Genomic DNA, 56,722 nt, shown 5'->3' on the forward strand with positions numbered 1-56,722 from the left:
TGCACGCTCTGGACCACCTTGGGCACGAAGCTCTCCGTGCGGTTCAGGTCGTCGAAGCTCGGCTTGGAGCGGTCGAGGAAATAGAAGGCTTCCGGCTTCTGGATGCGCCCCTCGACCTTGATGGCCTCCAGGCGGATGGCCTTGGCTGGCTTCTTCGTCGCCGGAGCCTGGGGCGCTGGCGTCGCGCCGTCCGCCGCCTTCTTCGTGGACGCGGGGTCCTCCGCCCAGGACGGGCGGGCGATGGCGACGAGCAGCAGGAGGAGGGCGGGGCGCATGGCTTCAGGTCGTGGCTACCGGACGTCTTGGGACACCTTACCCGAGGCGCCCGGCCGCGTGGCAGGGGGCCCGGGGGGCGAAGCAGGGGTCGGGTTTGCCTCGGGAGTCTTCGCGGGGGCGGCGGCTCCGGCGGCCTTCTTCAGGCCCTCCTTGCGCTCGCGCTCGCGGCGGCGGGTCTCCCGGTCGATGCCCTTCTGCGCGTCCTTGAGGTACTGCGCGGTGCGCTCGTCGGTGCCGCCCCTGGACTTGTACTGCTCCAGGAAGGCCGCGGCCTTCTGGAGGCGCTCCAGGGCGTCCATGCCGGCGGGCTCCAGGTCCAGGTGGAGCAGGCCCAGGTTGAAGTACACGTCCTTCGCGTCGGGCTGGAGCTGGAGCACGCGCTCGTACTCGGCCAGGGCGCGGGGGAAGTCGCCTTCGCCGCGGTACGCGTTGCCCAGGTTGAGGTGGGCGGCGGCGAAGTCCGGCGCGGCCTTCACGGCGGCCTCCAGCTCCCCGCGGGCGCCGGCGTAGTCCTCGCCCTCGTTGAGCAGGGTGCCCAGGTTGTTGCGCGCCTCGGCGAAGTCCGGCCGCAGCGCGATGGCCTGGCGGAAGCGCTCCAGCGCCAGGGGCCGCTCCTTGAGGCCCAGGTGCACCAGGCCCAGGGCGTTGAGGGTGGCCGCGTCCTGCGCGTCGATGGCGAGCGCGTTGCCCAGCACCATGGCGGCCAGCTCGTACTTGCCCTCGCGCGCGTACACCTGTGCGAGCACCTGCATGGCGGGCACGTGCTGCTCGCTGACCTGGAGCGCGCGGCGGGCCTCCGAGACGGCGGCGGGGTGCTTCTTCTGGAGCAGCAGGTTCAACGCCAGCGCCGTGCGGCGGGCCACCGAGTCCTGCTTCGTCAGCGCCTCGCGCAGCTCCGCCTCCAGCGACGCCGCGCGGCCGGTGCGCGCCGCCAGCCGCACCAGGCAGTCCCACGCGGCCTCCTGGTCCGGGTCCAGCGCCAGCGCCTGGCGGTAGGAGCGCTCCGCGTCCGGGAAGCGGCCCTGGCGCTCCTGCACGATGCCCAGGTTCGTCCACGCGGGGCCCAGCTTCGGGGACTTCTCCAGCAGGGCCTTGAGCGCGGTCTCCGCGATGGTCAGCTCGCCGCGCCGGGCGACCTCCACCGCGCGGGTGAAGTCCCGCTCCGGTCCCGCGAGCGACTTCGCCGCCGGCGCCAGCTCCTTCGCCTGGGGACCCGTGTCGCCAGCCTTCGCGTCGCCAGATTTCGCTGCGCCAGCCTTCGCTTCGCCAGCCTTCGGAGACGTGCTGACGGCGGTGGCGGGCCCGGCTTCCGGCCCGGTGAGCTTCGAGTCCTTGCGCGTCTGCGGACCGGAGGCGCAGGCGGACAGCCAGAGCATCAGCCCGGTGAGCGCGAACTTGCGGCCCGCGTTCATGGCGTGCCCCCTTCCGTGAGCCGGGGCGCCTTGTCCGGATCGACGCGCGCGGGCGCGGCGGGCGCGGCGAGGCTGCCCAGCAGGCCGTCCGGATACACGGCCTCCAGCGCGAGCGCGCCCCGGGCCTCCTTGAGGACCGGGTACTCCTTGGGGCGGAAGCGGTTGAGCGCCTCCAGCGTGCGGCGCGTCCACTCGTTGGAGACGCGGTTGTTGCGCGCCTCCTTGAGCGTGGCGGCGTAGCTCTCCACCGCGCGGTCCTCCAGGGCCACGGTGCGCTGCGTGAGCATGTCCTGGTACGTCAGCACCGCGTCGTCCCCCAGGCGCTTCACCTCCGGAGGCACCGGCGCGTCCAGCAGCGTGGCCGCGAAGCGCTCCAGGGCGTAGCCGCGCCGGTAGAACGACGCCAGCGACCACTCCAGTTGCTTGTACGGCAGGACCTTCGCGTACGCGGCATCCACCGCCTTCACGGCCTCGGTCTTCTTGTTGAAGCTCTTCTCCAGCGCCTTGCCGGCGCCGCTGAGCTTCAGCGCGTCGAAGCGCTGGAACTCCAGCTCGGCCAACTGGAAGCGGCTGTAGGCGGCGGCCTCCGCGGCGCGCGGCTGCGTGTCCGGCTTCAGCTTGCGGCGGTCGAAGTCATCCGCCGCGGCGGAGTACGCGCGCTGGGCCTCCTTCGCGTTGCCGCGCTTCTTCCACGCGTCGCCCAGGCGGCGCTTCGCGTCCACCACCAGCTCCACCTGGTCCGCCTTGCTGGCGAACTTGCGGACGAAGGCCTCCAGCGCCTGGATTTCGCCCCGGGTGTCGCCCTGCTTCTCCAGGATGCGGGCCGCGCGGTACTGGTTCTCCGGCGCGTTCTTCCCGTGGGGATACAGCTCCACGCAGCGCTGGAAGGCGGCGGCGGCCTCCGCGTAGCGCTGCTGTCCTTCGAGCAGCGACGCCGCGTTGTAGAGGGCGGCCTCGCGCTCCTCGGCCTTCGGGTAGTCCTTCACCAGCTTCTGGTAGCTGGTGACGGCCTTGTCGAAGTCGTAGGACTTCTGCGCGTTCAGGGCCACGCGGAACAGCGCGGTGTGCGCCCACGGCGACTTCGGATAGTCGCGGTAGATGCGCTCGTAGAGCTTCATCGCGGAGTCGAAGCGGCGCAGCTCCTCGTACGCCACCGCCGCGTTGTTGAGCGCCTTGTCCGCGAACTCGTGGCGGGGGGCCTCCTCCACCAACTGGAGGTACTTCCTGGCCGCCTCGTCGTAGCGCTTCTGCGTGGCGAGCTGGTCCGCCAGGTTGAAACGGCCGGCGAGCTTGAACTTCATCAGCTCGCGGTACTGCTCGCTGGACGGGTCCACCACCTGCGCGTTGCTGGCGAGCCGCGCGCTGACCTCCTCCACGCTCTTCCAGTCCTGGTCGATGAGGAAGGACTCGATGATGAGGTTGGTGGCGTAGCCGGCCACGGGATTGCGCGGGTACGCCTGCACCACGCGCTCGAAGCGGGGGCGGGCCTGGGCGAAGTCGTCGTGGGTGTAGAACAGCTCCGCGGCCTGGTACGCGATGCCCGGCGCGGCCTCTTCCTTCGGCAGCAGCGCCACGTACGCGTCGGACGCCTTCACGAGCGCGGCCTCCGTGGGGGCCAGGGCCACGGGCGCGTGCGCGCTGTCCTGGGGGCGCTCGCTGGCGCGCAGCGGCTTGCGCTCCGGCAGCCGGCCCGCCCTCACGTCGTCGTCCAGTTGCGCCTTCCAGGCGAGCACCGCGTTGTGCGCGGACACGTCGCGGTAGGTGTTGTCCTGGTTGGAGTCGCGCACGGCCTCGTACTCCTTCGCCGCCGCGCCGTACGCGTCCGAGTTGAAGAGGGACTCGGCGTGGAAGAAGCGCATCGCGTATGCGGTCTTGCTGCGCGGGAAGCGCTCCAGGTACGTGCCGTACGCGCGGGCCGCGGCGGCGTAGGTGGCCTTCGCCTCCGCGGCCCTGCCCTCCTTCTGGAAGGTCTGCGCCTGCTGGTGCTGGTACGCGGCGGCGGAGTAGAGGCTCTGCTCGGCGAGCGTCTGCGCGTGCGACAGCGCGTTCGGGTCGTCCTTGTTCTTCTCGTACCAGGCGCCGCCGGGCAGGTAGCTGTTGGCCAGCTTCTCCGACTCCAGCGCGTACAGGTCCATGCGCCGCTCGCGCTCGTAGGCCTGGACGATGCGCTGCTGCAGGCGGGGCGCGTCCGCGGTGAGCGGGGCGGTGGCCAGCACCTGCTGGTACGCGGCGATGGCGTCCTCGTTGCGGAGCTGGTCGAAGTAGACGTTGCCCAGCCGGCGGTACACCTCCGCCTCGTAGGGCCGGCCGCCGCGCTTCGCGAAGAGCTCACGGGCCTTCGCGATGCCGCCCCAGCTCTCGTCCGCGAGCGACAGCGCGATGTACTGGAGCGCCTCCGAGCGCAGGTCGCCTTCGTCCGCCTTGCTGCCGGACTGCTGGTGGGACTGGTAGTGGTCCAGCAGCAGCAGGAAGCTGTCCACGGACTCCTCGAACCAGTCCATCCGGTAGTACGTCCAGGCCAGCTTGTAGCGGGCCTTGTCGTAGAACCGGTGCTCCGTGTCGCGCGTGGCGGCGGTGTACGCGTCCGCGGCCTTGCGCAGCGCCTCCGGGTCGGACTCGTCCTCGAACCAGTACTCGCCGATGCGCGTCCACGCGTCGGTGGCGAAGCGGCTCTTCGGGTAGCGCGTGGTGAGCTGCTGGTAGGTGGCGAGGCTCTCCTCGTCCTTGTGCTGCTCGTTGAGGCAGTACGCCAGCAGGTACAGCGAGCCGTCGTTGAGCCGGTAGTCCGGGAAGCGCGAGAGGAGCGTGCGGTACACGCCGATGGACGGCGTGAAGTCCACCTCCGGCTCCGGAGGCAGGTCCGCGATGGCCTCGTCGGACATCGTGCGCACGCGCTCCGCGTAGTCCTTGCGCGCCAGTTGGTGCTCGTCCGCGGAGCGCTCGTAGTACAGCTCCGCCAGCCGGAACATCACGTCCGGCGTGGCGCGAGGCTCGGCCGGGTAGCGGCGCAGGAAGTCCTCCGCCCGGGCGATGGCGTCCAGCCGCTGCGTGCGCTCCTGCGACTCCAGCGCGGTGAGCGTCTTCTCGTAGGCGTTGTCGAGCGCCGAGCGCTTCTGCTGGTAGCGCCGCTCGATGAGCTGCTTCACCTCGCGGTGGAAGTCGCGCGACTCCGCCTCGTACGCCTCCAGCGCGCGGCTCACGTCGCGCAGCAGCTTCTCCTGTTCGGGCGTGTGGCCCAGGCCGTCCAGGTAGCGCGAGGCGTTGGGCGCGGGCGGTGCCGGGGTCGCGGGCAGGGCCTTCGCGGGGGGCGCGGGCGCGGAAGGGGTGGAGGACTTCTTCGCGGCCTGACTGGAGGCCTTCGGCTTCGCGGCGTGAGCGGCCAGCGGCGCCAGGGCGAGGAGGAGGGCGAGGGCAGGGCGGCGCATGGCGTCTCAGTCCCCCCCTTCCGACGTCAGGACGTCCTTGAACTCCAGCTCGAGCGCGCGCAGCGCGTCCGCCTTCTCCTTGGCGACCTTCTGGATGTTCGCGGCGTTGTCCTGCGTGCGGCTGAAGGCCACGTCCACCGTGCCGGTGTCGGCCTTGAGCACCAGGTCGTAGAACTGCTGCCGCACGCGGCGGAAGCTGTCGTAGGCGATGCGGCCCACCAGGTTGCGCGCGTCACCGGACGCGGCGGCCACCTCCTGCTCGTAGCCCTGGAGCAGCGCCTGCTCCACGCGCACCTTGTCCCGGATGGACTTCACGCGGTGCTCCAGCCGCGAGCGCAGCGCCACCCGGGCCACCGCCACCCGTCCGCGCAGCGAGTCGATGCGCGAGCGCACCGCGTGCATGCGCAACAGCACGCGGGTGTCCTCGCCGGACAGCCGGCCTTCACCGGCGCGCAGGACGCCGTGCTCCTGCTGGAGCGCGGCGGAGTAGCGGGCGCGGATGGCGGCCTCGCCCTCCAGCGACGTGTCCGTGGACTGGCGCTCGCTGGCGAGCCGGGCGCGGGTGCGGTCCAGCTCCGCCTGCAGGTCGCGCAGCGTGGCGATCTCCGCCTGGAGCTGCACCAGGAACTCGCGCTCCTCGGCGGGGTCCGCCTGCCGCTCGTCGCGCGTGTCCTCCACCCACTTGCGGATGGCGGCGGCGTTGGCGTGCAGGCTCTGCAGCTCGTAGCCCACGCGGAAGGCCTCGCGGTCCACCGCGTCCACCTTCGCCTGCATGCGGTGCCGGCGCTCCTCCAGCTCCTTGTTGGTGGTGGGCAGCGCCGCGAAGCGCAGCCGCTGGGCCTCGCGCGCGCCCTGGGCGACGAGCAGCTTCTCGCGCTCGGCGGGCGTCAGCTTCTCCTCCACCAGCGCGGCCTCCGCCTGCACCAGGGACTGCTCCACGGCGGTGAGCGCGGTGTCCACGGCCTCCGTGCGGACGTAGCCCTCCTGCAGCTCCGGGAAGGCCTCCAGCCCGCGCGCGTCCAGCGCCTCCAGGATGCGCTCCGCGATGGCCTTCGCCTCGCCCGCGCCCTGACGGCCGCTGTCCAGGTCGCCCACCATCCGCACCGCGTCCGCGACCTCCTTCTGCGTGGACGCGTACTTCAGCGCCAGCGGGGGCAGCAGCGTGCTCACGTCCAGCGAGCGCTCGTTGCGCGCGAGCAGGTTGTCGAAGTACGCGACCGGGTCCTGGTTCACGCGCAGGAGCGCGTCCACCTTGTCGCGCGCGGGCGTGAACATGCGCGCCACGCCGTCATACGTCTCCAGCGCCTCGTCGTACTGGCGCAGCTTCTGGAGCAGGTGCCCCTGGAGGATGCGCGCCTCGGGGGCGAGCTGCGAGTCCGGCGCGACGAGCAGCAGGATGTCCGTGGCGTTCTTCGCCTGCGTGAAGTCCTGCTTGCGCACGTACGTCCACGCGACCTCCAGCAGCGACTCCGGGAAGCGCTCGCTCTCGCGGGGAATCTGGCCGTAGTGGTCCAGCGCCTCGTCGTAGCGGCCCGTCTCGTACATCAGCCGGCCCAGGGACAGGAACGCGAGCTCGCGGAAGCGCTGGGCCTCCGCGTCGTCCAGGCCCGTGGACACCACGGCCTCCGGCCCGGTGCCCACGATGCGCTGGAACTCGGCGATGGCGGCCGGGTAGTCCCCGCTCTGCACGCTCAGCACGCCCAGGTGGTAGACGGCCTGCACGCGGAAGGCGCCGGGCGCCTGCGCCAGCGGGGCGAACAGCGCGCGCGAGCGCTGCTGGTGCTCCTCCGGCGTCAAGTCCTGGCGCTTGAAGGTGCCGCGCGCGTGCACGTAGGCGATGTCCGGCGACAGCACGCCGCCCGACAACTGCCGCGCCTTCTCCACGTACGCGTCGATGCCGTCGAACTGCTGGAGCCTGCCCGCCACCGCGAGGTAGCGGCTCACGGCCTCCTTGTAGCGCTGGGGCGTCAGGGGCAGGGCCAGCACGTCGCGCAGGTACACCCTCGCGCCAATGTCGTTCTTCTGCTGGTAGAGCGCGTCCGCCAGGTAGAAGACCGCCTCCGGGTAGCGCGGGTTCGCCTTGAACTCCGGGTCGCTCACCAGGTCGTAGAAGAGGACGGACGCGGCGGCCCAGTCCCCCAGCAGCGAGTACACCTCGCCCTCGGAGAAGCGCTTGAGCTGCGAGTCGGTGCTGCTGGGCTCGGGGCGCTCCGTGAACTGCGTCTCCACGAAGCGCAGCGACTGCTCCGCGGTGCGAAGCTGCGCCTCCACCGCCTCCACCGAGGCCGCGCGCGTGCTCAACGAAGCGGGCATGGGCGGCAGCGCGGCCCCCGGCTTGGAGGCCTGGGGCGCCGGAGCGGGCGCGGCCCCGAGGGACAGCGCGAGGGCCAGGGCGTGCAGCGTCGCGGTCACGGCCGTCCGCTCCTACTTCGGCTCGCTGGAGGTGGTGGCCGGCGCGGGCGTCCCCGGAGCGCCTCCCGGCTCCGAGCCAGGACCGGCGGGCCGGTTCGCGCGCGTGTCCTTGGCCACTTCAATGTCGTAGCGCACCGCGGGCCGGTCCTTCAGGTCCGTGGTGAGGCCGCCCTTCTCCACGCCCACCACGTTCACCGTGGTGACCTTTCCGGACTCCGCGTTGAAGGTGTAACTGGATTGCACCTTGAACTTGTAGCCTTCCAGGTAGCTGAACACGCCGTAGCCGCTGCCCCGGTACACCAGACGCACCGCGAGCTGGTGCTGGCCCGGCACGATGCGGCCGTTGAAGACCTCCAGCGCCTGGTGCCGGTTCAGGTCTCCCTGCGTGTCCACCTGGGTGAAGATGGGCGCGCCGTCCAGCGCGTACACCACCGACTCCAACTGGAACGCGTTGCCCATCTCGTTCTTGTGCACCAGCACCGCGCGGGCGCCGGTGGACAGCTCGCCGCCCATCACCGACTCCTGGAGCAGCAGCAGGCGCGCCTTGGAGCGGTAGATCTTCTCCTTCAGGTCGACGACCTGCTCCTCCAGCGTCTTCACGCGCGTCGTGAAGGCCTCGTCCGCCGTCTGGTCGCCCGCGGGGGCCTGCGCGGCGGGGGCCTGCGGCGTGCCCGCGGCGGCGGGGGGAGGCGGGGAAGCAGGGGAGGGGGACGCACCTTGCGCGAGCACCGGCCCGGACAGGCCAGCGCTCAGGAGCGCGAGGAGACGGAGGGTGGCGGATGCGACGCGCACGGTACGACCTCGGAAGGCGGCTCTGCCCGACGGCACGAGGTCATACCATCCTTTGCCGGGGGCTGCCCGGTGGGGGCCAGCCCGCCGGGCAGGGAAGCAGGCGGAGTGTCAACCGCCCTTGCGCAGCTCGGTGAGGACCAGCTTGGCCACGGCCTTGAGCGTGTCGAACACGCCCACGCCCGTGGGCGCCACGGCCTGGTACTCCGGGATGTTCCGCGGGTTGAGCGCCTTGCGCATCTCCTCCACGGTCACCGCGTTGGGCAGGTCGCGCTTGTTGTACTGCACGACGTACGGAATCTTGTTCAGGTCGTAGCCCTGCTCCGCCAGGTTGATGCGCAGGTTCTCCAACGACTCCATGTTGGCTTCCATGCGCTCGATCTGGCTGTCGGCGACGAACACCACGCCGTCCACGCCCTTCAAGATGAGCTTGCGGCTGGCGTCGTAGAACACCTGGCCGGGCACCGTGTAGAGGTGGAAGCGCGTCTTGAAGCCGCGGATCTCACCGAGCGACAGCGGCAGGAAGTCGAAGAAGAGCGTGCGGTCCGTCTCCGTGGAGAGCGAGATCAGCTTGCCCTTCGTGTCCGCCGCGGTCTTGTTGTAGATGTACTGAAGGTTGGTCGTCTTCCCGCAGAGTCCCGGCCCGTAATAGACAATCTTGCAGTTGATTTCGCGGGATGAGTAATTGATGAAGGACATGGCTTCCCGGGTTACTCGCTGAAGAGGTTGTCGATATCGTCGTCGGAGATCTCGGCGAACGGCGAACCGGCTCCGGGGCTGTCGGTCTTCTTCACGAGGCTTTCGAAGATCTTCGTCAGCTCGTCGCTGGCCTTCTTGATGCGCAGGCGCACCAGACCCAGGCTCGTGCGGTTGTCGAAGATGACGACCAGCACCACCCGGCTGCCGACGATGGTCATGTAGAGGCTGTCCTTCGCCCCTTCATGGAACTGGTTGGGGAACTCGTTCTCCCCGATGAGCTTCGCGAGTCCGCCCATGGCGGCCACGTTGCCGGCCGTCAGCGACGCGAGCGACGTGGTGTCGATGTTCTGCGTCTGGCCGGCCGAGGAGATGAGCTGGCCGTTCTTGTCGACGAGGAAGACCACCTTCGCGTTCGCGTCCTTGGTGAGCCGGTCGCAAACGGCGTTGATCTTGGTGAACTCCTCTTCGTACATCACCAGTTGCGTGCCCATGGGCGTATGCGCTCCTCAGCGTTCGCTCGCCCCGCGCACGGCGGCGCTCCGATGTTTCTGGAGTGAATCCCGGAGGTTAGACGAGGCGCTACCGACCGCCGTCATGCTTAGCAAAGCAGTTCCACTCCAGCAAGAAGCCAGCCGTGATCCGCGCCGCTTCTTGAAGGAATGACGGCTTCGCGGGTTGGGACACCTGCCCACCTTCTCTATACTCTCCCGGGCCTTGCGTCGCCCGAGCCCCCTCACCGACATCCTCCCGCGCCTCGTCGTCCTCGTCCTGGCGCTCGCCTGTACCGGGGCCGCCCGTGCGCAGGCCCCCGAGTCCGAGCGCGCCTCGCTGCGCCTTCGTTACGGGCTGTCCTCCCGGCAGGGTGAGCAGGTGGATGTAGGGCCGGGGCTCACCTACTCGGGGCTGACGCCGAACGACGTGGCGCTGACGTTGATGGGCTGGGCGGGCGAGCACCTGGGCGGCCAGGTGGAGCTCCAGCGCGAGGCGTTCGAGCTGCGGGATGCCTCTTCGCGCGTGACGGGTGGAAGCCTGGTGCGCGGCTCGGTGGGGCCGCGCGGGCGCCTGTCGCTGGGGCCGGTGCGGCTGGAGCTGGGGGCGGGCTACGGCTTCGCGCAGTTGCCGCTGTTCGGCGGGTTCACGTACGCGCCGGTGCTGCAGCGGGGCGTGCGGCACGCGGCGCTGTTCGCCGGGAGGGTGCTGGTGGCGCTGCCGGCGCGGCTTCAACTGGAGGCGCGGGGCGAGGTGCCGCTGACGCTCTCCGCGCACGCGGCGGACGGGCTGAAGGCGTCGTCGTCCGGCTACGTGGTGGGCGCGGCGCTCTCGTACCCGGTGATGCGCCGGGACGGCTGGACGGGGCGGCTGCTGCTGGACGTGCAGCAGGCGCACGACACGATGGAGCTGGAGGACAGCGGCCTGCGCTCCGAGCAGCGCATGCGCCGCGTCGGCCTGGGCTTCGAGGTGGCGTTGGGACCGGCGCCGAGAATCATCGAGTGCCCGGTGCATGGATATGTCCCCATCCAGGTGGTGGACGCGGACACGGGGGCACCCCTGGTGGGTGCGCGGGTGCGCGTGCCCTCGTTGCTGCAACCGGGGATGACCGAGGAGAAGGTGACGGACGCGCAGGGGCGGGTGACGGTGAATCTCCCCACCGGGGAGCAATCCGCGCAGGTGAGCCTGGAGGGCTATGACTCCACGACGGAACGCACCACCGTCGCGTTCATCGAGAACCCAGGTCTGGCGATCCGGCTCCATAAGAACGCGCCGAAGACGGGCTCGCTCAAGGTGAAGGTGGTGCAGGGCAAGAACAGCGCGCCGGTTCCGGACGTGCAGGTCGTCTCCGGCGCCGCGCGGCTGCGCACGGACACGGCTGGCGAGCTGCTGCTCGAAGGGCTGGAGCCGGGGCCCGTGGTGGTGGCGATGTCCGCGCCGGGCTTCCGCTCCACGGAAGAAGCCGCGGTGGTGGTTGCGGGGCAGACGTCGGAGCTGGTGGTGGTGCTGTCGCAGGACCGCAAGGGCGAGCTGGCCACCCTGGTGGGCCAGGTGCGCAGCGCGCGCAGCGGCAAGCCGCTGGTGGCGACGGTGACGATTCCCCAGGCGAAGGTGCGCACGCGCACGGACAAGAGCGGCGCCTTCACCGCGCGCGTCCGCGGCGGCACGTACCGCATCACCCTGTCCGCGGCCGGGCACCGGACCCAGACGAAGACGGTCACCGTGCGCGAAGGCGAGCAGGCGATTCTCAACGTGGATCTGTTCCCGAGGGGCCGGTGAGTCGCGCGGCGGTGCCGCGACGCGCCCGTCCGTCGTCGTCGAGGTATCAGTGAGTCCTGTCCGCATCCTGGCGCTGTCGCTGCTCGTCCTCCTCTCCGGCTGCTCGGGGTGTGAACGCGAGGAGGCGCCGAAACCCCCGCCGGTGGTGGAGGTGGACGCGGGGGCCGTCGTCCCCATTGGACGCCTGGAGGGGCTCTCCGGTGACGTGCGCCTGGAGCGCGGCGGCAAGGTGGGCCCGGCGGTGGAGGGGCCGCTGCTCGCGGGCGACGCGGTGGAGACGGGTGAGAGCGGCTCCGCGACGGTGCGCTTCCCGGGCGACCGGACGGTGGAGGTGGGCAGCGAGGGCCGGTTCGCGGTGGGCTCGGACGCGACGGGCATCGTGATGAAGGTGGAGCGCGGCATCGTGCTGTCGCGCGTGCCCGCGGGCGGGAAGCCGGACAGCGCGGGCTCCAAGGTGACGTTGAACATCCTCACCCCCTTCGGCCTCACGCGCGTGGGGCAAGAGCCCTCGGAGGTGAAGGTCGCGGTGGCGGAGGACTCGGCGCGGGTGGAGGTGAAGCTGGGTGCCATCGAGCTGGTCTCCAAGGACGGCAAGACGCTGCGCGCGGCCCAGGGCGACGCGGTGGACCTGACCCGCGAGCGCGCGCAGGTGACGCCCTCGGCCCCGCGCGTCGTGGAGCTGGCGCCCATCCCGGTGACGGTGCGCGCGACCTCCGGTGTCACGGAGGTGAAGGCGAAGGACACGGGCCGCTGGCGCAAGGTGCGCCGCGAGGGCGAGGTGCTGGCCTTCGGCGACGGCGTGCGGACGAAGGGCGGCGAGGCGGTGCTGTCCCTCAAGGACAGCGGCACGGTGCTGACGCTCGCTCCGGGCGCGGAGGCGGTGCTGGAGAGCGCGGGACAGCAGGGCACCATCGACGAGGCGCGCGTCAACCTGCTCCAGGGCCTGTTGGCCGTGCAGCTCGCCATGGGGCGTGAGAGCCGCGTGGTGCTGCCGGAGATGACGGTGGAGTCGGGGAGCGGCGCGCGGCTGGAGATCCGCCGCACGAACGCGGGCATGCAGGTGGCGGCGCACACCGGCGACGTGACGCTGCGGCGGGGCGAGGCGCGGCAGGAGCTGCGCGCGGGCGAGCGCGCCACCGTGGGCACGGACGGCAACGCGAAGGTGGAGCCGCTGGAGGAGGCGGCGGTCGCGGTGGGCCCGGGCGAGGGCACGGAGGTCTTCCACCGGGGCCTCGCGGAGGTGGCGCTCACCTGGGAGGGCCAGGGCGACGCGGTGGTGGAGGCGGCGCAGGACGCGGCCTTCAAGCGCCCGGTGCTCTGGGGCCGCGTGCACCGCGCCTCCGTCAACGTGTCCGCGCTGGCCCGGGGCACGTTGTACTGGCGGGCGCGCAAGGAGGACGGCACGCAGGTGGCCGCGGGCAGCATCCACTTCGCGCCGGAGTCCCCCACCAGCTCGCTGGCGCGCGTGCGCAACGTGGTGCCCGAGGGGCCGGAGAAGACGACCATCTTCTACCAGGACAAACCCCCGGCGGTGACGTTCACCTACGGCGAGGAACCGCAGGCCCGTAGCTATCGCGTGGCGGTGTACAAGGCGGGCTCGTTGGCGACGCCCGTGGTGCAGCGCACGGTGTCGGAGACGCGCGCGGCGCTGGAGGCGGGACAGTTGGGGGAGGGCAGCTACCTGTGGTCCGTCACGCCGCTGTCGCAGGCGGGCGCGGCCCTCAAGGGCGGGCGGATGAACAAGCTGGAGCTCGTCTATGACAACTCGGTGGTGGGGCTGGTGGTGGACAGCCCGCGCCAGGGTGGGCCGGCGGCGGAGAAGGTGCGGGCCTCCGGTGTCGCGCCCGTGAATGCCCGCCTGTCCATCAACGGACGGGCCGTGCCCCTGGACGCCAAGCACCGCTTCGATACATGGGTGGCCCCCATGGGAATGCCCCCCCTGCTGGTGTTTAAGATGACGCGCCCCGGTGCCCCAGACGTACTCACGGTGCGCACCCTGAAACCGCGAGGACCTTGAGGGATGGCACAGCCCAACGTTCCCATTCCGGATCCCGCCGGCGCGTCCACCGCCACGCTCCTCCAGCCCTACGGGCAGTACGTCCTCGTGCGCAAGCTGGCCGAGGGCGGCATGGCGGAGATCTTCCTCGCCAAGCTGCTGGGCGCGGACGGCTTCGAGCGCAACGTGGTGCTCAAGCGGATGCTGCCGACGCTGTCGGCCATCCCGGACTTCGTGGAGATGTTCCGCGACGAGGCGCGGCTGGCGGCGAAGCTGTCACATCCGCACATCGTGCAGATCCACGAGCTGGGCTTCACGGAGGGCTGCTACTACATCTGCATGGAGTACCTCGCGGGCGAGGACTTCTCCACGACGCTGCGGCTCGCGGGCCGGCGCCGGCAGTACGTGCCGCTGCCGATGGTGCTGCGGGTGCTCATCGACGCGGCGCGGGGCCTACACTTCGCGCACGCCTTCACGAACGAGCAGGGCCAGCCGCTGAACGTGGTGCACCGGGACGTGTCGCCGTCCAACCTGTACGTGACGTACCAGGGCCAGGTGAAGGTGCTGGACTTCGGCATCGCCAAGGCCGAGTCGCGGCTGGTGCAGACGCGCACGGGCGTGGTGAAGGGCAAGTACATCTACATGGCGCCGGAGCAGGCGCAGGGGAAGGAGGTCGACCCGCGCGCGGACGTCTTCTCCCTGGGCGTCAGCCTCTACGAGGCCGTCACGCACGTGCGGCCCTTCTCCCGCGAGAACGACCTGGCGGTGCTCAACGCGCTGCTCCAGGGCGAGTTCGAGAAGCCGCGCGCGCTGAGGGCGGACCTGCCGCAGGGCCTGGAGGACATCATCCTCAAGGCCATGGCCTTCAAGCCGGAGGACCGGTACGCGACGGCGGAGGACTTCGCGGTCGCGCTGGAGGCCTTCGCCTCGGACCTCCAGGGCGGGGCCGCGAGCGCCCCGGCGCTGGGCACGTTCCTGCGCAACCACTTTGGCGAGGAGCGCGTCGCGGAGAAGACGCGCATCCCCACGATGGCCACGCTCACCGCGGCGCGTCCGGCGGACCCCGAGTTCGCGGCGATTGCCTCCGCTGTCTCCGGCGCTGGGACGAACACGTACGGGCAGCAGGTGTCCCGTCCGAGCGGCACGGGCGTGCGGGCGCTGACCGCGCAGAACCGGGCGGCCCCCGCGCAGGCGCAGGCTCCCGAGCCGGAGGTCCTGCCGAGCGCGCCCGTGGCGAAGCCCGCGTCCCGGCGCTGGCTCCTGGGCGTGGTGGGCGGCCTGGGGCTGGTGGCCGCGGGCGTGGCGTTCGTCGTCGCGCGGCCCGGTGGCACCGCGGCGAACGTGACGCCTCCGCCTGCGGTGCAGCAGGCCGTCGCGCCCGTGGCCCACAGCGGGACTCCGGCGGGCACGCAGACTCCCCCGGTCGCGGCGCAGGGGGCTCCGGCCCCGGGGCCTGAAGGGACCCCGCCTGGCGACGTTCAGGGCACCGTGCGGGACGACCCGCCGGGCGGCGACGCGGTGGCGGCGTCCGTGACGGATTCGCCCCCCGTGGACGACGGGGCGGAGGACACGTCCCCCCGCAGGGTGACGAAGCGGCCGGCGGCGAAGGAGCCGGTGTCGCTGGGCATCGACGACATCCAGCGCGTGGTGTCCGGCGGCCGCTCGAAGATCACCGGCTGCTTCGAGCGCTACAAGTCCGACCTGCCGGCGGCCTCGGGCGAGGTGCAGGTGGAGCTCACCATCGTGTCATCCGGCAAGGTGCGCGCGGGCACGCGCGGGCCGCTGGCGTCCACGGCGGTGGGCCGCTGCCTGGAGACGCAGGCCCAGAGCCTGCGCTTCCCGGTGCACCGCGACCAGGAGGTCACGGTGTTGATGCCGTTCTCGTGGAAGGTGACGCAGTAGCCCGCGCCGTCACAGGTCGCGGCGGGCGGACAGCGCCTTGGCGAGCGTGGCCTGGTCCGCGAACTCCAGGTCGCCGCCCATGGGCAGGCCCTGCGCGATGCGCGTCACCCGCAGGCCCATCGGCTTGAGCAGGCGCGTGAGGTAGAGCGCGGTGGCCTCGCCCTCGATGTCCGGGTTGGTGGCGAGGATGATCTCCTCCACCCGGCTGTCGTTGAGGCGGTGCAGCAGTTCCTTGATGCGCAACTGCTCCGGGCCCACGCCTTCCAGCGGGGACAGCACGCCGTGCAGCACGTGGTAGCGGCCCTTGAACTCGCGGGTGCGCTCCAGCGCCATCAGGTCGGAGTAGGTCTCCACGACGCACAGGGCGCGCTCGTCGCGGCGGTTGTCGCGACAGAAGCCGCACAGCTCCGAGTCGGTGAGGGAGAAACAGCGCACGCACAGGTGCACCTTCTCCTTCACCTCGCGGATGGCCTGCGAGAGGTCGACGGCGAACTCGCCCGGCGCCCGCAGGATGTGGAACGCGAGGCGCTGGGCGGTCTTCTCACCAATGCCCGGCAGCTTCGCGAGCTGGGCGACCAGGCGATTCAGCGGATCGGGGGTCATCCGTCTTTAATTAATGCCGGGGATCTTCACGCCGCCGGAGATCTTCGCCAGCTCCGCGTTCATGTGCTGACGGCTGCTCGCCAGGGCAGTGTTCACGGCGGCGGTGATGAGGTCCTCGAGCATCCCCGGGTCGTTGGGGTCGATGGCGCTCTTGTCGATCTTGATGCTGCGGATCTCCTGCACGCAGTTGGCGACGACCGTCACGCGGCCCTCGCCGGACGTCGCCTCGACGGTCTCTTCCGCCAACTGCTTCTTCCGCTCCTCGATCTTCTCGGTGAGCTTGTTCGCCTGCCGGATGAAGTAGTTCAGGTCGATGCCGGGCATGTGCTTCCTCGGTCCCCGGTCGTGGGAGCGCGGGGCCGCCATGGCGCCGCTCGGGGCAGGGACGTTGGCGCGCACCCTAGCGGGGCCGGGAGGCGTTGTCAGTCGTCAGGAGCGGCGGGGATGTCCGGGAGGTTGGCCGGTGGCCGCTCGGGCTCGTAGACCTGGATGTGTTCGATTTCGCCGCCCAGCATCTTGAGGATGGCCCGCACGGACGCGTGGGAGCGCACCTTGCCCTCGGTGGTCTTCTCGTGGGTGTTTCGGGTCTGGGTGTCCACCTCGGAGAGGCTCAAGCCCATGCCGCCCGGGAGGACGTCCTGGATCTGAGGCACGTCCGTGATGGTGAGCTTCACGGCGCGGCCGAAGTGCGACGCGAGCGCCGCGTCCACGGTGGCCTTGCCCCCGGGCGACACCACGGCGGCCTTGTGGAAGGCGGCGGAGGGCGGGAAGCCCAGGATGATTTCGCCCGCCTTCATGGACTGGAGGCGGCCATTGGCGAGCGCCGTGCCGTGGCGCACGGACGTGGACTTCACGGTCTCCACGGCGGCGCGCCAGCGCTCGGGCAGGGAGCGGTTGGGGTTGTCGCGGCTGGTGGCGACGGGCGCCATCGCGGGCGGCGGCTCGGGCTCTGGCGGCTCCGGTTCGGGGGCGGCGGGCTCCGCGACGGGGATGCACTCGCCGGAGGCACAGCCTTCGGCGGAGCCCTCTTCCGGGAACATGCGCTCGTCCGCGTCCTCGTCGCCGTGGGGCGGAGGCTCGGGCGGGGCCACGGGCTCCGGCTTGCGCATGTTGGTGATGCGCACGGTGGGCGTGGCGGGTTCGGGCGCGCGCGCCGCGGGCGTGGGAACGGGAGCAGGGGGCTGGGCGCCGCCGTTGCGGAGGAAGGAGAGGGGACGGGCCGCGGACGGAGGCAGGTCGTCCATGACGACGCCCGGGGCCGCAGGGGCCTCCATCGCGGGGGCCGCGCCGCCGCCGTTGCGCAGGAAGGACAGCGGGCGCGAGGCGGACGGAGACAGGTCGTCCATCACCACCGGCGCGGGAGGCGCGGCGGCGGGGGTGGGAACGGGGCCGCTGGCGCCGCCCCCATTGCGAAGGAAGGAGAGGGGACGGGCCGCCGAGGGGGACAGGCCCTCCATCAGCGCGGCCGGAGGCGTCCGGGTGGCCACGGCGGACGCACCGGCCGGCTCACCGCGAGAGGGAAGCGCAGGCGCTTCGCCCGGAGCTCCGTGTGAGGCGGTGGCCCCCGCGTGCGGGGATGCGCCGCGAGCCTCGAAGGGCTGCGGCATTGGCCCCGTGGACGCGTCCTGCGCCCCGAAGGGACGGGGGCTCGCACCCGCATGGGCCGAGGGGCCCGGTGCCTCGCGGGAGTGCCCGTTGGACGCCGGGGGCATCGGAGCACGCGCGTCGTCGAAGGGCCTGACGGTGGCCCCCGCGTGCGCGGACGGGCCTTGCGCTTCGAATGGACGCGACGAGACCTCCCCCTGCGCGTCGAACGGACGCGGCAGGGCGCCCGTCTGCGCGGGAGGACCTTCGACGGGACGCGCTGCTACGGGCGCGGGCGCGCGGACTTCGGCCTGGACGTCAGACGCGAAAGTTCGCGGGACCGGAGCGACCTCCTGGCGCTCCGGTCGTGTTCTTCGCGCCTTCCGCGCCAAGGCCCGCCGACAGCCGCTCCACGCGGGCCAGCAGGTCGGGAATCGAACCGGCCGGGGACAACTGGATGGCCTTGAGCAGCGCCATCTCCAGCGCCAGCCGGGGCTGCGCCGCTCGCGACACGTCCCAGATGCAGCCGTGCACGATGTCGAACAGCCGCGACAACTGCGCCGTGTCCGCTTCCTTCGCCAGCGCCAGGAGCGCCTTCTGCTCGGACTCCGCCAGCTCCGCGGGCGCCTCCCCCAGCGACTTCGTCACGAAGAGGTGCCGCAACTGCAGCGCCAGCTCCTCCGCCAGCCGCTTCAGGTCCAGGCCCCGGTTGAACACCTCGTCCACCCGGCCCAGCACGCGCTTCGCGTCCTTGCGGACCAGCGCCTCCGCGAAGTCCTGCACCACCGTGCGGTCGATGGCGCCCATCGCCTCCGCGACGGCCTCGTCCGTGGGGTTGGGGCCGCACGACGCCAGGATCTGATCCAACAGGCTCAGCGCGTCGCGCATGCCGCCTTCGGACTGGCGCACCACCAGCGACAGCGACTGCTCGGAGATGCCCGCGCCCTCCGCCTGGCAGATCTCCTTCAACCGCTGGAGCATCCGCGCCGCGGAGATGCGCCGGAAGTTGTGGCGCTGGCAGCGCGACAGGATGGTGTCCGGCAGCTTGTGCGCCTCCGTCGTCGCGAAGATGAACTTCACGTGACCGGGCGGCTCCTCCAGCGTCTTCAGCAGCGCGTTGAACGCCGCGCCAGAGAGCATGTGGACTTCGTCGATGATGTAGATCTTGTGGCGGTCGCGCTGCGGCAGGTACTTCGCGTTCTCGCGAATCTCGCGCACGTTCTCGACGCCGTTGTTGGACGCACCGTCGATCTCCGCCACGTCCACGCTGGTGCCGGCGGTGATTTCGGTGCACGCCCGGCAGGTGCCGCACGGGGTCGCCGTGGGGCCCTGCTCGCAGTTGAGCGCCTTGGCGAGCAGGCGGGCGGCCGTCGTCTTGCCCACCCCTCGAGGACCGCAGAACAGGTACGCGTGCGCGACCCGGTCCATCTTGATGGCGTTCCCGATGGTCCGGACCACGTGCTCCTGGCCGGTCATGTCATCGAACTTCTGCGGGCGCCATTTGCGGGCGAGGACGAGGTAGCTCATGGGGACAACCATCTAAACACGGCGGGCAAAAGGATCCATGGAACGTCCATTCCGCCCGCCGTGAGACGCACTCCGTCTCAGCGTCCGAGCGCCTGTAGCACCACGTTGGCCGCGTTGTGCCCGGCCGCGCCGATGACGCTTCCGGCGGGGTGGCAGCCCGCGCTGCAGAAGTAGAGCCCCTGCACCGGCGTCTCATAGGGCAGCCGGTCGGTGAACCCGCGCTTGTTGTCCACATGATGGATGTGGCCGCGGGTGATGCCGAAGTGGGACTCAATCTTCGGCGGCGTGAGCGCGAAGTACTCCTGCACCAGGTCGCTGGTGCCGGGCGCGAAGCGGTCGCAGATGGACAACAGATGCTTCACGTAGCGCGCCTCCTCCTTCTCCCAGGTGGTGCCCTCCAGCTTCTCCGGCACCCACTCCACGAAGAGGGCGGAGTTGTGGTGGCCCTCCGCATCCTTCAGCGACGGGTCCACCGTGGTGTGCACGTACCACTCGATGGAGGGGAACTCCGCCAGCCGGCCCGCCTTCGCCTCCTTGTAGCCGTGCGCCAGCGCCCCCAGCACGTCGTCCCCCTGGGGCAGCAGGTGGATGGTGGGCCCGAACTGGCCCCGGTCCTCCGGCAGGCAGGTGAAGGTGGGCAGCGATTTGAGGCACAGGTTCACCTTCAGCGTGGTGCCCGGCGCGGACAGCCCGTCCACCATGCTCCGGTAGTCCGGGTTCAGCGCCTTCGAGTCCACCAGCTTCAGCGTGCGGAACGGGTCCGCGTTGGAGACCACGACCTTCGCGGACAGCTCCTCGCCGTTCTCCAGCACCACGCCCTTCACCACGCCGCCGTCCACGCGCACCGACGCCACCTTCGCGTTCGTGCGCAACTGGGCGCCGTGCTTGCGCGCGAGCTGCGCGATGCGCTGGGTGACGGTGCCCATGCCGCCTTCGACGATCATCCACGTGCCGCCGCTGCCCGGCAGCCGGCAGAGGTTGTGCACCAGCAGGTTCATGCCCGTGCCCGGCGTGTCATAGCCGCCGTCCAGGCCGGAGAACGCATCGGTGACGGCGTACATCGCCTTCACGAAGTCGGACTTGTAGCCGAAGCGCTCCAGGTACTCGCGCGCCGTGCCGCGACACAGCCGGATGAAGTGCTGGCGCAGGGCAGGGCGCACGTACCGCTCCGCCGTCTCCTCCAGCGACAGGGGCGGCAAAAGCCACGCGGGCGCCAGGTCCTCGCGCAGCGCCGCCAGCTCCGTGTTCATGGCGACGTGGGCGTTCCAGTCCGCCTCGGAGAAGAACTCGCGGAACTGCCGCTCCAGCTCCCGCTCATCCGAGCCGAAGAGCAGGTAGCGCTTGTCCATCGTGGGCAGGAAGTAGTGCGGGTCGCGGCGCTTGAGGGGCAGCTCCAACTGGAGCTCCTGGAGCAGCTCCGGCGGCATCAGCCCCAGGAGGTACGCGCCCGTGGAGACGCCCAGCTTCGGGGCCGTGCGGAACGGGTACTCCGTCTTGCACGCGCCGCCCACCTGGTCCTTCTCCTCCAGCACGGTGACCGACAGGCCCCGGCGCGCGAGCATCGCCGCCGCGACAAGTCCGTTGTGGCCCGCGCCCACCACGATGACGTCTGGCATGGTCTTCCTCCTTGGGGAAAAGGCCGTTCCTAGCCGAGCCCTGGCCTCCCCGACAAACACCGTGCGTCTTGCGCCGGACGTCAGGGCCGGAAAGAGTCGCGCCCGCCCCGTGAACGCCCCTCCCTCCGACGCGCCCCCGGCCCCCGTCCCTCCCCAGGCCCCATTGGAGGTCCCGGTCCCCGTAAGGACGGGCCCGCCCGGTGCCTTGCGTGCGCTGGGGCTCCTCGCGGTGGCGCTGGTGCCGTACGTCCTCGCGGTGAGCGAGCTGGGGCGCATCCACCCGGACGAGGTGTTCCAGGCGCTGGAGCCCGCGTACTGGCGCGTGCACGGCTACGGCGTGCTGGCCTGGGAGTGGCGCGAGGGCCTGCGCAACTGGGCCGTCCCCGGCGTGCTGGCCGCCTTCCTCAAGGTGGCGCACGGGCTCGGCGTCACCGACCCGCGCGTCTACCGGGGCGTGGTGGCGCTGCCCCAGTTCGCCCTGCACGCCTGGAGCCTGTGGGCCGTGTACCGCTTCGCGGAGCGCCGGGCGGGCCCGTGGGGTGGGGCGCTCGCGGTGCTGCTCGTGGGGCTGAGCGCACCGGTGCTCCTCTTCGCCGGACGCACCCTGTCGGAGTCCTTCTCCGCGTCCTTCCTCCTGGTGGCCATGGAGGCCCTGGACCGGCCGGACACCGGCGCGGACGCGCGCGTGCGCCGGGCCGGGCTCCTGGGGGGCATGGCCCTGGGGCTCGCCGTGGTGACGCGCTACCCGTCCGCCCTCTTCGTGGTGGCCGCGCTCCTGTGGCTGGCCGCCGCCCGGAGGTGGCGCCTGCTCGGCTTCACCTGCGTGGGAGGCGCGGCGGTGGCGGCGGGCCTGGGCCTGCTCGACCAGGCCACCTGGGGCGCGCCGTTCCACTCGTTCCGGGCCTACGTGGACTACAACCTGCTCTCCGGGAAGGCCGCCGCCGCGTTCGGCGCCTCACCGGCGGACTTCTACTGGGGGCCGCTGCTCCAGGCCATCCCCCTCTGGGCCTGGGCCGCCGTGCCCTTGTCGCTGGCCCCCCTGGTGCGCTTTCGCGCGCTGTCCCTGCCGCTCACCTGCGCGGCCGTCTACACCGCCGTCCTCCTGGCCACGCCGCACAAGGAGGAGCGCTTCCTCTACCCGGGGCTGGTGGTGGCGCTGCTCGCGGCGGCGTCCCAGGTGGCCGCGTCCATCACCGCGCTCTCCCGGCCGGGCCCGAGGAACGGGGCGGCGGTGCTCGCGCTGGCCCTGGGCTTCGTGCACGGCCGCGGCTTTCCCTCCAGCGACCTGCGCGCGGACCAGTTCCGCGCCATCGTCCGGGCCACGCGGGGGGACGCGACGGGGCTGCTCATCGTCAACGAGGGGCTGTGGGGCTCCGGGGGCTTCTTCTACATCGGCAAGAACATCCCCTGGCGCACCTGCGACTGGCCCCGGGACGCGGCCTTCCAGGCCTCCATCCGCGACCGCGCCTTCAACCGCGCCGTCACCTTCGAGGGCCGGGCCCTGCTGGAGCTCCAGGCGGCCGGCTTCCGCGTCGTCCGCGAGGTGGGGCGCGAAACCATCCTCGTCCGGGACTGAAACAGGGCGGCGGACGGGCAGGGGAGGGCAAGCCCGCAAAGCCGAAGCGCCGGCATCCCCGGAGGGATGTCGGCGCTTCAGGTGAGACAGAACGGCCGGGACACACGCGGAAGTACGCTACCGTTGCTTCCTTCCGGACCTGGCGGGGTTCGCGCCCCCACGTTGTCCCGACCACAAAATCCGTGCTGCTGCTTCGAAAATAACAACGGAGAGGGTGGGATTCGAACCCACGATACCCTTTCAGATATACACGCGTTCCAGGCGTGCGCCTTCAACCGCTCGGCCACCTCTCCAGAGACTTTGGAGCGGAGAGCGTAGGATTCGAACCTACGGTACCGTTGCCGGTACGCCTGATTTCGAGTCAGGTGCCTTCGACCACTCGGCCAGCTCTCCAGAATATTCAGTTTTCGCGTCGCTTCGCGCGCAAGCGCTCGAAGAACGTCTTGAGAAGCTGGCGACTCTCTTCCGCCAGGATGCCGCTTGTGACCTGAAGCCGGTGGTTGTGCCGGGGCTCTTCCACCAGGTTGTACAGCGAGCCGACCGCACCCGCTTTCGGGTCCATTGTACCAAAGACGAGTCGGGTGACACGAGACTGCACCAGCGCACCGGCGCACATGGCACACGGCTCCAGCGTCACGTAGAGGGTCACCCCGGAGAGCCGCCACGCATCGCGTGCTTTCGCGGCGGCGGCGAGGGCAATCATTTCGGCGTGGGCGAAGGGGTTCCGGTCGCATTCGCGGCGGTTGAAACCCGTGCCCACGACGTTGCCGTCGAGCACCGCCACCGCACCAACCGGTACTTCCCCGAGTGAAGCCGCTTCCCGCGCGAGCTCTAAAGCCTGCTGCATGAAAGCGATGTCGTCACTCATGAGACGTGCGCGCCAAAGAAGAAGTGCGCTCCCTGGAGGATTCGAACCTCCGGCCTTCGGATTCGTAGTCCGACGCTCTATCCAGCTGAGCTAAGGGAGCATTTCTTCCGGCTGCTGCTTTACATCAAGTGGCGGAGAGAGAGGGATTCGAACCCTCGATACCCTTTCGAGTATGCAGGTTTAGCAAACCTGTGCCTTCAGCCTCTCGGCCATCTCTCCAACTCTTCTCTGTCAAAGAACCACGAAACTCAAGCTCAAAATCGGAGGCGGTAGGATTCGAACCTACGGAAGGCTTTCACCTTCTGCGGTTTTCAAGACCGCTGCCTTCAACCGCTCGGCCACGCCTCCACAGCAGGTGCCGCTCGGTTCCCGGCGGGCCAACCGCGCCCGTGGGGCCGCCCTTCTACATCATTTCTTCCGCGTGGCAAGCGAGATGTTGGCCCCTTTTTTACGTCCGGGGCCCCATCGGCCTGACTACAGGGGGCGCAGCTCCTTCAGCCCGCCCATGTACGGCACCAACGCCTCCGGGATGGCGACGCTTCCGTCCTCCCGCTGGTAGTTCTCCAGGATGGCGATGCTCGTGCGCCCCACGGCCAGCCCGCTGCCGTTGAGGGTGTGCACCATCTGGGGCTTGTCCCCCTTCTGGGGGCGGAAGCGGATCTTCGCGCGGCGGGCCTGGAAGTCGCCGCAGTCCGAGCAGGACGAAATCTCCCGGTACGCGCCCTGGCCGGGCAGCCAGACCTCGATGTCGTAGGTCTTGCGCGCGCCGAAGCCCATGTCCCCGGTGCACAGGAGCATCACGCGGTGGTGCAGCCCCAGCCGGCGGAGGATGTCGCACGCGTCGTCCGTCATGGCCTCCAGTTCCTCCAGGCTCCTGTCCGGCTGGGAGAACTTCACGAGCTCCACCTTGTGGAACTGGTGCTGGCGGATGAGGCCGCGCGTGTCGCGCCCCGCGGCGCCGGCCTCCGCGCGGAAGCAGGGGCTGAAGGCGCAGTAGCGGATGGGGAGCTGCTCGCCCTCCAGGATTTCGTCCGCGTGGTAGTTCGTCACGGGGACTTCCGCCGTGGGGATGAGGAAGCGCTCGGGGTCGCCGGACGTCTTGAAGGCGTCGTCCTCGAACTTGGGCAACTGGCCGGTGCCCATCATCGTCTCGCGCAGCACCAGGTAGGGCGGGAGCAGCTCCGTGTAGCCCTTGGAGGTGTGCACGTCGATCATGAACGTGACGAGCGCGCGCTCCAGCCGCGCCAGGGCGCCCTTGTAGAAGGTGAAGCGGCTGCCGGACACCTTCGCGGCGCGCTCGAAGTCGAGCATGCCCAGCGACTCGCCCAGTTCGAAGTGCTGCTTGGGCGTGAAGAGGAGGTGGGGCTTCTCACCCCAGCTCTTCACCTGGACGTTCTCGTCCGCGCTGGCGCCCACCGGGACGGACTCGTGGGGCACGTTGGGGATGACCAGGAGGATGCGGTTGAGCTCCTCCTCCACTTCCTTGAGGCGGGCCTCCTTCTCCTTGATCTCCTGGGAGACGCCGCGCAGGTCGCCGCGCAGCTTCTCCATCGCGGCCGGGTCCTCCTTGGCCTTGCGCTTCATCTCCTCGTTGGCGGCGTTGCGGCGCGCGGCCAGCGCCTCCATGGAGACATAGAGGTCGCGACGCTCCGTGAAGAGCGTCTGGAAGGGGCCGAGGTCCAGGCTGCCGCCCCGAGTCTTGAGTCGGGCGACGACCGCATCGAAGTTCTGCGCAACGTTCCGGAGGTCCAGCATAGGGGCTCGCCTTGTAGTCATCCCGGGCGTGGGCCGGCAAGGCTCACCACGCGCCGGGTGCTCAGGGCCTGACGCCCGGAGGGGTGGGGCTAGTGTTCGAGGTCGTAGATTTCGTCCTCGATGTCCTTCTTGTCCGCCGCGTCCGGCTTCTTCACCAGGTACTCCTTGAAGGCCGTGATGGCGTCCTTGCGCTTGTTGCGCTCCTTGTAGGCGAAGCCCAGGTAGTAGAAGGACTGGGCGTTGTCCGGCTCGGCGGTGGTGGCCTTCTTGTACCAGTCGATGGCCTTGGCGTACTGGGCCTGCTCCGTGAAGGCGCGGGCGACCTTGTAGTAGACGTACGTGAGCTTCGGATCCGCCTTGAGCGCCGCCTGGTAGCGGCGGACGGCGTCGTCCCAGCGGGCGGCGTTGAAGAGCACGTCGCCCATGGCGCCCAGCACCCGCGTGCGCTGCGGATCCGCCTTGAGCGCGGCCTCGAAGGAGGCGATGGCCTCGTCGAACTCGCCCCGCTCCAGGTGCGCGTGGCCCAGGGCCTCGTGCGCGTCCGCGTAGTTGGGCTCCATCTCCACGGCGGCCTTCCACTGCTCGATGGCGTCCGGCAGCCGCTTCGCGTCGCGCAGGATGACGCCGTAGGCGTACTTGTAGTCCGGGCGCTTGGGCGCGCGGTCCACGGCGGTCTTCATGCTGTCGAGCGCCTGGGTGTACTCGGAGCGCTTCGCGCGCACGAGGCCCAGGTAGTAGAGCGCCTCGTGGTTGGACGGCTCGTTGCGCAGCGCGAGGCCCAGGTTGCTCTCCGCGCCGGCCAGGTCGCCCTTCTCCAGGAGCACCGCGCCCAGGGTGATGGGGGTGGTGGTGGAGCGGGGGTCCTCCGCCTTGGCCTTCTCCAGCTCCGCGGCGGCCTCGTCCAGCCGGTGCAGCCGCCAGAGGACCAGGCCGCGCTGCAGCCGGCCGTCCTTCAAGAGGTGCGGATCCAGCTCCAGGGCGCGGTTGGCCTCCGTCTCCGCGCGGGTGGCGTCGCCGTTGAGCAGGGCCACGCGCGACAGGCCCAGGTGGGCGTCCGCCAGGTTGGGGTCCAACTGCACGGCGCGGTCGAACTCCTGCTGCGCGAGCAGGCTGTTGTTCTCCGCGAGCGCCAGCTCTCCCAGGCCCGCGTGCACGCCCGCGTGCTCCGGCGCCTGCTTCGCGGCGGCCTCCAGCAGGGCGCGCGCGTCCGCGTTGCGGTGCTGCCGCAGGTACAGGCGGCCCAGGTACAGGCCCGCGTCCACCAGCTTCGCGTCCGCGGCGGTGGCGCGCTTGAAGTGGCCTTCCGCCTCCGTGGGCTTGTCGAGCGCGTCCTCGATGCGGCCGTAGAGGTACGCGATGCGCGCCTCGTTGGGGAAGCTCTTGCTGGCGGCCTCCACGGCGGTGAGCGCGTCCTGCATCTTGCCGGTCATCACCAGCGCGGTGATGTGGCCGTCCACGTACTCCAGGTTGTCGCTGTCCTCCTTCGCGAGCGAGGCGTAGAGCGGCAGCGCGCCGTCGTAGTCGCGCTGCGAGCGCAGCACCTGGGCGAGCTGGGCCTTGATGAAGTCGGAGTCCGGGTTGTCCTTGAGGGCGGCCTTCAGCTCCGTCTCCGCCTCCTTGGGCTTGAACTGCTGGTAGAGGGCCACGCCCTTGAGGCCGCGGGCGCGGGCGCGCTCGGCGGGCCCCAGCGCGTCCTGGAGCTTCAGGGCGCTGTCCACGGCCTGGGCGCCCTGCTCGATGTTCGACTTGCGCACCAGCAGCTCCACCGCGGCCAGCTCCACCGCGGAGGCGGCGTGCTGCGGATCCGCGGCGAGCGCCTCCGCGTAGGCCTTGGCGGCCTCGTCGGCCTTGCCCTGCGCCTGGTACAGGTTGCCCAGCGCGTGGTGGGCCTTGGCGGACTTCGCGTCCTTCTCCAGCACCTTGGTCAGCGTGGCGACGGCGTTGGGGATGTCCTTCTGCTGCGCGTAGGACTCCGCCAGCAGGAAGGCGAGCTCCAGGTCGCCCTGGTTGTCCTCGCGGACGGCGGCGTCCCGCAGGCGGGCCTGGGCCTCCGCGCCCTTGCGCTGGGTGAGCGCGATGCCGGCGGCGGTCTTGATGACCTCCACGTTCTTGTCACCCAGCAGCTCGATGGCCTCCATCTGCCTTTCGCACGTGGTCAGGTCGGAGCGCTCTCCGTCCGCGTAGCGGCGCTGCAGGTAGGCGACGGACTGGCACCAGAGGGCGCGGACCTCCGGGTACTCCTTCTTGGCCAGCACCTTGGCGCTCTTGGCGCGGGCCTCCTTGTAGCTGGCGTAGGTGTCCGCGAGCAGCCCCTTGCGCGCGTCCTCGACGAGCTTCGCCTCGGCGGAGCCGGAGGACACGCGGGCCGGGAAGAACTTGTTGCGGCCGAAGGCGCCGTAGCGGCTGGCCTCGAAGCTGGCGCCGGTGCCCAGCACGAGCACCGCCACGCCCGCGGCGATGAGGACGGGCAGGCGCTTCTTCCACCTGGCCTCGGAGGCGCTGCGGTCCACGACGGACACCGCGGCCATGCGGCCTTCGTAGAGCTGGCGCAGCCGATCCATGCTGGCCTGGGGGTTGGCGGGATCCGCGGCGCCCGCCGTCTCCGGGGTGGGGGCGCCCGGGGTGGGCGCGAGCGGCACGGCCTTGGCCGGACCCTCCATCAGCCGCTGGATGGCGGCGGCGAAGACGGGCACGGTGCCGATGGCGGACCACGCCTCCGAGTCCGGCGACACGTCCTCGTTGCCCAGGAGCTGGCCGTCCTCGAGCATCTTGACGATGACGCCCTCCTCGAACGGGCCGAACATCTTCCCGGAGCGGCGGCGCACGTGGAAGCGCTTCACCTGCACGCGGCCACCGGCGTCCTTGCCGGCGCTGTCGTCGATGAAGCTGAGCATCTCCAGGCCGTCCGCGGGGCCCGCGGCGGGCGGGGGCGGCAGCGGCGCGGAGAGGTCCGCTTCCAGGTCATCCATGGGCGCGGCGGTGGGGTCGAACTCCAGCGCGTCCGGCAGGCCCGTGGCCGCGGAGGACGGGACGGGGGCGGGGTCGCCGAAGTCCACGTCGCCGAAGTCCGTGGCGGGGTTGATGCGCGCGGGCGGCGGCGGCGCGGCCGGGGCGGGGTCGCCGAAGTCCAACTGGAAGTTCGGAGCGGGCGCCGCGGCCGGGGGCGACGTGAAGTCCACGGCGAACGGATCATCCGTGGGCACGGGGGACTGGCCGTACGCGGGGGGCGGCGGCTCCGCGAAGTCGAAGGACACCGGGGCGGGGGCGGCGGGCGAGGGCAGGTCCGAGAAGTCCATCGCCTGGGGGGCGGCGGGCGAGGGCAGGTCGGAGAAGTCCAGGCCGGGCGAGGGCGGCAGGGCGAAGGGGTCGTCGCTCGCGGAGGGCAGCCCGCCCAGGTCGTAGGCCGGGGCACCGGCGTCGGGCGGCGGGGGCAGGGCGAACGGGTCGGCGTCCGGGGGCGGGGCCGCGTAGTCGGAGGGCGGCGGGAGGCCGAACGGATCCGCCTCCGGTTCCGCGGGGGGCGGGGCCAGGGCGAACGGATCCGCCTGGGGCTCCGGCTCGCCGTAGCCGTAGGTCTGCGGGTGGGGACGCGACGCCGCGGCGGGGCCGTGGGCGTTGCTCGGGTCGTTGATGTCGAAGGTGAACGCGTCCTCGGGCGCCGGCTGCGCGGGGACGGGCAGGGTGCCGTCGTCCGCGAAGTCGAAGTCGGGCGTGCCGAAGTCGGCCTCGGCGGGCGGGGCGGCGGCGGCGACGGGCTCCTCGGAGAAGTCGAAGTCGCGGGCGGTGCCGGCGGGCTCGTTCGTGCCGTAGGCGGCGGGCTCGCGGAAGGCAGCGTTGGGGACGGGGATGGAGACGACGCGGGTGACGTCCTCGCGGGGCTCGGAGAAGTCGCTGGTGTCGACCGAGGAGAACTCGCCGCTGCTCACCTCCGCGAAGTCGTCCTCCGCGGGGGCCGGCGGCGCGGCGTCCATGTCGAAGTTGAACGAGTCATCCGGATGGGCGACCGGCGCGCCGGGGCCCGCGTCCAGCGAGATGGCCCGGGGCGCGGCCACGCCCGGCGAGGCGTAGGCCTCGGGCGGGACCTCGTCGTCGAAGGAGAACGGATCCTCGGGGACGGGCGGAGCGGCGTTGCCCGGCAGCGGGATGGCGGCGGCGCGCGGGGCGGCGGTGCCCGGCAGCGGGATGGCGGGGCCCGCGCCCATGGGGATGGCTGCGGACTGGGGCGCGGCGCTCCCGGGCAGCGGGATGGCGGCGGACTGCGGGGCCGCGGCGCGCGGGGCGGCGGTGCCCGGCAGCGGGATGGCGGGACCCGCGCCCATGGGGATGGCGGCGGACTGGGGCGCGGCGGTGCCCGGCAGCGGGATGGCGGCGGACTGGGGCGTGGCGCTGCCGGGGAGCGGAATCGCGGCCGACTGCGGAGCCGGAGCGGCGGCGCGCGGGGCGGCCGTACCCGGCAGCGGGATGGCGGCGGACTGGGGCGCGGCGGTGCCCGGCAGCGGAATGGCGGCCGACTGGGGGGCGGCGCTGCCCGGGAGCGGGATGGCGGCGGACTGGGGCGCCGAGGCGCGGGGCGCGGCGGCACCCGGCAGGGGAATCGCGGAGGACTGAGGCGCGGCGGTGCCCGGGAGCGGAATGGCTGCGGACTGGGGCGCGGCGCTGCCCGGCAGCGGGATGGCTGCGGACTGAGGCGCGGCCGTGCCCGGCAAGGGAATCGCGGCGGACTGTGGGGCGGCGGTGCCCGGCAGGGGGATCGCGGCCGACTGGGGCGCGGCGCTGCCCGGGAGCGGGATGGCGGCCGACTGGGGGGCGGCGGTGCCCGGCAGGGGAATCGCGGCCGACTGCGGCGCGGCGGTGCCCGGGAGCGGGATGGCGGCCGACTGGGGCGCGGCCTCGGGAGCTTCGGCGCCCGCGCTATCGGCCTTGATGGGGAACGTGGTCTGGCACCGGGCGCACTTCAGCTTCGCGCCGCCGGGCGGGATCCGCCTGTCATCGATGTTGTAATTCGTCTGGCACGACGGGCAGGAGACTTTCATTGTTTTCCTTCGACGAGACCGGCTGGCGCGCGCACGCGCAGCAATGACGGGGGCGTGCGATGGTCCGCGCGGCGCGTGCAGGCTAGCAGAGCCGTTTCAAGCCCGGAAAGAACGCGTCCCCGGCGCGTACCGTTGTCACCCGGCCGGGCAGGAGGGCGGGCGCCCGCCAACACCAAGGGTGTGCATCCCTTTTCCAGGCCCCCTCCCAGGGTGGTAGACCCGGCGGAGCATGGATCCCATCGTCATCCTCGGGGCGGGCCTGGCGGGCCTCTCCACCGCGCACTTCCTCAAGCGCCCCTGGCGCCTCATCGAGAAGTCCGACCGGGTCGGCGGCCTCATCAAGACCGAGGTCATCGACGGGTGTTACTTCGACCCCACCGGCCACTGGCTCCACCTGCGCGACCCGGAGATCCAGCAACTGGTCAATACGCTCTGGCTCCCGGACCAGTTGGTGCGCATCCAGCGCCGCGCCGCCATCTTCTCTCGGGACACCTTCACCCGCTTCCCCTACCAGGTGAATACCCACGGGCTGCCGCCGGAGGTCGTCGCGGAGAACCTGGTCGGCTACGTGGAGGCCATCTACGGGGAGAAGGGCCGCGCCCTGCGCGAGCGCGACCCCGTGAACTTCGAGGAGTTCATCCTCCGCTACATGGGTGAAGGCTTCGCGAAGAACTTCATGCTGCCCTACAACCAGAAGCTCTGGACCGTGCACCCGCGCGAGATGTCCGCCGCCTGGGTCGGCCGGTTCGTGCCGCGCCCCACCCTCAAAGAGGTCGTGGACGGGGCGCTCGGCGCGGGCAGTGATCAACTGGGCTACAACGCGTCCTTCCTCTACCCGCGCGAGGGCGGCATCGAGAGCCTGGCGCGCGCGATGAAACAGCACCTGACGGGCGGCGAGCTGAGCGTGCGCACCGAGCCCGTCTCCATCGACTGGAAGGCGAAGCAGGTGGCGCTGTCGGACGGGCGGACCCTTCCGTACTCGGGGCTGGTGTCCTCCATCGCGCTGCCGGCGCTGGTGGAGCTGCTCGGGAAGGGCGCCTCCGGCGTGCCGGACGAGGTGCGGGCCGCGGCCAAGCGCCTGCGCGCCTTCATCGTCACGTACGTGTGCGTGGGCGCCCGGGGGGCGAACCGCCAGCCGTGGCATTGGATCTACCTGCCGGAGCCGGAGTTCCACTCGTACCGCATCGGGGCGCCGTCGGCGGTGTACGCGCCCCTGGCCCCGCCGGACACGGCCAGCTTCTCCGTGGAGTTCAGCCACCACGGCGAGCTGTCCGTGGCGGACGCGGAGCGGTACGCGGTGGAGGATCTGGTGCGCTCGCGGATGATCCATTCAGCGGACGACATCCTCTTCGCCCGGGGGCGCGAGATCCCGAACGCGTACGTCCTCTACGACGACGCCTACGGCCCCGCGATGGCGGAGGTGAAGCGCTTCCTGGAGCACGCCGGCATCCTCATGGCCGGGCGCTACGGAAAGTGGGAGTACGCCTCCATGGAGGACGCCATCCTGGACGGGCGGGCTTGCGCCCGGACGCTGAACGGCTGACGCACGGAGTCGTCTCCTGTCGACGGTGGTCCGGGGGCGTGCTACGCCCCAACGCCTTCCCTTCGCATCTCCGGACCCATGGCCCTGCACCTCTCCGTCGTCATCCCCGTCTACAACGAGGAGTCCATCATCGCCCAGGCAGCCGAAGAGCTGCGCCAGGGGCTGGATGCTCGCGGGCTCGACTACGAAATCATCTTCGCGGAGAACGGCTCGCGCGACGCGACGCCCCGGCTCCTGGAGGAGCTCTGCGCGAAGAACCCGCGCCTGCGCTGGTTCCACTCGGAGACGCCCAACTACGGCGTGGCGCTCAAGGCCGGCATCCTGAAGGCGCGGGGCACCTACGTGGTCTGTGATGAAATCGACCTCTGCGACCTGACCTTCTACGACGCGGCGCTGCCCCGGCTGGAGCGCGGCGAGGCGGACATGGTCGTGGGCTCCAAGGCGGCCAAGGGCGCGAGCGACCAGCGCCCCCTCATCCGCCGCGCGGCCACGCGGGTGCACAACAAGCTCTTGCGCGTGGCGCTGGGCTTCCAGGGCACGGACACGCACGGCCTCAAGGCGTTCCGCCGCGAAGCGCTGCTGCCCGTCATCCAGAAGTGCGTGGTGGACATGGACGTGTTCGCCAGCGAGTTCGTCATCCGCGCGTGGCGCGAGGGGCTGAACGTCATGGAGATCCCCATCCAGCTCCATGAGAAGCGCCAGCCGTCCATCCACCTGTTCAAGCGCGTGCCCAACGTGCTCAAGAACGTGGGCAAGCTGTTCTACGTCATCCGCGTCCGCGGGACCTGAGCGGAAGGGGGGCCCCATGACGGCAGCGCGCCTGGCGTCCATCTCCGTCGACCTGGATTCGCTGCCGCACTACTGCCGGATCCACGGGCTGCCCGAGTCGCTGCTCGACGAGCGCGCGAGGACGCTCATCCACCGCGTGGCGGTGCCGCGCTTCCAGGAGCTGTTCGCGGCGGTGGGCGTGCCCGGGACGTTCTTCGTCATCGGCGAGGACCTGGAGGCGGACCCCGGCGCCGCGGAGGGCATGCGGCGCGCCCACGCGGCCGGCGTGGAGGTGGCGAGCCACAGCCACGCCCATGACTACGCGCTCACCCGGCGCGGGCCGGACGCCATTTCAGCGGACCTGGCGCGCGCGGACGCGGCCATCCTGAAGGCCGTGGGCGTGCGTCCTTCCGGATTCCGCGCCCCGGGCTACACGCTGAACGCGGACCTGTACGCGGCCACCGTGGCGCAGGGCTACCGGTACGGTTCGTCCGCGTTCCCGGCGGCCCCGTACTACGCGGCGAAGGCGGCGGTGATGGGGGCGCTCGCGGCGCTGGGGCGGCCGTCGCGCTCCGTGCTGGACACCCCGCGCGTGCTGCTGGCGCCGCGCGTGCCGTACCGGCCGGACCCCGCGCAGCCCTACCGTCGCGGCTCGGGGGCGGTGCTGGAATTGCCCATGACGGTGACGCCGGTGGTGCGCTTCCCGTTCATCGGCACGTTCGCCACGACGCTGCCTCGCGGCACGATGCGCGCCGCGTACCGCGCGTGCCGGGCGGATGCCTTCTTCAACTTCGAGCTCCATGGGGTCGACGTGCTGGACGCCACGGACGGCATCCCGCCGGAGCTCGTACGCCAGCAGCGCGACCTGCGCGTGAGCGCCGCGAAGAAGCTGGAGCGGCTGCGCGACATCTTCCAGTGGCTCAAGGACGACTTCGACGTCGTCACCCTGCGCGACGCCGCGGGGCGGCTCTCCGCGACGCTCTGACTCAGCGCGCGGCCTTCAGGGCCTTCCAGTCCGCCTCGGCCTGATCCGCGTAGGCCCGCGCGAAGGCGACCAGCCGCTTCGTGGCCTCCTTCGTGTCTCCACCCACCCAGTCCTCCAGGCGCCGCGCCCGGGCCTGCGTGTTGCCGTGGGCGCGGGCCAGCACGACGCCCGCCTGCTCGAAGGTGGAGCGCAGGGACTTCTTCTTCCCGAGCACGCCGTCGTCCAGCTTGTTCTTCTCCGGCTCCACCTCGCGCACGAGGAACGCCCGGCCGCCCATGTCCACCGCGCCCGTGAGCGGGTTCACGGCGCCGCCCAGCTCCTCCTGCGCCTTCACCACGTCCGCGCCGTTCGCGGGCACCGGGGGCGACGCCACGCCGGACGCGAGCAGCTCCTTCAGCTCCAGCAGCACGGGGGGCGCCTTCGGATCCGCCGCGCCCAGGAGCACGTAGTCGCGCTCCAGGCCGTAGCTGCTGCCCCCTGCGTCCAGCCGCGCCGCCAGGTCCAGCACCTTCAGGGGGACCGCCACGCCCTCCGTGCCGTCCAGGGTCTTCTCGTAGGACGCCAGCGCCGTCCGCACCGCCGCCTTCTTTTGCGCGTCCAGCGGCTGGAGCGTGTCCGTCGTGAGGAAGCGCGGGCCCTTCGCGCCGTCGAGCTTCACGTACCTGGACAGCAGGTCCCTGGCGGACGTGTCGCGCGCCTTGCTGATGAGGTCCTTCACCGGCCCGGAGGACTCCTTCTTGTCCAGGAACGCCCCCGGGTTCGCGTCGCCGTCCGCCAGCAGCTCCAGCGTCTCGAAGTAGCTCTTCGCCAGCGCCTCCACCGCCTGGACCTGCTCGCGGGTGGACAGGCCCGCCTCGCGCGCGGTGAGGACCGCGCTGGTGGCCAGGCGCGTGAGGTCCGCCTCCGGCGACGCGGTGCCCGTCTGGTCGAAGTCGTTGAGCCCCCACACCGCCTTGCCGTCCGGCCCCCGGAACGTGCCCAGGTTGCCCACGTGCGCGTCGCCCACCACCCGGATGTCCGGCGCGGGCCGGTCCGTCAGCCGGGCCTGCCGCGCGTACGGGCCCCGCAGGTCCGCGTGGAACAGGGCGGGCATGGCGCGGAACAGGGCGGAGGGGCTCTGGCGCATCTGCGCCAGCTTCTCCTTCAGGCGCGCGGGCGGCAGGTCCAGCCGCGCGTTGAAGTCGCGCACGAAGGACACGGCCTGGGACGGCTGCCGCTCCAGCCCGGATGCCCGTGGGGGCGCGAGCGTGTTCCCCGCCACGCTGTTGCCCGTCCGTGACGGGGGGGCCTGGGGCTGGAAGTCGCTGACGTCGGAGGCCAGCCGCCCCGCGGCGGCCCCGGAGGTGGCGAGCGTCAGCACCGTGGCGGCGACGGTGGAGCCGGACGTCCGGGAGGGGGAGGCGGGCTTGGAGGGGATGCGCATGGGGGACCTTCCGGCGGATTATCGTCAGAAGGGCATCGCGGGTTGTGGGCCCACTCCCGGCGTGCGGGCCGGGGTGCTAAGGAGCCAGCCCATGCTGGAGCGTTTCAGCGACAAGGTGAAGAGGGGCCTGCGCGGCTGGACCGAGCGCATGGCCGGCGAGCAGCAGTCCGACCAACTCCAGGCCCTGGCCCGGACGGAGAACGAGTACGGGGTGGACCCGTTCGGGTTCAACCTGGACTACAGCCTGGCCGCCATCGCCCCGTTCATGTGGCTCTACCGCCACTACTTCCGCGTGGAGGCCTACGGCGCGGACCGCATCCCGGCGGGGCGGGTGCTGCTGGTGTCCAACCACTCCGGCCAGCTCCCCCTGGACGGCGCGATGATTGGCATCGCCCTGATGGTGGAGGGCAACCCGCCGCGCGCCATCCGCAGCATGGTGGAGAAGTGGGTGCCGTCCCTGCCGTACGTCTCCACGTTCATGGCGCGCGTGGGCCAGATTGTCGGCACGCCGGAGAACTGCCGGCGGCTGCTGGAGGCGGAGGAGGCCATCCTGGTGTTCCCGGAGGGCACGCGCGGGCTCAACAAGCTGTGGCCCCAGCGCTACCAGCTCCAGGAGTTCGGCCTGGGCTTCATGCGCCTGGCGCTGGAGACGAACACGCCCATCGTGCCCATCGCCGTGGTGGGCGCGGAGGAGCAGGCGCCCGCGCTGATGAACCTGAAGCCGGTGGCGAAGCTGCTCGGCTTCCCGTCCTTCCCCATCACCCCCACGGGCACGCCCTTCCCGCTGCCCACGAAGTACCGCATCTACTTCGGCGACGCGCTCCACTTCACCGGCCGCGCGGACGACGAGGACAGCGAACTGGACAAGAAGGTGCGCACCGTGAAGGCCTCCATCCAGGCGATGCTCCACCAGGGTCTCAAGGAACGCCGGGGCGTGTTCTGGTGAGCCCCGCGAACGAGGAGAAGGACGGCGCGGTGGACAAGCGCCCGGCCGTCGTCGTCACCGGCATCAGCGGCAACCTGGGCCGCACGCTGGCGAAGCTGCTGCACAAGCGCGAGCGCATCATCGGCATCGACCGGCGCCCCTTCATCGGGAAGCCGAAGGACGTCGAGATGCACCAGTTGGACCTGCGCAAGAAGAAGGCGGAGGACGTCTTCCGCAAGAACGAGGTCCGCGCCGTCATCCACATGGGCATCATGCATGACCCGCGCATGAGCGAGGAGGAGCACCACTCGTTCAACGTCGTGGGGACCACGCGCCTGTTGGAGTACTGCGCGAAGTACGGCGTGAAGAAGGTGGTGGTGCTGTCCTCGGCGAACGTCTACGGCCCCAGCCCGGACAACTCCAACTTCCTCACGGAGGACGCGCCGCTGATGGCCGCCAGCCGCTTCTCCGGCGTGCGCGACCTCATCGAAGTGGACATGCTGGCGCACAGCTTCTTCTGGAAGCACCCCGACATCGAGACGGTCATCCTGCGGCCCGTCCACATCGTCGGGCCCACCATCAAGAACGCGCCGTCCAACTACCTGCGGCTGCGCCACCCGTGGACCATGGCCGGCTTCGACCCCATGGTGCAGCTCATCCACGTGGAGGACGTCGCCCGCGCCATGGTGGAGGCGCTGCGCCCGGAGCCCAAGGGCGTCTACAACGTCGTGGGCCCCGGCCAGGTGCCCCTGTCCGCCGTCCTGCGCGAGCTGGGCCACACCGCGATCCCCGTGCCACACCCCGTGGCCCGGCCCCTGTTGGGCCTGATGTTCCGCTACCGGCTGGCCAACTTCCCGCCGCCGGAGCTGGACCACATCCAGTTCCTCTGCGCCGTGGACGGCAACCGCTGGGTCCAGGACGTGGGCTGGAAGGCCCGGCACTCCATGCGCGACACCATCCGCTCCGTCGTCGGGGAGTAGCGGCTTTCCGTGGGGCCCCGCGCCGGTTCCCTGACAGTCATGTCAGGGGGGACGTGGCGGAGTGGCAGGGAGGGCCTGACAACACTGTCAGGCATGGGACGGTGGCGACGGGGAGTGAGGGCCGCCAAGTGCCTGAATTCCCGTGGGAAGCGGGGGTGGGGCAGGGGGGCTCGGCGGTTGGCACTCGCATTGCTCTAGAGACCAGGCAACACGGCGGGGTCGCAGCGGGCCGGAAGTACCGCGCGACATCGTCACCCTGGTAGGGGGTTCCATGGGGGAACCCTCGACGCCCATCGTCTCGGCCGGCCCCGAGACGGTGGGCGACTTTTTTGCGGGCTACGGGGACGGCGGCGCCGCCTGGGGCTCCAGCTCTCCGTCGAAGGGCCCGGACTGCTGCTTCTCCAGCAGCCAGACGCCGTCCCGGAAGATGAACTCCGAGGTGACGGTGTCGTTCTGCTCGGTGACGGAGGGCAGGCGCATCCACTGGATGCGGCTGTGGACGGTGGCGCTCCGGCCGTCGTCGGCGAGCTTCACGGCCTCGATTTCGTAGTCGGTGACGGTGAGGTCGCGGTCGTCGTGGAGTTCGCGGCGCTTGCGCTCGAAGTCCTGGCGCTCCTCGGGGACGAGGAAGGTGGACAGGGTACGGTAGTTCCTCCAGCGCAGGTTCTTGTGGAAGCCCTCGACGACGGGGCGGAGCGCTTCCAGGTCCGACTTGGGCGGGGTGTGGGCGCAGGCCCCACCGAGGACCAGGGCGACCATCAGGGCAGACAGGCGTTTCATGGCCGCGACGCTAGCAGCCGCTGGGCGGAACGGACGAGGGCAGTGGTATGGTCCGCGCTCCCCCGCTTAGCGCACCGGAGTCGCGACTCAACATGGCCAAGTCGATGGTGGAGCGTTACGAGCAGCTCCTCCGGCAGGACCCGACCTCTTCCGTCTTCGTGGAGCTGGCGAAGGCGTTGCTGGAGAAGGGAGACGCGCAGCGCACCATCGAGGTGTGCACGGAGGGCATCTCCCACCACCCCACGTCCATCGTGGGGCGGGTGCTGTGGGGCAAGGCGCTCATCCAGTTGGGGCGGCCCGCGGAGGCGATGGAGCAGTTCGACCAGGCCATCGCCATCGAGCGGGACAACCCGTACGCCTACAACCTCATTGGCGACGTGCTCCTGCAGCGCGGGCTGTACCGCTCCGCGCTGCCGATTCTTCGCAAGGCCGTGGCGCTGCAGCCCAACAACGGGCGCGTGAAGCAGTGGTTGGATCAGGCCCAGCAGGCGCTGTCCGGTGGACCGGCCCCCATCTTCGAGGACCTGGGCGTCCTGGCGACCCCCGCGGCCGCGCCGGAGGAGGACGCGCCGGAGCCGCCGGGGCCGGAAGCCGCTCCGTCCGCGTTCGAGGCGCGTGCCGCCGCGGCGGCGGGACTGGAGCCGCGCCGCGCTGCCCGGACGGAGACGCCGGCGGGTGGAACGGACGCGCAGGCGGCCTCCAGGGTCGCCTCCGTCGAGGCGCATGGCGGGCCCACGGCTCCCATCGGGACGCCGGTGCCGGAGGACGCGCGGGGCCCCGTGGAGGCGGGTGAGCAGGAACTCGGTGCGCCACGGGATGGCGCGAATCCGATGGATGCTGCGTCCGGTAGCCCGTCGGATCCAGGGCAGGAGCCGGGTTCGGGCCGGGGGCGTGCGGCGTCGGGCGAGGGCGCGGATCCGGCGAGCGAAGGAGCTTCGGCCTCGGGCCAGGAGTCCGGTACGGACGCCCCCGCGGATCCGGTGGCCGCCGCGCCGTCGGATCCGGAGCAGGGTTCGGAGGTTCCTCCCGCTTCCGTGCAAGCGGCGGATCCGGGGGCCACCAGCCGCAAGCGCGGGTCCGGGATGCTGGCGGATCTTCCAGACGCTCCTCCCTCGGATGAACCCTCCGCGTCGCAGGGCGGGGGACTGCTCGGGGACCTTCCGCCTCCGGAGGCGGTGCGGGCCCGCCCGGCCGCGCCGGTGACGCAGGCTCCGGTCGCTTCGGCTTCGGGTGGCAAGCGCTCGCTGCTGGACGACATCCCGGACGCGACGGAGCTGGCGGCGGCCGCGGCCCGCAACAAGGCGGCGGCGAACGCGAAGGACACGGAGGCGCTCGCGGCGAAGTACGAGCGCGAGATGCACGAGAAGATCGCCAAGGAGCGGGCGAAGCAGTCCCTCCTGGAGCGCTATGGCGCGAAGACCGTGGCGCTCTTCGTGGCCCTCATCTTCCTGGGCGCGAGCGCGGGCTTCTTCATCCTCTACCGCTCCCGCCAGGGCGGCCAGACGCTGTCGGAGACGCTGGAGCTCGCGAAGCGCGCCGTGGCGCAGGACACGGGCGCGTCGCTGGACGAAGCGCTCCGGCAGCTCGACCGCGCTCGTGACATGGACGAGGCGAGCCCCGCCGCCTGGGCGCTCGCGGGCTACGCGCACGCGCTGCGCTACCTGGACCACGGCGCCAACGCGGAGGACCGCCGGCTCGCGCTGGAGGCGCTGGAGAAGCCGGGCGTGAAGGACGGCTTCAACGGCCTGGTGCTGGCCACCAACGCGCTCGTCGCCGACGACCGGGCCCGCGAGGCCGCGAACCGCGCGCTGCTCGCCTCGCAGGACGACGTGACGGAGGTGCACGCGCTCGCGGGCAGCCTGCTCATCGCCGCGAAGGACGAGAAGAAGGCCCTGGACCGCTTCGACCGCGCGCTCAAGGCGTCGCCGGGCAACGTCCGCGCGCTGGTGGCGCTGGGCCACTACTACCTCGCCTCCGAGGACTTCGCGCAGGCGCTGGAGATGTTCAAGCGCGCGCGCGACGTCTCCAAGGAGCACCCCGCCGCCCGCATCGGGATGGCGGAGAGCCGGCTCGCGCTGGAGCAGGACCTGGACGCGGCGCTGGCGGACGTGGCGCCGCTCGCGCAGGACCCGAAGCTGCCCCCCGCGCTCCAGCCCCGTCAGCAACTGGTGCACGGCGAAATCCTGTCCGCGCTGGGCAGGTACGACGAGGCGCGCCCCCTGCTGTCCAAGGGCACGCAGGGGCCGCTGGCCATGGACTTCCAGTTGGCGCTCGGGGCCGCGGGCCGCGCGGCGGGCAAGCTGGAGGCCGCGCAGCAGGCCTACGAGGCCGCGCTGACGCTGCAGCCCAAGAGCGAGGCCGCGAAGGAGGGCCTGGGGCGCACGCTGCTGGACCGCGACCGGGAGAAGGACGCCCTGCTGCGGCTGGAGGCCGACGGGGGCCGCAAGGTGTCGCTGGTGCGGGGCGCGGCGTACGCGCGGCTCGGGGACTGGAAGCGCGCCCGCGCGGAGCTGGGCAAGACGCGCGTGAACGACCGCTATCCGCCGGAGGCCGTCGCGTGGCTCGCGCTGGCGGACGCGCACGAGGGCAACGCCGCCCAGGCGCGCGACGTGCTGGAGAAGGCCGTGGCCAAGAAGCCCCGCACGGACCTGCGCGTGGCGCTGGGGCAGGTGTACTGGCGCGAGCGCGCGCTCGACAAGGCGCAGGCCCAGTTCGACGAGGCGATGAAGGACCCGCGCGACTACGAGGGCGCGTGCTCGCTGGGGCGGCTGCTCCTGTCTCGCGGCCTGCCGGACATGGCGCTCAAGCCGCTGACGCAGGCGGTGGAGCGCAACGGCTCGCACGGCGAGGCCCGCGACGCCCTGGGCCGCACGCTCCTGGCGCTGGGCCGCACGCCGGAGGCGCTGAAGCAGTTCGAGGCGTGGCAGTTGGACAACCCGGGCAGCGCCGCCGCGCAGAAGGGCTTCGCGCTGGCGCTGTTCCAGTCCGGCCGCCGCAAGGAGGCGGAAGGGGCGTCCGGCCGGGCGGTGAAGCTGGCGCCGGACGACGCGGAGGGGCAGCGGCTGCGCGCGGCGCTCCTGTTCGCCAACGGCGACGCGAAGGGCGGCTTCTCCGCGCTGGAGCGCGCCAACAAGCTGGACTCCAAGGACCCGGACACCTTCTGCGAAATCGCCCAGGCGTTCCTGCGCCAGGGGCAGGTGGAGAGCGCGGACGCGGCCTTCGCGGCGGCGCGGCGGGAAGGGCCGGACGCGACGTGCGGCCGCGTGGGCGAGCTATACACGCAACTGCCGGGCGGTGGCCGTGGCGCGGCGCGCACGCTGCAGGACCTGGCCGACAAGGCGCCCACCGTCTGGGACAAGGCCTTCGCCCAGGTGACGCTGGCGCGGGTGCTGCTGGGCGCCGGGGCCGTGAAGGAGGCCCGCGCGGCGGCGGACGAGGCCGTGCGGCTCGCCCCCTACAACGGGCGTGCGTACCTGGCCCTGGGCCTGGTGGCCTTCAAGCAGCGCCAGGAGGCCCCCGCGCGCGAGGCGCTGGCCAAGGCCGTGGAGCTGGAGCCCACGGACGGCCTGGCGCACCTGGCGCTGGCGGACGTGCTGGTGCGCGAGTCCTCGGAGCTGCCCCGGGCGGTGGAGGCCTACGAGGCCTTCCTGAAGCTCGCCGGGGGGGCGCCGGAGGCGAACCGGGTGAAGAAGGCCCTTCCGCTCCTCAAGCGCCGGGCGTCGCGCTAGCGTGGTCGACGTGAGCGACCCGCGGCCCCCGTCCTCCCCCCTGCTGAAGGTCATGTGGGGCAACGCCTTCCTGCTGTCGGTGCTCTACCTGCTGACGGGCATCGTCGTGGAGTCCATCCGGCGGCGGTACCACGCGCCCTTCTTCGAGCGCCTCTCCATGGCGCTCGACTCGCTGCCGGCGCGGGCGCTGGAGCTGGTGCGCGCCATGGAGCCGCTGCGCGAGGCGTACTTCACCGGCCGCATCACCGACCTGGGCGTGCGCTTCGTCTTCGGCCTCGTCACCGTGGCGGTCATCTTCCTGCTCGCCCTGGTGGTGGGCGCCCTCATGGCCGTGCTGCGGTGGGCGCTGCTGCGCGCCACCCGCGGCGGTGAGGGCCCTCCGCCCGGCGGCAACGGCTAACGGCGCGACTTCGCCTTGCGGATGCGCGGGGCCACGGGCGAAGCCTGCGGCTCATGGCCCGCCGCGCGCGCCATCAGGCAGATGTCCACCACCTTGGGGCCGAAGCGCTCCCAGCGGCTCTCCCCGGTGCCCTTCACCGCGAGGAAGGACTCCCGGTCCACCGGCAGCGCGGCGGCCAGCCCCAGGAGCGTCGCGTCGTTGAAGATGATGAAGGGCGCGATGCCCAGGTCCTTCGCCAGGTCCTTGCGCCAGCGGCGCAGCTCCGTGGACGCCAGCTCGCTGAACGCCATCACCGGCGCCCCGGCCGCGGCCGGCAGGGAACGCGAGGCGGAGCCGGACGGCTTGGGCATCATGCTGCCCGCGCACCGGTCGCACTTGCCGCACACCGCCGCCGCGTCCGCCTGCCCGAAGTAGCGCAGGATGAACGCGCGCCGGCACTTCGGCGTGTACGCGTAGTCCGCCATCCGCTTGAGCATCAGCCGGTTGAGCCGCTCCTGCTCGCGCACCTGGGACAGGTCCACCGACAGCTCCCGGAACGGCACGCGCTCCAGCGCGCGGATGGAGCGCCCCGCGAACGGCCGGCGCACCCGCACCACGCCGGACTTCTCCAGCAGGCCCAGCGCGTGCCGGACGTCGTCCTCCGTCAGCCCCGTGCGCCGCGCGAGGATGGGCAGCTCCGTGGTGGCCTGCCGCCCCACGGGGAAGGTCTCCAGCAGTGAGCGCAGGAGCCGCTGGGACTCCGCCGCGTGCGGCTGCGCGCTGGCGGCCTTGTCCGTCAGGGTGATGCCGTACTCGCCCTCGCCCCGGCCGCCGCGCTCCAGCTTGCCCTCGCGCTCGAAGATCTTGAGGGCGGCGGAGACCTCGAACTCGCTGGCGCCCACCATGCCCGCGAGCGCGTGCACGCCCCGGTCGAACTCCTCCACGGCCTGGAGCTGCGCCCAGATGTCCGACAGCACGGACTCGGAGGGGTGGCTGCCTTCGATGAGGCGCTCCTGCGTGTACACGTCCGCGTGGTTGAACAGGAGCACCGCCGTGGCGGGGTTGCCGTCGCGGCCCGCGCGGCCAATCTCCTGATAGTACGCCTCCACGGCGCGGGGGATGTTGGCGTGCGCGACGAAGCGGATGTCCGGCTTGTCGATGCCCATCCCGAAGGCGTTGGTGGCCACCGCCACCGCCTCCTTCGCGGACATGAAGTCGTCCTGCGCGCGGCGGCGGGCGTCGTCCTCCATGCCCGCGTGGTACAGCACCGCCTTCACCTTGCGCGTGACGAGCGCGGAGTGCATCCCTTCCGCCGCCTTGCGCGTGGAGCAGTAGATGATGCCGCTGCCGCCCTTCGCCGCCAGGCTCGCGCACGCGTCCCGGCGCTCCTCGTCCCCGCTGACGTTCACCACGTCCAGGAAGAGGTTGGGCCGGTCGAACCCCTGCGCGAACACCGCCGGGTCCTTCATCAGCAGCACCCGGACGATGTCCTCGCGCACCTCCGGCGTCGCCGTGGCGGTGAGCGCCACCGTGCGCGGGGGCCGCAGCCGCTTGCGCACCTGTCCCAGAAGCGCGTAGTCCGGCCGGAAGTCGTGGCCCCACTGGGAGATGCAGTGCGCCTCGTCCACGGCGAACAGCTCCACGCCCAGCCCCGCCACCAGCTCCAGGAAGCTTGCGCTGCGGAAGCGCTCCGGCGCCACGTAGAGCAGCTTGTATTCGCGGGCGCGCAGCTTGCGCAGGCGCTCCGCCCGCTCCACGTCGGACAGGGACGAGTTGATGTACGTGGCCGCGATGCCCTTCGCGGTGAGCTGCTCCACCTGGTCCTTCATCAGCGCGATGAGCGGCGACACCACCAGCGTGATGCCCGGCAACAGCAATGCCGGGAGCTGGTAGCACAGGCTCTTGCCCGCGCCCGTGGGCATCACCACCACGGTGTTGCGGCCGCTGAGGACGGAGCTGATGACGGGCGCCTGGCCGGGGCGGAACTCCGACAGGCCGAAGTGCCGCACCAGTCCCTGCTGGGCATCTTCGAGGAAGGGCAGGGACTCCGTCATCGCGCGCATGTTCATCATCCTGGATGGGCCGTCAACGCCAATCCCCTCTGGGTTGCCGGCGCGCCCCGCGTCACAGCTCGAGCCCCGGAGGAAGGGGAACCGCCAGCGCGGCGCGTTTCAACGCCACCTCCCGCCGCAGCGCCTCCGTCCGCTCCGGGTCCAGGCGGCCGTCCACGACGAAGTCCCCCTCGCGCACGCCCGGTGGCAGCCGCCAGCGCTCCACCTTGCACGCCTGCCCGGCGTCGGTCCGCACCACCTGGGCCCGCGTCTCCTCCAGCACCTCCACCCGGAGGGGGCCTTCCTCCAGCCCCAGCAGCACGCACGCCACCATCACCAGTCCCCGCCCGACACGCACTTGCGCCGCCCCTCCCGCTCGCTGTCCGGCAGGATGCCCCGCTCCAGCATGGACACGAACGCGCCGTCCCCCACGACGACGTGGTCCAGCAGCTTCACCCCCAGGATGCCCGCGCCCCGCGCCAGGTGCTCCGTCAGCCCCACGTCCTGGACGCTGGGCTCCGGGTCTCCGGAAGGGTGGTTGTGCGCGAACACGATGGCCGTGGCCCGCGAGGCGAGCACCGCCGCGAACACCTCCCGCGGGTCCACCGGGCACGCGCTCAGCGTCCCCTCCGCCACCCGGGCGTCATGCACCAGCACGTTGCGCGGGTTGAAGCACAGCACGTGGAACACCTCGCGCCGGAGCGCGCCCAGCGTGGGCGCCAGGTACGCGTGCACCTCCTTCGGGTTTCGCAGCCGGGGCCGCTTCTCCGGGGAGCGCTGCGCGCGCCGCCCCAGCTCCAGCGCCGCCAGCAGCCGGGACGTGCGGGCCGGCCCCACGCCCCGCCGCGCGCACAGGACGCGCGGATCCTCCTGCACCAGCGCCTTGAGCCCGCCCTTCGCCACGCCGTCCGCCGCGTCCCCCAGCCCCTCCGTCCACAGGAGCCCCAACAACTCCAGGTCGGTGAGGGCCTCCGCGCCCAGCCGGAAGAGGCGCTCGCGCGCATCCCCCAGTCCCGCGCCTCTCGCCCTCACCGACCTGCCACCCGTGGCTTCCCCTTCGCCCGGCTCCGCCCACGCCTCTCCACCTTGTTCCATCCCGCCTCCGTCCACGCGACGCACGGGCTTGAGCAAGGCACGTGCCCTTCAGCGGCCACTCCGGGGGATGCGGGCGGGGCCCGTCCAGCGGCGCGTGAAGAGGCCCGGTGGCGGGACGGACAGCGGTGCTCCACTCGCACTCCTGGCGTGCGAGGAGCCAAGAAGCGGCAGGGCCGCCAGCTAGAAGCGGGGCCGGGGCCAGGCGCTCCGGGCGGCCCTGGCGAGCTGGCCCTGGGTCAATCCCTCGAAGAGCGCAACCTTCTTGAGGCCAGCGGCATCCATGGGGTCCAGGTTCGTATCATGGCCAGGACGGCGGCGTCTGTTACCGTCCCGGCCCGTCAACGTATGAGCGCAGGAGGCGCCGTGTCGCAGGACAAGATCCAGAAGGTCACCATCATCGGCTCGGGACCGGCGGGCTACACCGCCGCCATCTACGCGGCGCGCGCCAACCTGGAGCCCGTGGTGTTCGCGGGCGGCCCCACCCTGGAGCACCCGCAGCGCGTCCCGGGCGGCCAGCTCATGGTCACCACCGACGTGGAGAACTACCCCGGCTTCCCGGAGGCCATCACCGGCCCGGAGCTGATGGAGCGCTTCCAGAAGCAGGCGGAGCGCTTCGGCACCGTCATCCACATGGAGAACGTCACCAAGGTGGACTTCTCCCAGCGGCCCTTCCTGCTGGAGAGCGAGAGCGGCATGCAGGTGCGCTCGGAGACGGTCATCATCTCCACGGGCGCCACGGCCAAGTGGCTGGGCGTCAAGGGCGAGGACACCTACAAGAACCGCGGCGTGTCCGCGTGCGCCACCTGTGACGGCGCCTTCTTCAAGAAGCAGGACGTGCTGGTGGTGGGCGGCGGCGACACGGCCATGGAAGAGGCCACGTACCTGGCGAAGATCGTCAACCACGTCACGCTCATCCACCGCCGCGACTCGCTGCGCGCGTCCAAGGTGATGCAGGAGCGCGCGCTCAACAACCCGAAGATCTCCTTCATGTGGGACTCCGCGGTGGAAGAGGTGGTGGGCGACGGAAAGGGGATGACGGGCGCCGTGGTGCGCAACGTCAAGACGGGCGACAGCAAGCTGGTGAACGCGCACGGCCTGTTCGTGGCCATTGGCCACACGCCGAACACGGAGCTGTTCCAGGGCATCCTGGAGACGCACCAGAGCGGCTACCTGAAGACGATCCCGGGCAGCACGCGCACCAACATCGAGGGCGTCTTCGCCTGCGGCGACGTGCAGGACAGCTACTACCGCCAGGCCATCACCGCAGCGGGCACCGGCTGCATGGCCGCCATCGACGCGGAGCGCTGGCTCATCGAGCACGGCGAGTAGCCCCCTCCTCCCTTTCCGTCCCGAGCGAGACGACACGCGCATGAAGACGAAGCAGAAGACGGTGGCGGTGCACGCGGGCTCCCGGCTCACCGGGAGCAAGGCCGTGCCCGTCATGCCGCCCATCTTCCCGGCGGCGGTGAACTGGTTCGACAGCAGCGACGACCTGTCCGATGCGCTGGACGGAAAGGACTACGCCTACGCCCGCATCAGCGCGCCCAACGCCGCGCTGCTGGAGGAGGCGGTGGCGGCGCTGGAGGGCGCGGAGGCCTGCGTCGCCTACGCCAGCGGCATGGCCGCGCTGCGCTCGCTGTTCGACGCGCAGCCGTGGAAGGCCGGAGACGTGCTGGTGATGCCCACGGACGGCTACGGCGTCACGCGGGCGCTCTACAAGAACCTGTGCGCCCGCTGGGGCGTGGAGCTCAAGCCCCTGGACGTGACGTCCCCGGACGCGCCCGCGCGCATCCGCGAGTGGCGCCCGCGCCTGGTGCTGGCGGAGAGCATCTCCAACCCGCTCCTGCGCGTGCCGGACATCCGCGCGCTCGCGCAGGCCTGCAAGGACGCGGGGGCGGTGTTCGCGGTGGACGCGACGTTCCCGTCGCCCTTCGGCCAGCGCGCGCTGGAGCTGGGCGCGGACTACGCGGTGCAGTCCACCAGCAAGTGGCTCAACGGCCACAGCGACGCGCTGGGCGGCACGGTGAGTGGTTCCAGGGCGCGCATCGACCCGCTGCGCTCGGCGCGCATCCTGTCCGGGGACGTGCTGGGCCCCTTCGAGGCGTGGCTCACGCTGCGCGGCCTGCGCACGCTGCCCGTCCGCATGAAGGCCCACAACGAGCACGCCGCCCACGTGGCGAAGCGGCTTGCGGACTCGCCGCTCCTGGAGCGGGTCATCTACCCCGGCCTCTCCTCCCACCCGGACCACGCGGTGGCGGCGCGGGTGCTGGAGGGCGGCTTCGGGCCCATGGTGGCGTTCGAAATCAAGGGCGCGGGGCAGAAGGAGGGGGACCGGTTCCTGGAGGCGCTTCGCGTGGCGAAGCCCGGCCCGTCCCTGGGGGACGTGGGCACGCTGGTGATGCACGCGGCCAGCGCCAGCGCCCGCCGGATGACGCCCGAGGAGCGCGCCCACGCGGGCATCCGCGACAGCCTCATCCGCGTGTCCGTGGGGCTGGAGGATCCGGACGACGTGGCGGACGACCTGCTCGCCGCGGTGGCGAAGGGGGCCGGCCGGTGAAGATGGTGGACGTCGGCGACAAGCCGAAGACGGACCGCGTGGCGGTGGCCACCGCGCGCCTGCGCATGCTGCCCGCGACGCGGGAGCGCATCCTCGCGGGGCAGGTGGAGAAGGGGGACGTGCTCGCGGCGGCGCGGCTCGCGGGCATCATGGCCGCCAAGCGCACCCCGGACTTCGTACCCCTGTGCCACCCCATCGCGCTCGCGGGCGTGGACGTGACGCTCACGCCCGTGGACGAGGGGCTGGAGGTCCGCGTGCGGGTGAAGACGGTGGACCGCACGGGCGTGGAGATGGAGGCGCTCACGGCCGCGTGCGCGGCGGCGCTCACCGTCTATGACATGTGCAAGAGCGTGGACCGCGGGATGGTCATCGAAGCGGTGCGGTTGGACCACAAGTCCGGCGGGCGCTCCGGCACCTGGGAGCGCGAGCCCGCCTAGCGCTTCGCTTCCGCGCGCAGCCGCTCCAGGAAGAAGGCCACCACCACCAGCGAGTGCGTGATGTGGCCCTCCAGGATGAGCCGGGGCAGGTCCGCGCGCGGGTGCAGCTCCACGGCGATGTCCTCGCCGTCATCCGGGTCCCCGTCGCTCACGCGCTCGCAGTCCAGCGCCAGGTACGTGTGGCAGCGGTTGGTCTGGAAGGCCGGGTTGGGGTGCACGACGCCCAGCGCCTCCAGCCGGCCGGCGCGGTAGCCCGTCTCCTCCTCCAGCTCGCGCGCGGCGGCCACGGCCGGGTCCTCGCCCGGGTCGATGACGCCGCCGGGGGCCTCCAGCGTCGCCGCCTCGATGCCGCAGCGGAACTGGCGCACCATCACCAGCTCGTCCTGCTTCGTCACCGCGATGACGTTCACCCAGTCCGCGCAGTCGATGTGCACGCGGGGGTGCTCCAGGTTCGTGCGCGGATCCATCACCACGTCCTCGCGCACCTTCACCACCGTGAAGTCGTGCTCCAGCCCCCGGCGCAGGCGCGGCCAGGGCTTCACTTGGGACTTGGGCGACTCGGGCGCGGAAGGCATGCGGGCGGGTTTCCTTTGCTTTCAGTTGAGCAGCTCGGCGCGCTCGCGCAGCTCGCGGGCGGACATCTCCAGGCGCTCGCGGTCCGGCGCGTCCGGGGACAGCTCCAGGCAGCGCTCCACGTCCTTGAGCGCCGCGCGGAAGGCGCCCAGCGTGGTGAGCAGCGACGCGCGGGTGCGCAGCTCTCCGGGGTGGTCCGGGGCCAGGAGCAGCAGCAGGTCCACCACCGCCAGCCCCTGCTGGCTGTCGTCGCGCCCCAGGTACACGCGGCGCAGGTTGGACAGCATGCGGTACGCGATGAGCTCCACCGGCGCGGGCGCGAGCATGGCCCGGTCGAACTTGAGCTGCGGCGCCACGCGCTTGAGCAGCTCCTCGCAGCCGTGCTCCGTGAGGATGTCGCCGTGGTGGAAGGGGTCCATCACCAGCTTGTGGTCGCCCGCGTCGCACGCCACCAGGAAGTGGCCGGGGAAGGGGACGCCGTACAGCGGGATGCCCGCGCGGCGCGCCACCTCCAGGTAGAGCACCGACAGCGTGATGGGCAGCCCCACCTTCCGCTCCAGCACCCGGTCCAGGAAGCTGTTGTCCGGGGAGTGGTAGTCGTCCTCGTTGCCCCGGAAGCCCTCGATGTCCGCGAGCACGTGGCGCAGGGCGCGCAAGGGGGCCAGGGCCTCGCCCTTGTCGCGCAGGCGCTCCGCCTCCACCTGCACCCGCGCGGCGAGCGCGTCCAGCGTCCTGAGGCACGCCGGCGCATCCAGGTCCTCATGGCCCAACGTCGCGATGGCCAGGGCCGCCAGGTCCAGCCGCGGTGGATCCGCGGCCAGGGAAGACACCAGCCGCTCACGCGCCAGCGGAGGGCCGAAACCAGAGGGAAAGCTCACGGTGCGCACCAGTAACCCACGGAGGCTCCTCACGGCAAAAGCAGGCAGCCGAGCATCAGGTGCCCGGAGGTGCCGGAGGCAGCCGGCCCTTGATTTCCGCGCGCAGGGCCATCTGGGCTGAAATCAGCCCCGCCAGGATGCCGTCCTCGAACTCGAAGGTCGGGTGCTCCTTCAGCTCCGGGAAGTCGTGCGGGTTGCGCAGCTCCTCCGGCCCGATGTTGGGCACCGCCTCGCGCGCCAGCTTGAGCACCTTCGCCTGCTGCTGGGCAATCATCCGCTCGTAGAGGGGGGAGGCCAGGGCCAGCAGCTCGTTCGCCGTCTCTTCCGTCATGGTGTGTGCCTCTTGCATCACTCTTGGGCGATGTCCCACTTCATCCGCCGGTACGTGTAACGAAAGGACTCGGCGTTCGCTTCGACGGCGTCCCCCGGGCCCTCCCGCCCGTCCAGGAAGGCGACGAAGTCGAACTGCCGGCCGGGCTGGCCGTACTCGGCGTCGAACACGCGCACGATTTCGTTCGCCGGCAGCGTCCTGCGCCCCGCCACGCTCACCAGGGGGATGTCCAGGCCCTTCATGTCCTTCGACGGGGCGTAGGACTTCCACACCAGCTCCGTGCACACCAGCGACTGGTCGGAGAAGAAGTCGAAGTTGAAGTCGTACGGCCGGCCCTGGAAGGTGAAGGCGCGCAGGATGGCGCGGGCCTTGTCCACCGGTGACAGCCGGGGCCGCAGCACGCCCAGGTAGTCCACGTGCATGCCGTGCTCCACGCCGGTGAAGCTCACTCCCTCGCTGATGGACTCGATGATGCGCAGCGGGTCCCCGTGCGCGTCCTTGCCGGTGTACTCGGCCCACTTGGCGGGGAAGGCCTTCGCCAGGTGGGCGGTGAACGTCTCCGGGCGGCCGGGCAGGGTGGCCACCCAGGCCTTCACCCCCGGGTCCGCGTCGAACGCCAGGGAGAGCTCCCGGGCGGTGCCCACGTACAGCTCCGCGTGCGGCCAGAAGCCCGGCAGCCCGATGTTGGACAGGAACCAGTTCTGCCGCGCGACCATCACGTCGCCCGGGGCCATGCGCGGCAACAGCGCCAGCACCTGCTCCCGGGAGATGAGCGGCCTGCCGGAGCGGTGCACGCGCGTGTCGCCCATCCACTCCGCCACCGTCTTCTGCACCGGGAACACCGCGCGGGCGGTGGTGTCCTGGGTGAGGTCCGCCGCGGCCTTGGCGAAGAGCACCGGGCCGCGCTTCAACAGGCGCGCGCGGGCCGCCTGGCTGTCCCGCCGCATGGCCTGGAAGAGCGCGGGGACGCCGGGCTCGGTCAGCACGCCGGACTTCGCCAGCACCGGGTGCAGCGTGGCGCGGTAGCCGTCGCCCGTGAAGAGCTGCGTGCTGGTGCCCACGTGGACGACCTTCTCCTTGAAGCGGCTGAAGGCGCGCGCGGGCAGGCCGTACTCGGGGCCGGGCTCGTCCAGCAGCACCTTCACCTGGTCCTGTCCCCCGGTGAGGTCCGCGAAGGCCATCCCCTGCGCCAGCTCCGACGCGAGCGCGGCGTGGGTGAGCAGGAAGCCCCAGGCGTGCTTCCTCGGCTGGGTGAGGGCGGGCACCTTGAGGAAGTCCCAGTAGCGCTGGCGCACCACCTCCGTGGAGACGAAGCAGTCGAAGAAGGCGGCCCAGGTGGACACCAGGAGCTGCTTCTCGTCCGGGGTGTACGGCACGTCCTTGCCGCGCTGGTACAGCGCCCTGGAGCGGAAGGCCTCCTCCTTGAGCCGGTGCAGCCCCTCCGTCCCCTGGCGCAGCGCCTCCAGGTCCCGGCGGGCCTGGGCGACGAAGGCGGCGTCGTCCAGCGCGTAGACGTCGCGCGGCGCCTGCTCGGCGGCGGGAGCGGGGGGCGGCGCTTCGGCGGGGGGGCTGGCGAACGTGAGCCAGGCGGCGAGCAGGGAGGCTGCGGACATCAGGGAGGACACTCCGGCGGGCGTTGGCGCGGGAGGACTCTACCCCGAAGCGGACGCGGGCAAGACGGCCGGTCCCCTGCCTGCCCGGCGTCTTGGGAGGTGGCGGGCGACAGGGTGGCCCGGAGCGGGCGCCATCCCCAGGTTGAGGCATGGATGGCCGCCCGGGCACTGGAAGCTCCGGGCGCAAGAAAGGTGGAAGACACGATGGCTTACGGAAAGGCGGAGGATCCCTCGCGCTCCATCACCCCGCACCTGGATGGGGTGGAGTACCCGGCGACGCGCGAGGAACTCGTCGAGGCCGCCGCGGACAACGAGGCCCCGGTCGACATCATCAACATCCTCAAGTCCCTGCCACAGACGGAGTACATGCTGCGCGAGCACGTGCTGCGCGACCTGGCGGAGGCCGAGCGCCGCTTCGCGATGAACGGCCTGAAGGACGACGATGGCGTGGACCGCGACCGGCGCAACATCGGGCGCGACCGCATCGAGGGTGCCTCCGAGGGCGAGACGCGCCACCCCTAGTGTCGCCTGCGCGCGGACACTCCACGCAAGGACGTTGCAAGACGCTCGCGGGCGCCCTGGCTTTCTGCCAGCGTTCGCGAGCGCATGCGTACGGGCCTTTCGTGGAGCTGTCTGCTGCTGTCGCTGGCCGCCGCCGGGTGCACCTCCCGGTATCCGCCGCTCAACCCCGCGCCGGGGCTGCCGCCGCCGGTGCGTCTGGACTTCAAGCCCCCCGTGGACCGCCTCCTCACCGAATCCGTGCGCGCCACCCGCACCCTCCAGCGCGAGGGCCGGCCGGAGGTGCGCGACGAGGCGGCCTTCACCACCGAGACCCGCTTCACCCCGTCCGACGGCGGCTGGCGCGTGGCCCAGGCCGTGCGCACCCCGCGCCAGGCGCATGACGGGCACGACGTGCCGTCCCTGTCCGGCGCCGTGCTGGAGCGCTTCACGCTGCGCATGCAGTTGGCGGCGGACGGCACCTTCGTGAAGCTGGTGGGCCCGGAGGCCGCGCGGGAGGCGCTGCGGCAGGTGGCGCCCGAGGGCACCGGCCTTCCGGAGGTGGAGCGCTTCTTCAGCCCGGAGGCGCTGGAGATCCGCACGCGCCGCGAGTGGGAGGCGAAGTACGCGGGGCTGCTCCAGCGCAACCTGGTGGAAGGGCAGCGCACCTGGGCGGTGGACTCCGTGGACGTGGACGGCGAGGAGCGCGCCTATCTGCTGGAGCGCACGGTGCAGGGCACGCGGCTCACGTCGTTCGGCGACGCGGTGGTGCTGACGCTGAGGTGCCTGGACGCGCTGCCCGCCCACGCCCCGGCGGAGCTGAAGGCCGCGTGGGCGGAGGCCGGCTCGCCCGAGCTCTCCAAGGGCGTGACGTGTGAAGGCGAGCAGGTGGTGACGTGGGCCCGGTTCATCCCGGTGCGCCGCCTGCTGAAGGTGAAGGCGGTGGGGGCGGGCGGCACGCTGACGCTCACCACCGAGTCCCAGGCGGAAGCGCTCCAGGAGGAAGGGCCATGAGCCACGACGAGTACCTCATCGAGACCGAAGCGGGTGTGAAGCACGTGGTGCAGGAGGCCCGGCGCGTGGCGGTGCTGGGCATCAAGACGGAGGACCACTCCGCCCAGCCCGCGTACTACGTGCCGGAGTACCTGGCGAAGGCGGGCGTGGACGTGGTGCCGGTGCCCGTCTACTACCCGGACGCGAAGGTGATTCTTGGCAAGCCGGTGTACCGGCGGCTGGTGGACATCCCGGGTGACATCGACCTGGTGGACGTGTTCCGCAGGCCCGGCGACATCGACCAGCACGTGGACGACATCATCGCCAAGAAGCCCAAGGCGGTGTGGTTCCAGTCCGGCATCCGCAACGACGACGCGGCGAAGAGGCTGGCCGCCGCCGGCATCCGCGTGGTGCAGGACCGCTGCCTGATGGTGGACCACCGCCGCTACAGCGGGCGCTGACGGCCTGGAAGAACCACGGCCCTCCGCGCCCGGCAAGGGCACGGAGGGCCGCGAGGCCGCGCGTGGAGGGCGGCGGCCTGCTTCAAGCTCAGTAGTTGCCGGAGATGACCTTGGGCAGGGCCTTCGCCAGGTCCGGCAGGGGGCCAATCTGCCGCGTGTCCGAAGCCTGCGCCGTGCCGTTGTTGCGCAGCAGGCCGCGCATCTGCACGGACGTCAGCAGCCGGCCGTTGGCGCGCGCCACGCCCTGGGCGCTGACGGCGGCGCCCACGATGATGGGCGACGCGCTGGAGGTGCCGCTGAAGGTGGACGTGTAGTACTGGTCCTCGCCGTACCCGCTGCCGAAGCGGTCGCCGTAGCCGGTGGTGACGACGGACTCGCCCCAGCCGTGCACGTTCACGCGCTGGCCGAAGTTGGTCCAGCACATGGGCACGCGCGTGGTGGCGGTGCTGGCGCCCACCAGGATGGCGCCCGAGTCACGCGTGGCCGGGTTGAACCGGCCGCCGTACGCGGCCGCGTCCAGGTTCGCGCTGCCGTTGCCCGCCGCCTCCACGATGATGACGCCGTTGGCGGTGGCGTTGCGGATGGCGTCGTAGTTGTCCTGCCAGTACTCCATCGCGATGTAGTTGCACTGGGACGTGTTGCACGTGCAGGCCGTGCCGTCGCTGGGGCCGCCCGCGTGCAGCTCGATGAGGACGACGCCGCCCGTGCCCACCGCCGCCGCCGCGTTGGTGATGGCGCTCGCGGTGCTCTGCGCGCCAATGGCCTCCACGCCCGGCGTCGCCGCGTTGGCGATGCCCGTCACGCCGTAGCCGTTGGACGCGCCCACGATTTCACCCAGCACCGCGGTGCCGTGGTTGCGCCAGCCCAGGTCGTTGTACTGCGTGCCGCCCACGCGGAAGAACGTGGGGAAGTCCTCGTGCGTGGTGCGCCAGCCTCCCTCGATGTCCACGAACTTCACGTTGGTGCCCCGGCCGCCCGTCACCGTCCACGCGTACGTCGCGTTGATGCCGGAGGGCGCCGCGTTGAGGTAGCCCTGGTTCGCCTGGTACAGGGGCGTGGTGGGCGGCAGGTCCGCCGCGGACAGGAGCGCGCGCAGCCCCGCCTCCATGGCGAAGTTCACCATCGCCGGCTCCGGGGGCGGCGCCGCGTAGGCCGTCTCCACGCTGCCAACGCGGTTGAGCGCCGCCACCAGGTCCGCCACGGTGTCCGCGGTGGTGCCGGGCAGCAGCGGAACTTCGAAGTACAGGTTCAGGTCCGCCAACTGCTCGCCGCTCGCGCGCTCACCGGACGCCTTGCTCGCGTCCAGCGTGGCCTCCTCCGCCTGGAACACCCGCTCCAGCGCCCCGATGCGCGGCGCGCGGTCCAACAGCGCCACCACCTCCGCCAGGTCCGCGTCCACGCGCGCGGCGTCCAGGCGCAGGCCGGCCAACAGCTCGCGCTCGCCGGCGCTGCGCTCGGAGGACAGGGCGCGCAGCGCGTTGTCGCGCAGGCGCACGTGGCTGCCCTCGTGGAACTTCACCACCAGCCGCTCCACGAACGTCCCCGCGGGCAGCTCGCGCCCCGTGGGCTTCGCCAGGAGCGCGCGCGGCGCCAGCGAGGGCGCGGCGCCAGCAGCGGGGGCCAACGCCAGCAGGGACACAGCCATGACCGCGCTACGCAGGCGGAGCGGGGACAGCGTCGACTTCAGCATGGACTTCCTCCGGGATGGACAACATCCCCACCATGCCACGCCGGTCTGTCATTCAAATCTGGCTATTCTGCTATTTCTATCCTGATGGTTTATTCGCGCCTCATTGAACCGGGTGGGCGTGCGAAGGCGCTCAGGTGCTCTGCTCGAAGGGGACGGGGGGCCGGGCCAGGGCGCGCTCCGCGGACAGCCGGGCCTGGTCCAACGCGTCGAAGCCGCGCTCCAGCGTGGCGGGCGTCACCGGGGGCAGGTTGGAGACGACGACGTAGACGGGCACGTCGCGCGTCTGGAGCACGGTGAGCTGGAGCCGGAAGTGGTCGCGCCGGAGCGCGGCGGACCCGGCGGCCAGGCCCTGCGGATAGGCCATGGGGCCGCCCACCACCTTGCGCGTGCGGCTGGGCAGGTAGTGCACGAGGATGGCGTCCAGGTCCTTGCCGATGGCGCTCTCCTGGAGGGCCAGCGCGGGCGCCTTGTCCACCAGCCCGCCGTCCCAGAAGAGCTGTCCGTCCAGCGGCACCGCGCGGAAGAGGCCCGGGTACGCGCAGGTGGCGTGGACGCGCGGGGCCAGCTCCCCGGTGGTGAACGCCTGGTGCGTGCCCTGGGTGAGGTTGGCGACGGTGAGCAGCAGCGGGTGCGGCAGGTCCTCGAAGGTGGACACCGGCAGCGTGGACTCCAGCAGGCGCCGGAAGCGCTCGCCCTTGAGCAGGCCCGTGAAGCCGTGCCCCTGGGACGCCACGTTCAGCATCGCGCCAAGGGGGTCCGGGTCCCAGAAGTTGGCCCGCGTCTGGCGCAGCACCAGCTCCTCCAGCGCCGGCATGGGCATGCCCGCCGCCGCGTACGCCGCCACCATCCCGCCCGCGGACGTGCCCGCGTAGGCGTGGGGCTTCAGGCCGCTGGCGTGCAGCCCCTTCAGGAAACCCGCATGGCCGTAGAACCCGAAGTAGCCCGCGGAGAGGACCAGCCCGAACCGCTTGCCTTCGAGCAGGGAGTGCAACGTGGAGGAGGGAGCCATTTCGGATTTTTACGGGATGGGTGCGTTCCAAGGCAACGCAATGCGTTGCCGGGGCCATTGTGCCCGTGTCAGAGCATCGATATATGTTGATGGCTCGATATGGACGTCCTCTCCCAATCCTTCCGTGTCCTGGGGGACACGACGCGGCTGCGCATCCTGCGGCTGGTGGCCCAGGCGCCGCTGAACGTGACGGAGCTGGTGTCGCTGGTGGGGGTGGCCCAGTCGTCGGTGTCGCACCACCTGTCGAAGCTGAAGGGGCTGGGGCTCATCCGCGAGGAGCGGCAGGCGGGCTTCACGTACTACTCGCTGGCGCTGGAGTCGGATGACTCGCGCTGGCCGCTCGTCCGGCTGGCGCGCGAGGCGGAGGACGCGGCGGGGGACTCGGCGCGGCTCAACGACCTCTTGCGCGCGCGGGAGGACCGGCAGGCGCTCAACGAGCGGCTCCTGGAGCCCGGCCAGTCGTGGTTCCTCTGGGCGGGGGCGTTGGCGTCGCTGCTGCCGCCCCTGGACGTGGCGGACTTCGGCTGCGGCACGGGCGTGTTCAGCCGGGCCATGGCGCGGTGGGCGCGGCACGTGTGGGCCATTGACCAGAGCGAGGACGCGCTGTCCCAGGCGCGGGCCCTGGCCCAGCGTGACGGGCTCACCAACATCACGTTCCTGCGCGAGGACCTGCACCGGCTGTCCCTGGCCGGCGGGCGCATGGACCTGGTGGTGATTTCGCAGAGCCTCCACCACGTGGAGGCGCCCGCGGCGGTGGTGGCGGAGGCGGCGCGGCTGCTCAAGCCGGGGGGCCGGCTGGTGGTGCTGGAGCTGATGCCGCACGAAGAGAAGTGGGTGCTGGAGCGGTTGGGGCACCGTCACATGGGCTTTTCGCCCGAAGTCCTGGAAGCGGCCCTTCGCGAGGCCGGCTTCACGTCGTTCACCCGCGAGACGCACGCGCGCGACGGGGCCAGTCCCTTCCGCGTCTTCCTGCTGACCGGAGTCAAACCGTCATGACGAGCCACATCGCCCAACCCCTGCCGCTTCCCCCCGGGGAGCACGGCCAGCGCGTGCAGGCGCTCCAGGCCGCGATGCGCGAGCGCATCCTGGTGCTGGACGGCGCCATGGGCACGCTCCTGCAGGGCCACCAGTTGATGGCGGCGGACTTCGGCGGCGCGGAGTACGAGGGCTGCAACGAGCACCTGGTCCTCACCCGCCCGGACGTCATCGAGGGCATCCACGCGAAGTACTTCTCCGCGGGCGCGGACGTGACGGAGACGGACAGCTTCGGCGGCACCCCGGTGG

At 71.6% G+C, this 56,722-nt stretch carries 45 protein-coding genes, 5 tRNA genes and 1 other RNA gene (2 of these 51 running past the window's edge); 19 read left to right on the plus strand and 32 right to left on the minus strand.

The genetic code is table 11. From position 1 onward, the window contains the following. From K8556_RS02815 to mglB, 7 genes are all read right to left on the minus strand, one after another. Positions 1-275 carry the 5' portion of a hypothetical protein gene (locus K8556_RS02815; protein WP_223738475.1) on the minus strand. It extends 16 nt beyond the left edge of the window, so only the first 275 of its 291 coding nucleotides appear in the window; it begins with the start codon at positions 273-275; the stop codon falls past the left edge of the window. A 15-nt stretch (positions 276-290) separates the two neighbouring features. After that, positions 291-1,688 carry a tetratricopeptide repeat protein gene (locus K8556_RS02820; protein ID WP_223738476.1) on the minus strand — a complete coding sequence of 466 codons (1,398 nt, stop codon included), beginning with the start codon at positions 1,686-1,688 and terminating at the stop codon, positions 291-293. Then, positions 1,685-5,113: a tetratricopeptide repeat protein gene (locus K8556_RS02825; RefSeq protein WP_223738477.1), complete on the minus strand. Its 3,429-nt coding sequence runs from the start codon at positions 5,111-5,113 to the stop codon at positions 1,685-1,687. The genes K8556_RS02820 and K8556_RS02825 overlap by 4 nt, the downstream gene beginning before the upstream one ends. Before the next feature lie 6 nt (positions 5,114-5,119). Continuing rightward, positions 5,120-7,525, minus strand: a complete 2,406-nt coding sequence (locus K8556_RS02830) for a tetratricopeptide repeat protein (protein WP_223738478.1) — start codon at positions 7,523-7,525, stop codon at positions 5,120-5,122. Between the two features lie 12 nt (positions 7,526-7,537). Then, the gene (locus tag K8556_RS02835; RefSeq protein ID WP_223738479.1) at positions 7,538-8,317 is read right to left on the minus strand and encodes a dihydrolipoamide acetyltransferase; all 780 of its coding nucleotides are present in this window, start codon (positions 8,315-8,317) and stop codon (positions 7,538-7,540) included. A 108-nt stretch (positions 8,318-8,425) separates the two neighbouring features. Beyond that, complete coding sequence (mglA, locus tag K8556_RS02840; protein ID WP_014394794.1) at positions 8,426-9,013, minus strand: gliding-motility regulator Ras-like GTPase MglA; 588 nt, start codon at positions 9,011-9,013, stop codon at positions 8,426-8,428. A gap of 11 nt (positions 9,014-9,024) precedes the next feature. Then, positions 9,025-9,504: a gliding-motility regulator GTPase-activating protein MglB gene (gene mglB / locus K8556_RS02845; RefSeq protein ID WP_002637270.1), complete on the minus strand. Its 480-nt coding sequence runs from the start codon at positions 9,502-9,504 to the stop codon at positions 9,025-9,027. 223 nt (positions 9,505-9,727) lie between these two features. On the opposite strand from mglB, the gene K8556_RS39385 reads away from it, so the two are divergent. From K8556_RS39385 to K8556_RS02860, 3 genes are read left to right on the plus strand one after another with little or no spacing between them, the layout of a single operon-like run. Next, positions 9,728-11,281, plus strand: a complete 1,554-nt coding sequence (locus K8556_RS39385; RefSeq protein WP_304503924.1) for a collagen binding domain-containing protein — start codon at positions 9,728-9,730, stop codon at positions 11,279-11,281. Positions 11,282-11,330: 49 nt separating this feature from the next. After that, entirely contained in the window at positions 11,331-13,298 is a 1,968-nt protein-coding gene (locus K8556_RS02855; RefSeq protein ID WP_223738480.1) for a hypothetical protein, read from the plus strand. Between the two features lie 3 nt (positions 13,299-13,301). Next, positions 13,302-15,179, plus strand: a complete 1,878-nt coding sequence (locus tag K8556_RS02860; RefSeq protein ID WP_223738481.1) for a protein kinase — start codon at positions 13,302-13,304, stop codon at positions 15,177-15,179. Between the two features lie 9 nt (positions 15,180-15,188). Here the strand turns inward: K8556_RS02860 and recR are convergent, their stop codons facing one another. From recR to K8556_RS02885, 5 genes are all read right to left on the minus strand, one after another. Next, the gene (recR, locus tag K8556_RS02865) at positions 15,189-15,782 is read right to left on the minus strand and encodes a recombination mediator RecR (protein ID WP_014394798.1); all 594 of its coding nucleotides are present in this window, start codon (positions 15,780-15,782) and stop codon (positions 15,189-15,191) included. Between the two features lie 6 nt (positions 15,783-15,788). Further along, a complete protein-coding gene (locus K8556_RS02870; RefSeq protein ID WP_223738482.1) occupies positions 15,789-16,106 on the minus strand; it encodes a YbaB/EbfC family nucleoid-associated protein in 318 nt (105 codons plus the stop codon). Between the two features lie 98 nt (positions 16,107-16,204). Next, positions 16,205-17,269, minus strand: coding sequence for a DNA polymerase III subunit gamma/tau (locus K8556_RS02875; RefSeq protein WP_223738483.1), 1,065 nt, complete (start codon positions 17,267-17,269; stop codon positions 16,205-16,207). A 415-nt stretch (positions 17,270-17,684) separates the two neighbouring features. Then, entirely contained in the window at positions 17,685-18,893 is a 1,209-nt protein-coding gene (gene dnaX, locus K8556_RS02880; protein ID WP_223738484.1) for a DNA polymerase III subunit gamma/tau, read from the minus strand. 77 nt (positions 18,894-18,970) lie between these two features. Continuing rightward, entirely contained in the window at positions 18,971-20,509 is a 1,539-nt protein-coding gene (locus tag K8556_RS02885; protein ID WP_223738485.1) for an NAD(P)/FAD-dependent oxidoreductase, read from the minus strand. A 109-nt stretch (positions 20,510-20,618) separates the two neighbouring features. On the opposite strand from K8556_RS02885, the gene K8556_RS02890 reads away from it, so the two are divergent. Beyond that, positions 20,619-22,085, plus strand: coding sequence for a glycosyltransferase family 39 protein (locus K8556_RS02890; protein WP_223738486.1), 1,467 nt, complete (start codon positions 20,619-20,621; stop codon positions 22,083-22,085). An 85-nt stretch (positions 22,086-22,170) separates the two neighbouring features. Here K8556_RS02890 and ffs read toward each other — a convergent pair. From ffs to K8556_RS02935, 9 genes are all read right to left on the minus strand, one after another. Next, an RNA gene (gene ffs / locus K8556_RS02895) (signal recognition particle sRNA small type) lies at positions 22,171-22,263 on the minus strand. Positions 22,264-22,291: 28 nt separating this feature from the next. Then, positions 22,292-22,378: transfer RNA gene (locus K8556_RS02900), tRNA-Ser, on the minus strand. A 13-nt stretch (positions 22,379-22,391) separates the two neighbouring features. Then, positions 22,392-22,478: transfer RNA gene (locus K8556_RS02905), tRNA-Ser, on the minus strand. A gap of 7 nt (positions 22,479-22,485) precedes the next feature. Further along, a complete protein-coding gene (gene tadA / locus K8556_RS02910; protein ID WP_223738487.1) occupies positions 22,486-22,953 on the minus strand; it encodes a tRNA adenosine(34) deaminase TadA in 468 nt (155 codons plus the stop codon). A 26-nt stretch (positions 22,954-22,979) separates the two neighbouring features. Continuing rightward, a tRNA-Arg gene (locus K8556_RS02915) sits at positions 22,980-23,053 on the minus strand. Positions 23,054-23,082: 29 nt separating this feature from the next. Beyond that, positions 23,083-23,172 (minus strand) — tRNA-Ser (locus tag K8556_RS02920). 42 nt (positions 23,173-23,214) lie between these two features. Continuing rightward, positions 23,215-23,301, minus strand: a tRNA-Ser gene (locus tag K8556_RS02925). A 126-nt stretch (positions 23,302-23,427) separates the two neighbouring features. Next, positions 23,428-24,708, minus strand: a complete 1,281-nt coding sequence (gene serS, locus K8556_RS02930; protein WP_223738488.1) for a serine--tRNA ligase — start codon at positions 24,706-24,708, stop codon at positions 23,428-23,430. A gap of 89 nt (positions 24,709-24,797) precedes the next feature. Next, positions 24,798-29,741 (minus strand): tetratricopeptide repeat protein, encoded by a 4,944-nt coding sequence (locus K8556_RS02935; protein WP_223738489.1) that lies wholly within the window; start codon positions 29,739-29,741, stop codon positions 24,798-24,800. Between the two features lie 229 nt (positions 29,742-29,970). On the opposite strand from K8556_RS02935, the gene K8556_RS02940 reads away from it, so the two are divergent. The 3 genes from K8556_RS02940 to K8556_RS02950 all read left to right on the plus strand — a co-directional run bounded on the left by K8556_RS02940 (position 29,971) and on the right by K8556_RS02950 (position 33,037). Beyond that, positions 29,971-31,284 (plus strand): NAD(P)/FAD-dependent oxidoreductase, encoded by a 1,314-nt coding sequence (locus K8556_RS02940; protein ID WP_223738490.1) that lies wholly within the window; start codon positions 29,971-29,973, stop codon positions 31,282-31,284. A gap of 78 nt (positions 31,285-31,362) precedes the next feature. Then, entirely contained in the window at positions 31,363-32,073 is a 711-nt protein-coding gene (locus K8556_RS02945; protein ID WP_120622956.1) for a glycosyltransferase family 2 protein, read from the plus strand. 16 nt (positions 32,074-32,089) lie between these two features. After that, a complete protein-coding gene (locus K8556_RS02950) occupies positions 32,090-33,037 on the plus strand; it encodes a polysaccharide deacetylase family protein (RefSeq protein ID WP_223738491.1) in 948 nt (315 codons plus the stop codon). 1 nt (position 33,038) lies between these two features. Here K8556_RS02950 and K8556_RS02955 read toward each other — a convergent pair whose 3' ends face one another. Continuing rightward, a complete protein-coding gene (locus tag K8556_RS02955) occupies positions 33,039-34,460 on the minus strand; it encodes a DUF2252 family protein (protein ID WP_304503925.1) in 1,422 nt (473 codons plus the stop codon). A gap of 91 nt (positions 34,461-34,551) precedes the next feature. Between K8556_RS02955 and K8556_RS02965 the strand changes: the two genes are divergently transcribed. Together K8556_RS02965 and K8556_RS02970 are read left to right on the plus strand one after the other, a co-directional pair. Further along, the gene (locus K8556_RS02965; RefSeq protein WP_223738492.1) at positions 34,552-35,406 is read left to right on the plus strand and encodes a lysophospholipid acyltransferase family protein; all 855 of its coding nucleotides are present in this window, start codon (positions 34,552-34,554) and stop codon (positions 35,404-35,406) included. After that, complete coding sequence (locus tag K8556_RS02970; protein ID WP_223738493.1) at positions 35,403-36,365, plus strand: SDR family oxidoreductase; 963 nt, start codon at positions 35,403-35,405, stop codon at positions 36,363-36,365. The genes K8556_RS02965 and K8556_RS02970 overlap by 4 nt, the downstream gene beginning before the upstream one ends. Positions 36,366-36,701: 336 nt before the next feature. On the opposite strand, the gene K8556_RS02975 is transcribed toward K8556_RS02970, so the two are convergent. Next, entirely contained in the window at positions 36,702-37,145 is a 444-nt protein-coding gene (locus K8556_RS02975) for a hypothetical protein (RefSeq protein ID WP_223738494.1), read from the minus strand. 92 nt (positions 37,146-37,237) lie between these two features. Here K8556_RS02975 and K8556_RS02980 point away from each other — a divergent pair, with 92 nt between their 5' ends. Together K8556_RS02980 and K8556_RS02990 are read left to right on the plus strand one after the other, a co-directional pair. Continuing rightward, positions 37,238-40,873, plus strand: coding sequence for a tetratricopeptide repeat protein (locus K8556_RS02980; RefSeq protein WP_304503926.1), 3,636 nt, complete (start codon positions 37,238-37,240; stop codon positions 40,871-40,873). A gap of 52 nt (positions 40,874-40,925) precedes the next feature. Next, positions 40,926-41,273: a hypothetical protein gene (locus K8556_RS02990; RefSeq protein WP_223738814.1), complete on the plus strand. Its 348-nt coding sequence runs from the start codon at positions 40,926-40,928 to the stop codon at positions 41,271-41,273. Here K8556_RS02990 and K8556_RS02995 read toward each other — a convergent pair. The 3 genes from K8556_RS02995 to radC are packed head-to-tail and all read right to left on the minus strand — an operon-like array spanning position 41,270 to position 44,398. Next, the gene (locus K8556_RS02995) at positions 41,270-43,324 is read right to left on the minus strand and encodes an ATP-dependent DNA helicase RecQ (RefSeq protein WP_223738495.1); all 2,055 of its coding nucleotides are present in this window, start codon (positions 43,322-43,324) and stop codon (positions 41,270-41,272) included. The two genes, K8556_RS02990 and K8556_RS02995, sit on opposite strands and share 4 nt — an antisense overlap. A 52-nt stretch (positions 43,325-43,376) precedes the next feature. Then, positions 43,377-43,637, minus strand: coding sequence for a DUF3006 domain-containing protein (locus tag K8556_RS03000; RefSeq protein WP_223738815.1), 261 nt, complete (start codon positions 43,635-43,637; stop codon positions 43,377-43,379). After that, positions 43,637-44,398 (minus strand): DNA repair protein RadC, encoded by a 762-nt coding sequence (gene radC / locus K8556_RS03005; protein WP_223738496.1) that lies wholly within the window; start codon positions 44,396-44,398, stop codon positions 43,637-43,639. The genes K8556_RS03000 and radC overlap by 1 nt, the downstream gene beginning before the upstream one ends. Before the next feature lie 345 nt (positions 44,399-44,743). On the opposite strand from radC, the gene trxB reads away from it, so the two are divergent. From trxB to moaC, 3 genes are read left to right on the plus strand one after another with little or no spacing between them, the layout of a single operon-like run. Then, positions 44,744-45,727, plus strand: coding sequence for a thioredoxin-disulfide reductase (gene trxB, locus K8556_RS03010; protein WP_255651339.1), 984 nt, complete (start codon positions 44,744-44,746; stop codon positions 45,725-45,727). A 40-nt stretch (positions 45,728-45,767) separates the two neighbouring features. Further along, positions 45,768-46,955, plus strand: coding sequence for a PLP-dependent aspartate aminotransferase family protein (locus K8556_RS03015; protein ID WP_223738498.1), 1,188 nt, complete (start codon positions 45,768-45,770; stop codon positions 46,953-46,955). After that, positions 46,952-47,392, plus strand: coding sequence for a cyclic pyranopterin monophosphate synthase MoaC (gene moaC, locus K8556_RS03020; RefSeq protein WP_370639881.1), 441 nt, complete (start codon positions 46,952-46,954; stop codon positions 47,390-47,392). Before K8556_RS03015 ends, moaC begins: the two co-directional genes overlap by 4 nt. Here moaC and K8556_RS03025 read toward each other — a convergent pair. From K8556_RS03025 to K8556_RS03040, 4 genes are all read right to left on the minus strand, one after another. Further along, positions 47,389-47,967 carry an NUDIX hydrolase gene (locus K8556_RS03025; protein ID WP_223738499.1) on the minus strand — a complete coding sequence of 193 codons (579 nt, stop codon included), beginning with the start codon at positions 47,965-47,967 and terminating at the stop codon, positions 47,389-47,391. The two genes, moaC and K8556_RS03025, sit on opposite strands and share 4 nt — an antisense overlap. A 21-nt stretch (positions 47,968-47,988) precedes the next feature. Further along, complete coding sequence (locus tag K8556_RS03030; protein WP_223738817.1) at positions 47,989-48,813, minus strand: SirB1 family protein; 825 nt, start codon at positions 48,811-48,813, stop codon at positions 47,989-47,991. An 85-nt stretch (positions 48,814-48,898) separates the two neighbouring features. Continuing rightward, positions 48,899-49,174: a hypothetical protein gene (locus tag K8556_RS03035; RefSeq protein WP_223738500.1), complete on the minus strand. Its 276-nt coding sequence runs from the start codon at positions 49,172-49,174 to the stop codon at positions 48,899-48,901. A gap of 17 nt (positions 49,175-49,191) precedes the next feature. Beyond that, positions 49,192-50,787, minus strand: a complete 1,596-nt coding sequence (locus K8556_RS03040) for a YiiX/YebB-like N1pC/P60 family cysteine hydrolase (protein ID WP_223738501.1) — start codon at positions 50,785-50,787, stop codon at positions 49,192-49,194. A 204-nt stretch (positions 50,788-50,991) separates the two neighbouring features. Here K8556_RS03040 and K8556_RS03045 point away from each other — a divergent pair, with 204 nt between their 5' ends. The 3 genes from K8556_RS03045 (at position 50,992) to K8556_RS03055 (ending at position 52,739) form a co-directional block, all read left to right on the plus strand. Next, a complete protein-coding gene (locus K8556_RS03045; RefSeq protein ID WP_120551507.1) occupies positions 50,992-51,309 on the plus strand; it encodes a DUF2795 domain-containing protein in 318 nt (105 codons plus the stop codon). Positions 51,310-51,393: 84 nt separating this feature from the next. Continuing rightward, entirely contained in the window at positions 51,394-52,299 is a 906-nt protein-coding gene (locus tag K8556_RS03050) for a hypothetical protein (RefSeq protein WP_223738502.1), read from the plus strand. Next, a complete protein-coding gene (locus tag K8556_RS03055) occupies positions 52,296-52,739 on the plus strand; it encodes a CoA-binding protein (RefSeq protein WP_223738503.1) in 444 nt (147 codons plus the stop codon). Before K8556_RS03050 ends, K8556_RS03055 begins: the two co-directional genes overlap by 4 nt. Positions 52,740-52,827: 88 nt before the next feature. Here the strand turns inward: K8556_RS03055 and K8556_RS03060 are convergent, their stop codons facing one another. Both K8556_RS03060 and K8556_RS03065 read right to left on the minus strand, forming a co-directional pair. After that, complete coding sequence (locus K8556_RS03060) at positions 52,828-54,429, minus strand: S8 family peptidase (RefSeq protein ID WP_223738504.1); 1,602 nt, start codon at positions 54,427-54,429, stop codon at positions 52,828-52,830. 130 nt (positions 54,430-54,559) lie between these two features. Then, positions 54,560-55,438, minus strand: coding sequence for a patatin-like phospholipase family protein (locus tag K8556_RS03065; RefSeq protein WP_223738505.1), 879 nt, complete (start codon positions 55,436-55,438; stop codon positions 54,560-54,562). Positions 55,439-55,537: 99 nt separating this feature from the next. On the opposite strand from K8556_RS03065, the gene K8556_RS03070 reads away from it, so the two are divergent. Beyond that, entirely contained in the window at positions 55,538-56,434 is an 897-nt protein-coding gene (locus K8556_RS03070) for a metalloregulator ArsR/SmtB family transcription factor (protein ID WP_223738506.1), read from the plus strand. Further along, positions 56,431-56,722, plus strand: the start of a protein-coding gene (gene metH / locus K8556_RS03075; protein ID WP_223738507.1) for a methionine synthase. It continues 3,224 nt past the right edge of the window; the window shows 292 of its 3,516 coding nt (coding positions 1-292); its start codon is at positions 56,431-56,433; the stop codon falls past the right edge of the window. Before K8556_RS03070 ends, metH begins: the two co-directional genes overlap by 4 nt.

This window comes from Corallococcus sp. AS-1-12, assembly GCF_020036995.1.
In the GTDB taxonomy this organism is placed as follows: domain Bacteria; phylum Myxococcota; class Myxococcia; order Myxococcales; family Myxococcaceae; genus Corallococcus.

Bases quoted from the DNA above. Each gene is read 5' to 3' on its own strand.
- K8556_RS02885 (WP_223738485.1), bottom strand. From the start codon at position 20,509: ATGCCAGACGTCATCGTGGTGGGCGCGGGCCACAACGGACTTGTCGCG.
- K8556_RS02975 (WP_223738494.1), bottom strand. From the start codon at position 37,145: ATGAAACGCCTGTCTGCCCTGATGGTCGCCCTGGTCCTCGGTGGGGCC.
- K8556_RS02935 (WP_223738489.1), bottom strand. From the start codon at position 29,741: ATGAAAGTCTCCTGCCCGTCGTGCCAGACGAATTACAACATCGATGAC.
- K8556_RS02825 (WP_223738477.1), bottom strand. From the start codon at position 5,113: ATGCGCCGCCCTGCCCTCGCCCTCCTCCTCGCCCTGGCGCCGCTGGCC.
- K8556_RS03000 (WP_223738815.1), bottom strand. From the start codon at position 43,637: ATGGTGGCGTGCGTGCTGCTGGGGCTGGAGGAAGGCCCCCTCCGGGTG.
- tadA (WP_223738487.1), bottom strand. From the start codon at position 22,953: ATGAGTGACGACATCGCTTTCATGCAGCAGGCTTTAGAGCTCGCGCGG.
- radC (WP_223738496.1), bottom strand. From the start codon at position 44,398: ATGGAACAAGGTGGAGAGGCGTGGGCGGAGCCGGGCGAAGGGGAAGCC.
- K8556_RS03055 (WP_223738503.1), top strand. From the start codon at position 52,296: ATGAGCCACGACGAGTACCTCATCGAGACCGAAGCGGGTGTGAAGCAC.
- K8556_RS02955 (WP_304503925.1), bottom strand. From the start codon at position 34,460: ATGCGCATCCCCTCCAAGCCCGCCTCCCCCTCCCGGACGTCCGGCTCC.
- serS (WP_223738488.1), bottom strand. From the start codon at position 24,708: ATGCTGGACCTCCGGAACGTTGCGCAGAACTTCGATGCGGTCGTCGCC.
- K8556_RS02945 (WP_120622956.1), top strand. From the start codon at position 31,363: ATGGCCCTGCACCTCTCCGTCGTCATCCCCGTCTACAACGAGGAGTCC.
- recR (WP_014394798.1), bottom strand. From the start codon at position 15,782: ATGACCCCCGATCCGCTGAATCGCCTGGTCGCCCAGCTCGCGAAGCTG.
- K8556_RS03070 (WP_223738506.1), top strand. From the start codon at position 55,538: ATGGACGTCCTCTCCCAATCCTTCCGTGTCCTGGGGGACACGACGCGG.
- mglB (WP_002637270.1), bottom strand. From the start codon at position 9,504: ATGGGCACGCAACTGGTGATGTACGAAGAGGAGTTCACCAAGATCAAC.
- K8556_RS03040 (WP_223738501.1), bottom strand. From the start codon at position 50,787: ATGTCCGCAGCCTCCCTGCTCGCCGCCTGGCTCACGTTCGCCAGCCCC.
- K8556_RS02870 (WP_223738482.1), bottom strand. From the start codon at position 16,106: ATGCCCGGCATCGACCTGAACTACTTCATCCGGCAGGCGAACAAGCTC.
- K8556_RS02950 (WP_223738491.1), top strand. From the start codon at position 32,090: ATGACGGCAGCGCGCCTGGCGTCCATCTCCGTCGACCTGGATTCGCTG.
- K8556_RS03015 (WP_223738498.1), top strand. From the start codon at position 45,768: ATGAAGACGAAGCAGAAGACGGTGGCGGTGCACGCGGGCTCCCGGCTC.
- dnaX (WP_223738484.1), bottom strand. From the start codon at position 18,893: ATGAGCTACCTCGTCCTCGCCCGCAAATGGCGCCCGCAGAAGTTCGAT.
- K8556_RS02995 (WP_223738495.1), bottom strand. From the start codon at position 43,324: ATGATGAACATGCGCGCGATGACGGAGTCCCTGCCCTTCCTCGAAGAT.
- mglA (WP_014394794.1), bottom strand. From the start codon at position 9,013: ATGTCCTTCATCAATTACTCATCCCGCGAAATCAACTGCAAGATTGTC.
- K8556_RS02965 (WP_223738492.1), top strand. From the start codon at position 34,552: ATGCTGGAGCGTTTCAGCGACAAGGTGAAGAGGGGCCTGCGCGGCTGG.
- K8556_RS03065 (WP_223738505.1), bottom strand. From the start codon at position 55,438: ATGGCTCCCTCCTCCACGTTGCACTCCCTGCTCGAAGGCAAGCGGTTC.
- K8556_RS03060 (WP_223738504.1), bottom strand. From the start codon at position 54,429: ATGCTGAAGTCGACGCTGTCCCCGCTCCGCCTGCGTAGCGCGGTCATG.
- K8556_RS02990 (WP_223738814.1), top strand. From the start codon at position 40,926: ATGTGGGGCAACGCCTTCCTGCTGTCGGTGCTCTACCTGCTGACGGGC.
- K8556_RS02980 (WP_304503926.1), top strand. From the start codon at position 37,238: ATGGCCAAGTCGATGGTGGAGCGTTACGAGCAGCTCCTCCGGCAGGAC.
- K8556_RS02820 (WP_223738476.1), bottom strand. From the start codon at position 1,688: ATGAACGCGGGCCGCAAGTTCGCGCTCACCGGGCTGATGCTCTGGCTG.
- K8556_RS03045 (WP_120551507.1), top strand. From the start codon at position 50,992: ATGGCTTACGGAAAGGCGGAGGATCCCTCGCGCTCCATCACCCCGCAC.
- trxB (WP_255651339.1), top strand. From the start codon at position 44,744: ATGAGCGCAGGAGGCGCCGTGTCGCAGGACAAGATCCAGAAGGTCACC.
- K8556_RS02860 (WP_223738481.1), top strand. From the start codon at position 13,302: ATGGCACAGCCCAACGTTCCCATTCCGGATCCCGCCGGCGCGTCCACC.
- K8556_RS03025 (WP_223738499.1), bottom strand. From the start codon at position 47,967: ATGCCTTCCGCGCCCGAGTCGCCCAAGTCCCAAGTGAAGCCCTGGCCG.
- K8556_RS03050 (WP_223738502.1), top strand. From the start codon at position 51,394: ATGCGTACGGGCCTTTCGTGGAGCTGTCTGCTGCTGTCGCTGGCCGCC.
- K8556_RS03035 (WP_223738500.1), bottom strand. From the start codon at position 49,174: ATGACGGAAGAGACGGCGAACGAGCTGCTGGCCCTGGCCTCCCCCCTC.
- K8556_RS02940 (WP_223738490.1), top strand. From the start codon at position 29,971: ATGGATCCCATCGTCATCCTCGGGGCGGGCCTGGCGGGCCTCTCCACC.